Annotated in this window: 53 protein-coding genes and 1 pseudogene (1 of these 54 only partly in view); 41 read left to right on the forward strand and 13 right to left on the reverse strand. The window is 39.5% G+C overall.

Going from position 1 to position 57,671, the window contains the following annotated elements:
- Positions 1 to 568: 568 nt before the first annotated feature.
- On the reverse strand, positions 569 to 1,459 hold the full coding sequence (locus ACYSNQ_RS12375; RefSeq protein WP_426083795.1) for a MurR/RpiR family transcriptional regulator: 891 nt from the start codon (positions 1,457 to 1,459) through the stop codon (positions 569 to 571).
- 1,186 nt (positions 1,460 to 2,645) lie between these two features.
- Between ACYSNQ_RS12375 and ACYSNQ_RS12380 the strand changes: the two genes are divergently transcribed.
- The 11 genes from ACYSNQ_RS12380 (at position 2,646) to ACYSNQ_RS12430 (ending at position 11,792) form a co-directional block, all read left to right on the forward strand.
- Positions 2,646 to 3,644, forward strand: a complete 999-nt coding sequence (locus ACYSNQ_RS12380; RefSeq protein ID WP_426083797.1) for a D-isomer specific 2-hydroxyacid dehydrogenase family protein — start codon at positions 2,646 to 2,648, stop codon at positions 3,642 to 3,644.
- 21 nt (positions 3,645 to 3,665) lie between these two features.
- Positions 3,666 to 4,772: an iron-containing alcohol dehydrogenase family protein gene (locus tag ACYSNQ_RS12385; protein WP_426083799.1), complete on the forward strand. Its 1,107-nt coding sequence runs from the start codon at positions 3,666 to 3,668 to the stop codon at positions 4,770 to 4,772.
- 11 nt (positions 4,773 to 4,783) lie between these two features.
- Complete coding sequence (locus tag ACYSNQ_RS12390; protein ID WP_426083801.1) at positions 4,784 to 5,626, forward strand: PTS mannose/fructose/sorbose/N-acetylgalactosamine transporter subunit IIC; 843 nt, start codon at positions 4,784 to 4,786, stop codon at positions 5,624 to 5,626.
- 21 nt (positions 5,627 to 5,647) lie between these two features.
- Entirely contained in the window at positions 5,648 to 6,505 is an 858-nt protein-coding gene (locus ACYSNQ_RS12395; RefSeq protein ID WP_426083803.1) for a PTS system mannose/fructose/sorbose family transporter subunit IID, read from the forward strand.
- Positions 6,506 to 6,528: 23 nt separating this feature from the next.
- Complete coding sequence (locus tag ACYSNQ_RS12400; protein ID WP_426083805.1) at positions 6,529 to 7,035, forward strand: PTS system mannose/fructose/N-acetylgalactosamine-transporter subunit IIB; 507 nt, start codon at positions 6,529 to 6,531, stop codon at positions 7,033 to 7,035.
- A 55-nt stretch (positions 7,036 to 7,090) separates the two neighbouring features.
- Entirely contained in the window at positions 7,091 to 7,966 is an 876-nt protein-coding gene (locus ACYSNQ_RS12405) for a hypothetical protein (protein ID WP_426083807.1), read from the forward strand.
- 18 nt (positions 7,967 to 7,984) lie between these two features.
- Positions 7,985 to 8,431 (forward strand): PTS sugar transporter subunit IIA, encoded by a 447-nt coding sequence (locus tag ACYSNQ_RS12410; RefSeq protein WP_426083809.1) that lies wholly within the window; start codon positions 7,985 to 7,987, stop codon positions 8,429 to 8,431.
- A 165-nt stretch (positions 8,432 to 8,596) separates the two neighbouring features.
- Positions 8,597 to 9,667, forward strand: a complete 1,071-nt coding sequence (gene uxuA, locus ACYSNQ_RS12415; protein WP_426083811.1) for a mannonate dehydratase — start codon at positions 8,597 to 8,599, stop codon at positions 9,665 to 9,667.
- A 150-nt stretch (positions 9,668 to 9,817) separates the two neighbouring features.
- Positions 9,818 to 10,471, forward strand: a complete 654-nt coding sequence (locus ACYSNQ_RS12420) for a bifunctional 4-hydroxy-2-oxoglutarate aldolase/2-dehydro-3-deoxy-phosphogluconate aldolase (protein WP_426083813.1) — start codon at positions 9,818 to 9,820, stop codon at positions 10,469 to 10,471.
- A gap of 363 nt (positions 10,472 to 10,834) precedes the next feature.
- The gene (locus tag ACYSNQ_RS12425) at positions 10,835 to 11,212 is read left to right on the forward strand and encodes a hypothetical protein (protein WP_426083815.1); all 378 of its coding nucleotides are present in this window, start codon (positions 10,835 to 10,837) and stop codon (positions 11,210 to 11,212) included.
- A gap of 151 nt (positions 11,213 to 11,363) precedes the next feature.
- Positions 11,364 to 11,792: a hypothetical protein gene (locus ACYSNQ_RS12430; RefSeq protein WP_426083817.1), complete on the forward strand. Its 429-nt coding sequence runs from the start codon at positions 11,364 to 11,366 to the stop codon at positions 11,790 to 11,792.
- 139 nt (positions 11,793 to 11,931) lie between these two features.
- Here the strand turns inward: ACYSNQ_RS12430 and ACYSNQ_RS12435 are convergent, their stop codons facing one another.
- From ACYSNQ_RS12435 to ACYSNQ_RS12445, 3 genes are all read right to left on the reverse strand, one after another.
- A complete protein-coding gene (locus tag ACYSNQ_RS12435; RefSeq protein WP_426083819.1) occupies positions 11,932 to 13,515 on the reverse strand; it encodes an ABC transporter in 1,584 nt (527 codons plus the stop codon).
- Positions 13,508 to 14,272 (reverse strand): ABC transporter ATP-binding protein, encoded by a 765-nt coding sequence (locus ACYSNQ_RS12440; RefSeq protein WP_426083821.1) that lies wholly within the window; start codon positions 14,270 to 14,272, stop codon positions 13,508 to 13,510. The genes ACYSNQ_RS12435 and ACYSNQ_RS12440 overlap by 8 nt, the downstream gene beginning before the upstream one ends.
- 233 nt (positions 14,273 to 14,505) lie before the next feature.
- Positions 14,506 to 14,982, reverse strand: coding sequence for a hypothetical protein (locus ACYSNQ_RS12445; protein ID WP_426083823.1), 477 nt, complete (start codon positions 14,980 to 14,982; stop codon positions 14,506 to 14,508).
- Between the two features lie 272 nt (positions 14,983 to 15,254).
- Here ACYSNQ_RS12445 and ACYSNQ_RS12450 point away from each other — a divergent pair, with 272 nt between their 5' ends.
- The 9 genes from ACYSNQ_RS12450 to ACYSNQ_RS12490 all read left to right on the forward strand — a co-directional run bounded on the left by ACYSNQ_RS12450 (position 15,255) and on the right by ACYSNQ_RS12490 (position 24,558).
- Complete coding sequence (locus ACYSNQ_RS12450) at positions 15,255 to 16,739, forward strand: MFS transporter (RefSeq protein WP_426083825.1); 1,485 nt, start codon at positions 15,255 to 15,257, stop codon at positions 16,737 to 16,739.
- Positions 16,732 to 17,679, forward strand: coding sequence for an alpha/beta hydrolase (locus ACYSNQ_RS12455; protein WP_426083827.1), 948 nt, complete (start codon positions 16,732 to 16,734; stop codon positions 17,677 to 17,679). The genes ACYSNQ_RS12450 and ACYSNQ_RS12455 overlap by 8 nt, the downstream gene beginning before the upstream one ends.
- A 180-nt stretch (positions 17,680 to 17,859) precedes the next feature.
- A complete protein-coding gene (locus ACYSNQ_RS12460) occupies positions 17,860 to 18,243 on the forward strand; it encodes a winged helix-turn-helix transcriptional regulator (RefSeq protein ID WP_426083829.1) in 384 nt (127 codons plus the stop codon).
- Positions 18,244 to 19,214: 971 nt separating this feature from the next.
- The gene (locus tag ACYSNQ_RS12465; protein ID WP_426083831.1) at positions 19,215 to 19,916 is read left to right on the forward strand and encodes a hypothetical protein; all 702 of its coding nucleotides are present in this window, start codon (positions 19,215 to 19,217) and stop codon (positions 19,914 to 19,916) included.
- Between the two features lie 200 nt (positions 19,917 to 20,116).
- Complete coding sequence (locus tag ACYSNQ_RS12470; protein ID WP_426083833.1) at positions 20,117 to 20,761, forward strand: endonuclease III domain-containing protein; 645 nt, start codon at positions 20,117 to 20,119, stop codon at positions 20,759 to 20,761.
- 156 nt (positions 20,762 to 20,917) lie between these two features.
- The gene (locus ACYSNQ_RS12475; RefSeq protein ID WP_426083835.1) at positions 20,918 to 21,589 is read left to right on the forward strand and encodes an NAD(P)H-dependent oxidoreductase; all 672 of its coding nucleotides are present in this window, start codon (positions 20,918 to 20,920) and stop codon (positions 21,587 to 21,589) included.
- A gap of 179 nt (positions 21,590 to 21,768) precedes the next feature.
- Positions 21,769 to 22,344, forward strand: a complete 576-nt coding sequence (locus ACYSNQ_RS12480) for a PadR family transcriptional regulator (protein ID WP_426083837.1) — start codon at positions 21,769 to 21,771, stop codon at positions 22,342 to 22,344.
- A complete protein-coding gene (locus ACYSNQ_RS12485; protein WP_426083839.1) occupies positions 22,325 to 23,059 on the forward strand; it encodes a PIG-L deacetylase family protein in 735 nt (244 codons plus the stop codon). Before ACYSNQ_RS12480 ends, ACYSNQ_RS12485 begins: the two co-directional genes overlap by 20 nt.
- 41 nt (positions 23,060 to 23,100) lie before the next feature.
- The gene (locus ACYSNQ_RS12490; RefSeq protein ID WP_426083841.1) at positions 23,101 to 24,558 is read left to right on the forward strand and encodes an amidase; all 1,458 of its coding nucleotides are present in this window, start codon (positions 23,101 to 23,103) and stop codon (positions 24,556 to 24,558) included.
- 200 nt (positions 24,559 to 24,758) lie between these two features.
- On the opposite strand, the gene ACYSNQ_RS12495 is transcribed toward ACYSNQ_RS12490, so the two are convergent.
- Entirely contained in the window at positions 24,759 to 25,739 is a 981-nt protein-coding gene (locus tag ACYSNQ_RS12495; RefSeq protein ID WP_426083843.1) for a choloylglycine hydrolase family protein, read from the reverse strand.
- A 303-nt stretch (positions 25,740 to 26,042) separates the two neighbouring features.
- Between ACYSNQ_RS12495 and ACYSNQ_RS12500 the strand changes: the two genes are divergently transcribed.
- Positions 26,043 to 27,230 (forward strand): DUF998 domain-containing protein, encoded by a 1,188-nt coding sequence (locus ACYSNQ_RS12500; RefSeq protein WP_426083845.1) that lies wholly within the window; start codon positions 26,043 to 26,045, stop codon positions 27,228 to 27,230.
- Positions 27,231 to 27,461: 231 nt separating this feature from the next.
- Here ACYSNQ_RS12500 and ACYSNQ_RS12505 read toward each other — a convergent pair whose 3' ends face one another.
- From ACYSNQ_RS12505 to ACYSNQ_RS12515, 3 genes are all read right to left on the reverse strand, one after another.
- Positions 27,462 to 28,637 carry an immunoglobulin-like domain-containing protein gene (locus tag ACYSNQ_RS12505; protein WP_426083847.1) on the reverse strand — a complete coding sequence of 392 codons (1,176 nt, stop codon included), beginning with the start codon at positions 28,635 to 28,637 and terminating at the stop codon, positions 27,462 to 27,464.
- 549 nt (positions 28,638 to 29,186) lie between these two features.
- Positions 29,187 to 30,992: an ABC transporter ATP-binding protein gene (locus tag ACYSNQ_RS12510; protein ID WP_426083849.1), complete on the reverse strand. Its 1,806-nt coding sequence runs from the start codon at positions 30,990 to 30,992 to the stop codon at positions 29,187 to 29,189.
- On the reverse strand, positions 30,967 to 32,709 hold the full coding sequence (locus ACYSNQ_RS12515; protein WP_426083851.1) for an ABC transporter ATP-binding protein: 1,743 nt from the start codon (positions 32,707 to 32,709) through the stop codon (positions 30,967 to 30,969). Before ACYSNQ_RS12515 ends, ACYSNQ_RS12510 begins: the two co-directional genes overlap by 26 nt.
- 81 nt (positions 32,710 to 32,790) lie before the next feature.
- Between ACYSNQ_RS12515 and ACYSNQ_RS12520 the strand changes: the two genes are divergently transcribed.
- The 5 genes from ACYSNQ_RS12520 to ACYSNQ_RS12540 all read left to right on the forward strand — a co-directional run bounded on the left by ACYSNQ_RS12520 (position 32,791) and on the right by ACYSNQ_RS12540 (position 36,541).
- Complete coding sequence (locus ACYSNQ_RS12520; RefSeq protein ID WP_426083853.1) at positions 32,791 to 33,624, forward strand: MerR family transcriptional regulator; 834 nt, start codon at positions 32,791 to 32,793, stop codon at positions 33,622 to 33,624.
- 477 nt (positions 33,625 to 34,101) lie between these two features.
- Complete coding sequence (locus tag ACYSNQ_RS12525; protein ID WP_426083855.1) at positions 34,102 to 34,488, forward strand: hypothetical protein; 387 nt, start codon at positions 34,102 to 34,104, stop codon at positions 34,486 to 34,488.
- A gap of 200 nt (positions 34,489 to 34,688) precedes the next feature.
- Positions 34,689 to 35,663 (forward strand): DUF4767 domain-containing protein, encoded by a 975-nt coding sequence (locus tag ACYSNQ_RS12530; RefSeq protein WP_426083857.1) that lies wholly within the window; start codon positions 34,689 to 34,691, stop codon positions 35,661 to 35,663.
- A gap of 367 nt (positions 35,664 to 36,030) precedes the next feature.
- Positions 36,031 to 36,288, forward strand: coding sequence for a hypothetical protein (locus tag ACYSNQ_RS12535; protein ID WP_426083859.1), 258 nt, complete (start codon positions 36,031 to 36,033; stop codon positions 36,286 to 36,288).
- Positions 36,289 to 36,331: 43 nt separating this feature from the next.
- On the forward strand, positions 36,332 to 36,541 hold the full coding sequence (locus tag ACYSNQ_RS12540) for a hypothetical protein (RefSeq protein ID WP_426083861.1): 210 nt from the start codon (positions 36,332 to 36,334) through the stop codon (positions 36,539 to 36,541).
- A 76-nt stretch (positions 36,542 to 36,617) separates the two neighbouring features.
- Here ACYSNQ_RS12540 and ACYSNQ_RS12545 read toward each other — a convergent pair whose 3' ends face one another.
- Together ACYSNQ_RS12545 and ACYSNQ_RS12550 are read right to left on the reverse strand one after the other, a co-directional pair.
- Positions 36,618 to 37,472: a sce7725 family protein gene (locus ACYSNQ_RS12545; RefSeq protein WP_426083863.1), complete on the reverse strand. Its 855-nt coding sequence runs from the start codon at positions 37,470 to 37,472 to the stop codon at positions 36,618 to 36,620.
- A complete protein-coding gene (locus ACYSNQ_RS12550) occupies positions 37,472 to 38,143 on the reverse strand; it encodes a hypothetical protein (protein WP_426083865.1) in 672 nt (223 codons plus the stop codon). The genes ACYSNQ_RS12545 and ACYSNQ_RS12550 overlap by 1 nt, the downstream gene beginning before the upstream one ends.
- Before the next feature lie 394 nt (positions 38,144 to 38,537).
- Here ACYSNQ_RS12550 and ACYSNQ_RS12555 point away from each other — a divergent pair, with 394 nt between their 5' ends.
- Positions 38,538 to 39,788: a coiled-coil domain-containing protein gene (locus ACYSNQ_RS12555; protein WP_426083867.1), complete on the forward strand. Its 1,251-nt coding sequence runs from the start codon at positions 38,538 to 38,540 to the stop codon at positions 39,786 to 39,788.
- 521 nt (positions 39,789 to 40,309) lie between these two features.
- Here the strand turns inward: ACYSNQ_RS12555 and ACYSNQ_RS12560 are convergent.
- Complete coding sequence (locus tag ACYSNQ_RS12560) at positions 40,310 to 41,482, reverse strand: AI-2E family transporter (RefSeq protein ID WP_426083869.1); 1,173 nt, start codon at positions 41,480 to 41,482, stop codon at positions 40,310 to 40,312.
- 294 nt (positions 41,483 to 41,776) lie between these two features.
- Here ACYSNQ_RS12560 and ACYSNQ_RS12565 point away from each other — a divergent pair, with 294 nt between their 5' ends.
- The 3 genes from ACYSNQ_RS12565 to ACYSNQ_RS12575 all read left to right on the forward strand — a co-directional run bounded on the left by ACYSNQ_RS12565 (position 41,777) and on the right by ACYSNQ_RS12575 (position 44,819).
- Positions 41,777 to 43,150 carry a hypothetical protein gene (locus tag ACYSNQ_RS12565; RefSeq protein ID WP_426083871.1) on the forward strand — a complete coding sequence of 458 codons (1,374 nt, stop codon included), beginning with the start codon at positions 41,777 to 41,779 and terminating at the stop codon, positions 43,148 to 43,150.
- A gap of 55 nt (positions 43,151 to 43,205) precedes the next feature.
- Positions 43,206 to 43,973 carry a hypothetical protein gene (locus ACYSNQ_RS12570; RefSeq protein ID WP_426083873.1) on the forward strand — a complete coding sequence of 256 codons (768 nt, stop codon included), beginning with the start codon at positions 43,206 to 43,208 and terminating at the stop codon, positions 43,971 to 43,973.
- A 237-nt stretch (positions 43,974 to 44,210) separates the two neighbouring features.
- Positions 44,211 to 44,819 (forward strand): HAD family hydrolase, encoded by a 609-nt coding sequence (locus ACYSNQ_RS12575; protein WP_426083875.1) that lies wholly within the window; start codon positions 44,211 to 44,213, stop codon positions 44,817 to 44,819.
- Positions 44,820 to 44,912: 93 nt separating this feature from the next.
- Here ACYSNQ_RS12575 and ACYSNQ_RS12580 read toward each other — a convergent pair.
- Positions 44,913 to 45,859 (reverse strand): annotated as a pseudogene (locus ACYSNQ_RS12580) (LacI family DNA-binding transcriptional regulator).
- A gap of 122 nt (positions 45,860 to 45,981) precedes the next feature.
- On the opposite strand from ACYSNQ_RS12580, the gene ACYSNQ_RS12585 reads away from it, so the two are divergent.
- A complete protein-coding gene (locus ACYSNQ_RS12585; RefSeq protein WP_426083876.1) occupies positions 45,982 to 46,782 on the forward strand; it encodes a Cof-type HAD-IIB family hydrolase in 801 nt (266 codons plus the stop codon).
- Between the two features lie 173 nt (positions 46,783 to 46,955).
- Positions 46,956 to 47,405: a hypothetical protein gene (locus tag ACYSNQ_RS12590; RefSeq protein WP_426083877.1), complete on the forward strand. Its 450-nt coding sequence runs from the start codon at positions 46,956 to 46,958 to the stop codon at positions 47,403 to 47,405.
- 227 nt (positions 47,406 to 47,632) lie between these two features.
- Here the strand turns inward: ACYSNQ_RS12590 and ACYSNQ_RS12595 are convergent, their stop codons facing one another.
- Complete coding sequence (locus ACYSNQ_RS12595; RefSeq protein ID WP_426083879.1) at positions 47,633 to 48,097, reverse strand: MerR family transcriptional regulator; 465 nt, start codon at positions 48,095 to 48,097, stop codon at positions 47,633 to 47,635.
- Between the two features lie 125 nt (positions 48,098 to 48,222).
- Here ACYSNQ_RS12595 and ACYSNQ_RS12600 point away from each other — a divergent pair, with 125 nt between their 5' ends.
- From ACYSNQ_RS12600 to ACYSNQ_RS12640, 9 genes are all read left to right on the forward strand, one after another.
- Positions 48,223 to 48,954: an SDR family oxidoreductase gene (locus ACYSNQ_RS12600; RefSeq protein ID WP_426083881.1), complete on the forward strand. Its 732-nt coding sequence runs from the start codon at positions 48,223 to 48,225 to the stop codon at positions 48,952 to 48,954.
- 397 nt (positions 48,955 to 49,351) lie between these two features.
- Entirely contained in the window at positions 49,352 to 50,317 is a 966-nt protein-coding gene (gene ilvA / locus ACYSNQ_RS12605) for a threonine ammonia-lyase (RefSeq protein WP_426083883.1), read from the forward strand.
- A gap of 292 nt (positions 50,318 to 50,609) precedes the next feature.
- Positions 50,610 to 52,529 (forward strand): BglG family transcription antiterminator, encoded by a 1,920-nt coding sequence (locus ACYSNQ_RS12610; protein WP_426083885.1) that lies wholly within the window; start codon positions 50,610 to 50,612, stop codon positions 52,527 to 52,529.
- A gap of 6 nt (positions 52,530 to 52,535) precedes the next feature.
- Positions 52,536 to 52,856, forward strand: a complete 321-nt coding sequence (locus ACYSNQ_RS12615) for a PTS lactose/cellobiose transporter subunit IIA (RefSeq protein WP_426083887.1) — start codon at positions 52,536 to 52,538, stop codon at positions 52,854 to 52,856.
- Positions 52,857 to 52,901: 45 nt separating this feature from the next.
- A complete protein-coding gene (locus ACYSNQ_RS12620) occupies positions 52,902 to 53,225 on the forward strand; it encodes a PTS sugar transporter subunit IIB (RefSeq protein ID WP_426083888.1) in 324 nt (107 codons plus the stop codon).
- Between the two features lie 124 nt (positions 53,226 to 53,349).
- The gene (locus tag ACYSNQ_RS12625; RefSeq protein WP_426083890.1) at positions 53,350 to 54,690 is read left to right on the forward strand and encodes a PTS sugar transporter subunit IIC; all 1,341 of its coding nucleotides are present in this window, start codon (positions 53,350 to 53,352) and stop codon (positions 54,688 to 54,690) included.
- Between the two features lie 60 nt (positions 54,691 to 54,750).
- Positions 54,751 to 55,827, forward strand: coding sequence for a M24 family metallopeptidase (locus ACYSNQ_RS12630; RefSeq protein ID WP_426083892.1), 1,077 nt, complete (start codon positions 54,751 to 54,753; stop codon positions 55,825 to 55,827).
- On the forward strand, positions 55,824 to 56,873 hold the full coding sequence (locus tag ACYSNQ_RS12635) for a M42 family metallopeptidase (RefSeq protein ID WP_426083894.1): 1,050 nt from the start codon (positions 55,824 to 55,826) through the stop codon (positions 56,871 to 56,873). The genes ACYSNQ_RS12630 and ACYSNQ_RS12635 overlap by 4 nt, the downstream gene beginning before the upstream one ends.
- Positions 56,866 to 57,671: the 5' portion of a MalY/PatB family protein gene (locus ACYSNQ_RS12640; RefSeq protein ID WP_426083896.1), read on the forward strand. It continues 379 nt past the right edge of the window; 806 of the gene's 1,185 nt are visible here — the first part of the coding sequence; it begins with the start codon at positions 56,866 to 56,868; the stop codon falls past the right edge of the window. The genes ACYSNQ_RS12635 and ACYSNQ_RS12640 overlap by 8 nt, the downstream gene beginning before the upstream one ends.

Here is a 57,671-nt window from a genome sequence, read left to right on the forward strand (position 1 = left end):
ATTGCAGCGTGAGTAGGATAAACGGTGGGCGCAGTAGCACATAACCAGCATTGAACTGCGCCGAGTAACCGCAGGAGCACGCGCCAAGCATTGAACTGCGCCGAGTAACCGCAGGAGCACGCGCCAAGCACTGAACTGCGCCGAGTAATCACAGGAGCACGCGCCAAGCACTGAACTGCGCCGAGTAACCGCAGGAGCACGCACAAAGCACTGAACTGCGCCGAGTAACCGCAGGAGCACGCGCCAAGCACTGAACTGCGCCGAGTAATCGCAGGAGCACTCACACAGCACTGAACTGCGCCGAGTAATCGCAGGAGCACGCACAAAGCACTGAACTGCGACGAGTAACCGCAGGAGCAAAACCTTCGGAAACAAGCCGAAATTCACAAAAATTTGAAGAACACCTGGTAGGAATCAGTCAACATCGACTGACTCACATTCGTGTTTCCTGACATTTCCGTGAATTTCTTCTTATTGCTGAGAAACACAGTGAGGAACGAGCTGATGTTAAACAGTACCTATTTGGTTCTCGGAACTAAACGCTTCTGTCCCATCCTCATAGCCAATGCTACAAAGTAAAATTGTATGGATTTGTTTTTGTTGTACTGATATTGTCCCGAATCTTCTTTATAGATTCCACATTCTGATCATAGTTATGGTGCATAACATTCGTATATAAAATATCCATGACGGTTAAATAGCTAATTCTGGATGCCAATGATTCTGTCCGGAAGACGGTCTCCTCAGTCAGTACAATAATTGCTTTGTCTGCTAAGTTGACTAGTTCGGAGCCGCTGTTGCCAGTCAAGGCAATAATCTTTGCAGGCGTCTTTTTAACCTGTCTTGCCAAATTGATAGACTCTTTTGTCTGACCAGAGTGAGAAAAGATGAAGACGCAGTCATCGCTGGTCAGCTTAGTAGCGAACCCCAGCTGCATGTGATAATCGAAGATATAGTTGCAGCGGTACTTGGTTCGGATGAACTTATGGAAGCTGTCAAAAGCAACTATCGTGGAGCCGCCCAAACCGAAAAAATGCAAGGTTTTAGCAGAGTAAATCAAGGCAAGAGCCTCATTAAGCAGCTCCTCCGTAAGAAAATGAATGGAATTGCTTAAGGAATAGATATTTGCTTGTAAAACCTTTTTGGCAATATCGATGCTTGAGTCGTCGGGATGGATATCATCTGCACCAGTCATGTGATTAACATTTTGGAATCCTGGTTGATAATTTGAGTTGCGGGCAACGTCAATTTTGAAATCCTGAAATCCTCCATAGCCGATTTTTTTTACGAACTGATAAATAGATGATTGAGATACACCAATCTCATTTGCCAGTTCTTCTAATGTTTTTCTAGACAAGACCTCGTCTTCATGAGTAAAGTGGTCGGCGATTTTTTGTTCTGTTTCACTCAGCGCTCCCCCTTTAAGTCGTATTCGCTGATCTAAATAGTGATTCTTCATGGTTTCCTCCATTCTAGACTCGCGCCGCTCTTCGAGTCGGTACATAATGAAACAAACGGATGCGACGATCCATGGGAGTGAGAAATCAATAAACGTAAATGAAAGATTGTTCCAGTCATTGGAATAATAGGAACAGAAGCTATCTGTGTATGTGAGTGTGTTTATTATTATTTGTCGGAGATTTAAATTACTACAAGTTTACTAAATTCAGGAAGGCTCTGTAAAGCCTTTACAGTTTTTTATGAAATATTTCAGTTAAAAGTAGGGAAGAATTTAGTTATGAGCATTATTTGGAATAGGCCAATTACAGTATGAAACGTAGAAAATGGCTGAAATTAAAAAAATAATTTTTATTTTTTGAGGATTTTAGAAAAAGAATTTTCATTGTTTTTTAGTGGAAAATGAGCTGAATAGCTGATAAAGAAAATGCACTTAAATAATTCATAATGGAGAACTTGAAAAAGAGAAAAAAGGATTGAATTTTGTTGTTTTTCTACGAAATGTTAAGTGCTACGAGAATAATATAACGTTAAAAAAAGAAAAATCAATTGCATAGTTAGTATTTTCTTTTAGATTAAAGGATAAATTGATGGTTGTCTAAAATAAAAAAACATTAACTTTGTTTTTATAAATTGAATAGAATTGTTTGGTTATTTGCTTTTTCGTAATGAGATGATTTGATAAATAAAAGAATGCAGGAATTTACTTCTGCCAATTTACTTTGTTCTGAAAAAAATGAATGATTGCGCTTACATATGTTGTTATTATTGGATTTTGGTCTTATAATAAAAAATATTTTTTATTAATTGGAAACCTTTACATATTATTTTTTATCAAGTAAGATGTGGGTGTCGGAGGGAGAAAAAGTAAAACGTGTTGAGAGATTTAAATTTTAATAAAATAGACTATTTAGAGTGAATTGGTTCATCAGATTTCTACATGTGAGGTGTTGTCCAGCTGGTGGAATGGACGGGAACTGGTAACAGCTTTTTCACTACAGAAAGGAGGCAGATTAGCTCCTCTATAGGAGTTGTTTCAAAGCAACAGATTTAGATTCCGACAATCATTTCCATCAAGTATAAATACAACGAGTCCAGATACTTTCTCGAATAAAGGCTGCAGCTTCATTCAGATATGAACTTCATTGGACACATTCTAAAAAGAGCAGTTAAAGGAGAGCGAAGGTATGTCGAAATTCAAAATTGCAATTGTTAACTCCAGTAGTTTTGGTAAGGTGTTTCCAGAGCATATGGAACGTTTGGAAAAAATTGGTCTTGTTGCCCATTTCACTGTGGATGGTGAAATCAATGGGCGGGAATTAGCTGAAAAGCTTCAAGGCTATAATATTATTATTGCAAGTGTCACGCCGTTTTTTACTCAGGAGTTTTTTGACCATAAGGATGAACTTATTTTAATTTCACGGCACGGCATTGGCTACAATAACATTGATGTGGAAGCAGCCGAAAAGCATAATACGATTGTAACTATTATTCCAGCTCTTGTTGAACGTGATGCTGTTTCAGAGAACAATGTAACCAATTTGATGACAATTCTACGTCGAACAGTTGAAGCACACCAGAGCGTGAAGGAGGACGACTGGGAGGCCAGAGCCGATTTTGTTGGACGGACACTGTTTAACAAAACTGTGGGCGTTATCGGCGTGGGTAATACCGGCAGTGGAGTAGTGGAAATTGTCCGCAATGGTTTTCGCTGCGAGGTATTGGCTTATGATCCATATAAATCGGAGATGCATATTCAAAGCTTTGGTGCCCGAAAAGTCGAGCTGGATGAACTGTTGGAATCCTCAGATGTCATTTGTCTGTGTGCAAACCTGACTGATGAAAACTATCATATGATTTCTGAAAAAGAAATTGCTAAGATGAAGGACAATGTGTATATCTCCAATAGTGCTCGGGGAGCTTTAGTGAGCGAAGAAGCAATTGTAAGCGGATTAAAATCAGGGAAGATTGCTGGTTTTGCGACAGATGTACTCGAGGAAGAGCCAGGACGTAAGGATCATCCGTATCTTTCAATGAGCAATGTTGTGATGACCCCTCATACCTCTGCTTATACAATGGAATGCTTAGAGGAAATGGGCAAGAAATGCGTTCGTGATGTGGAAGATGTTGCTGCCGGTAAGCTGCCGGAAAGAGCCGTTCAGGCTTACAGCAGCTATATAGCATAGAGAAAACAGGGGGAAAGCTGTATGCTGGATGATTTGAAAGTGAAAATCGGACCGCAGTTCTACCAGTATCATGTGGGCGCAATTAATCGTGTATCGCTGCTGCTGGAGGAATACCATGCTAAAAAAATACTGGTTGTACATGGATCTGTTTCGTGGGAAAAAGCTAAGCCGAAGCTGACATTCTTGAATGAGGAACGCTATTCATTTATTTTCCATCAATATACTGGAGAATGCAGCTACTATGGAGCAGATTTGATTGTAGCACTCAGTAAACAAGAGGAAGTTGATTTTATTATTGGTGTTGGCGGTGGAAAACTGACTGATTTAGTTGGCTATGCAGCACATGTTCTGAACGTGAATTTTGGGGTTATTCCTACATTGGCTAGTAACTGCGCACCATGGACACCGCTTTCGGTGATGTATAAGGAAACTGGGGAAGCAGAAGGAAAGACGGAGCATTTTTTAAGACAGGCTGCTTTTTTGATAACTGATCCAAGTTTAATCATTGATGCACCAGTCGATTATTTTGTTGCCGGTTTAGCTGATACGTTGGCCAAATGGTATGAATCTGATGCAATATTGCAGCAGAAAGACCTGATAAATGAACCATTTTTACAGCTGGCTGGCTTTACATCCAAGCTTTGTAAAGAGGCAATTACTAAGGATTCTGCTCAGGCGATCGAAGATATGAAAAACGGCAAATTGTCTGACTGTTTTGTTCGGTTATCGGAAATTGTCTTCGCTGTTGCGGGAATGGTCGGCGGATTAGGGGATAAATATGCCCGAAATGCTGCAGCACATGCGATGCATGACGGGATGAGTAAGTATATTCCCGAAAGTCATCAGTATCTTCATGGTGAAAAAGTTGCTTATGGGATTTTTTATCAGCTGGCGCTTGAAGAGAAATGGGCAATGATTGATCAGCTGCTGCCGTTTTATCAGGAGCTGAAGCTGCCGATGTCGTTACATCAGATGGGCATTTATCCTGAGGATGAGGCAGTGATTGAGGATATTATTAAATTTATTGATTCGAAAGAAAAGGTTCATCTCATTCCAATAACGATTACTGAAGATACCTTGCGCACAGCAGTGTATCAGCTGGAAGAGTACATTAAAGGGAAGGGATAGAGGGAGGACATATGGAAACATTAAGTGTATTGCAGAGTTTGTTGATTGCATTATGGACAGCAGCTGTTATGTCAAGATGGCTGGGAGGAGGAGCAACCTTAACATTAAGGTTCTCTCCATTGATGACGGGTCTTATTGTCGGTCTGGTAATGGGGAATGTCGCTCAGGCGATGATTGTGACTGCTTCGCTTCAAATGATTTATATGGGCGTTTTTTCACCCGGTGGTTCGATGCCTGCAGAGCCTTCAATCGCTGCGGCGATTGCTGTTCCGGTTGCGTTAATGGGGAATCTTTCTCCCGAAGCGGCCATTGCAGTAGCGGTACCAGTAGGATTGCTAGGCAGCTATTTATATCAATTTAGATTTTTCATCAACACATTTTTAGGAAAATATACGGATAAAGCTGTCGATGACTTGAATCCTAAAGCGATTGCACGTTCAATCATTGTTTATCCGACAATTGCTTCATTCCTGTTGTTTGTACCGCTGGTATTCGTTTCGCTTTACTTCGGTGCTCCAGTTATTGCCGATGTTATTACCGCATTGGAAGGAACCGTAGTGATTCACGTTCTGGAGGTTGTGGGCGGCGGTTTAGCAGCTATCGGAATTGCAACGACTGTTTATGTTATTGGCCGGAAGGACTACATGGTATTCTTCTTCCTTGCCTACTTCATGAGTATCGTGTTGAAGTCATTAGAAGTGACAATGGTTACTTATGCCATCTTCGGTGTACTGATTGCCCTGATTTTTGTACAGTCTCAAAAAGGGAAAAACGTACAAGCGGCAGATGGCGGCGGAGGTACAGCAAGTGCTTCGTTTGATGATGACGACGATGATTATGATGATGGATTTTAATGGGGAGAAGGAGGGAATAAAATGACAGAGATGACAAAAAATACCAACCAGGCACCAGAGGAAATTACGAAAAAAGATGTAACGAAAGCGTATCTTAGATGGCATTTTGCCAATGAGATTCCCCATTCTTTTGAACGTTATCTGGCACCGTCTTTGCTTTATGCAATGATGCCGATTTTAAGAAAGCTATATAAAAATGATGATGCACTAAAGGCAGCATACAAACGTCAGCTGCTATTCTTCAATACTCAGCTTAGCTGGGGCGGTGGAGTAATTACTGGCCTGATGTCTTCGATGGAGCAGCAGAGAGCTCAGGAAGAGCACGATGGCGCAGAAGTGTTGATGCAGGATGATTTAATGTACAATACTAAGGCCGGTTTGATGGGGGCTTTAGCAGGAATCGGTGATGCGATTGACTCAGGAACCGTACAGTATATTTTCATTGCAATCGCTGTGCCGTGGGCAGAACAGGGGAGCGCGTTAGGCGCGTTGTTCCCATTCATCGCTTTTGCTTTGTATCAAGCGATCTTAGGTGTTTTCTTTGCCCGTCAGGCCTTCACGATGGGGCGCAATGCAACAGGGTTGATGCAGAGCTCAGGTGTTCAAAATGCGATTGAAACATTGTCAGTGCTTGGGCTGTTTATGATGGGGATTCTGGCTGGAAACTATGTCAAGGTTGCTTCGACCCTGCAGTTTAAAATATCAGGGCGGGAATTCGTTATACAGGATATACTGGATCAGATTGTTCCCGGGATACTGCCGTTAGCAGTTGTTATGGGCGTTTACTGGTTCTACACTAAGAAGGGTCTGAAGGTAACACAGGCACTGTTATGGCTGACCGGTATTTTGATTGTGCTGGCAGCAGTAGGAATCTTATAAACCAGAGAAGGAAGTGACTAGTAATGGGAGTAGTTAATTTAGCACGTGTGGATGAACGGCTGATACATGGACAGGTAATGATGACTTTATCGCAAAAGAGCGGCGTCAATTCAATCTTCGTAGTAGATGAAGTAGTGGCTAAGGATAAGTTTATGCGTGATTTATATAAGAGCGCCGGCAGCCGAACTGGTCAGAAAACGATTGTGATTACACCGGAAAAGGCAAAATTCTACTGGGATGAATTTAATTTCAAGGAATACAACTGTATTTTGATTACTAAAACAGTTAGTGTTATTTACGATTTAGTTACACATGGCGTACCAATGAAGGAATTGAACATTGGAGGAATTGCGCAAAAAGACCCTGAGAAAGATATTCTGGTAACGAAATCTGTTTATTTAAATAAATCAGATGCGGAAAAGCTGAAGGAAATGAATGAGAAATATGGGGTAGAGAACATCTATTTTCAAGCAACACCATCTGCACCTAAATCAACATTGAAAGATGTTTTGGGTCAGTTCGGTTTATAAAAGGGACAAGTAAAATAGCTGAATGACGGCTGAAAGATCGGGAGGGATGGATACGATGGAACAAAATGAGACATTCAAAGACTGGCTTTTTCGCTACCAGCATATCTATCGTCTGCGCCGCACCAACAAGCAAAAGCAGCGGTTTCTTTCAGCCCTGTTCAAAGATATCGCAGAGGTTAGACAAGATATTCAGGTTATTGAATATCAGAAAAATAAACGGTACATTTCCAGCAATTTATATGTTGGAAATATTGAAAAGGCCGATCGGATTATCTGTACGTATTACGACACGCCGCCGCAAAGTCTAGGCGCCTACTATCTGTTTGACCGCAGACAGCAGCGCAAGGCGACAACCAATTTTATTTTAATCAGTCTGTTCGCTGCGCTAATTGCGGGACTTTTGTTGACTATTGTCTATATGAAAAGCGCAAATGATACCTTTGATTTTCGGTCATTCAGTACACTCTTGGTAGTTGCCGGTTACGGTTTATACTTTTATCTATTGAGTAAGATTGCTAAAGGTCTATCCAACAGAAAAACACTGATTCGCAACAGTTCTTCTATTCTATCAATTTTGACTTTAATTACGGAAATCAGAGATCAGAAAACAGCATTTGCTTTTGTAGATGAAGGCTGCTTTGGCGACGTCGGCTTAGAGGTACTGCAGAGCTCCTGCAGAAAATCAGCGAAGATTTATTATTTGGATTGTGTCGGTGCTGAGGATGAGCTGCATTTTATAGGAAGCAGCATTCCCGAAGCCAGACTAAAGGATTTTATCGTTCAGCCGTCTTCGAATCAAGTTACACATATTTTTAGCGGGAAAACGGAGCATTCAGAACAAGGAGAACGTTATTATCTTGAGAAATCAGTGTTAAACAGCAAGACAATACAGCTAAATAACTTAAAAATAATTAGTAAGTTGTTTAAATAAGAGCAAGGAGGCTACTCAATGCTAGGAATTGTAATTGCAACCCATGGCCAGTTGAGCACTGGGTTAAAGGATGCAGCTGAAGTCATCATGGGGGCAGTTGATAATATTGCAACGGTTAGTTTGAATCCAGGGGATGATATTCAAGAGTTGGGTTTAAATATAAGACAGGCTGTTGACGGTGTGAATCAAGGAGCAGGTGTAATCATTTTAGTAGATTTAGTTAGTGCCAGTCCTTATAATCAGGCAGTATTAACTGCCAATTCTTTGAAGGAGCTGCAGGATTCGCTCTATATTATTGGTGGAGTGAATCTGCCAATGCTGCTTGAAGCAATCAACCACCAGTTGCTGGGCACTTCTGTAGAAGCAGCAGCTCAGGCAATCGCTGCGCAGGGAACTGAAAGCATCAATACATGGCATGTATCAATGGTTGCGACAGAAGAAGATGATGACGAGGATGATTTTTAGGGGCTGTGACATTCGTATGCCTCAATCCCTTAAACCGGGATAAACGGTGTTTCAGAAGTAACTTCTTCGCCTTAGTGCTTGAAGCTGAACACTTCTGTCACAACCTCTTAATAAAAATAGGGTAGATATAAATCTGCTCAAAAAAATAGTGAAGGATGATTCAGAATGAAGTGGGGATTCAGATGGTATGGTGAAAAAGGAGATTCCATCCCATTAAAGCATGTAAAGCAGATTCCAGGGATAAATGGAGTTGTGGGCACACTGTTGAACAAACTGCCCGGAGATGTGTGGGAAATTGAGGAAATTCAGGAACTAAAAGAATCAATTGAAAAAGAAAACCTAGAGTTATTGGGTATTGAAAGTGTCGCTATTCATGACTCGATTAAGGCTGGCGCGCCCGATAGAGATCAATACATCGACAATTATATTCAGACAATTAAAAACCTGTCTCATTGCGGCGTCCATCTGATTTGCTACAGCTTTAAACCGATTTTCGGCTGGGCTAAGACAACGTTGGCACATGAAAATCCAGATGGCAGCTTTTCACTGCTGTATGATCAGGCAGTTGTTGACAATATGGAAGCAAGTGATATGTATAAACTGATTCACAGCCAATCTAAAGGCTTCCGCCTGCCGGGCTGGGAAGAAGAGCGGCTGAACAAGTTTAACAGTCTGGTTAAAATCTATGAAGGTGTCACAGAAGACGATTTATTTGAAAATCTGAAATATTTTCTGATGAAAGTAATTCCGATTTGTGAAGAAAATGATGTGAAGATGGCCATTCATCCGGATGATCCGCCTTGGGAAATCTTTGGTTTTCCGAGAATCACAAAAAATCTGGCAGATTTGCAGCGAATCATGGATATCATCGATTCACCTTACAATGGCATCACCTTCTGTACAGGTTCTTTAGGTGCGGATCCAGCCAATGATTTAGTAGAGATGATCGAGAAGGTCGGCAGCCGCATCAACTTTGTCCATTTCCGGAATGTCGGATTTTTAGGAGAAAAGAAATTTGTTGAAAGTGCTCATTTAAGTACGGAAGGTTCGCTGGATATGTATGCGATTATGAAGGCTCTGATAGATGCCGGCTTCGATGGCGTGATTCGTCCGGACCATGGACGGACTATCTGGGGCGAGCATGCAATGCCGGGTTACGGATTATACGATCGGGCGATTGGTATTTCTTATATGCAGGGACTACATGAGGCAATTACCAAAGCGAAGCTGAATTAGTCTTTTGGTGAATTTTAGCAGCAATTAGGTATATAAACAACAGTCCCTTAGGCGTTCCAAAAGCCTTGGGGACTGAATCAATTAGAGCAGCAGAATATAAAGCATTGGACAAGCGCTGATTAAACTGCTGAACGTAAAGGAAGAGTGCGTATGCTGGCAAATATGAATCATGAAATCTACAAACAGATGGAAGCAGTCCGTTTGCTGCCGCTATATACAGCAACAGACTTAGCCTATCTGGACAAGCTGGAAGAGATTCTGGTTACCAATGAGGTTCGCTTTATTGAAGTAACTTTTCGCAGTAGTCTAGCTGCAGAAGCAATCAAAAAACTGGCAGACTCAGGTGAACTAATTGTGGGTGCCGGAACGGTTAGAACGTTGCAGGAAGCTGAGCTGGCAGCGGCAAACGGAGCGAAGTTTATCGTATCTCCAGCAGTCGTTCCCGAAGTCATTGAGTTTTGTATCAAAGAAGACATTCCGGTATTTCCAGGTACAGCGACACCGGGAGATATTCAAAGAGCGTTAGATTACGGTATTAAGGTAGTCAAGTTTTTCCCAGCTGATATTTATGGCGGCGTGAAGGCAATTAAAGCTTTGAGCGGCCCGTTTTATGATGTGAAATTCCTGCCGACTGGCGGGATTGATCAAACGAATGTATTAGACTACATTGGGAATGACCATGTGATTGCTGTAGGCGGTTCCTTTATTATCTCAGAAGGGGCAATCAAAGAAGATAATGGGGAGACGGCAAATAAAGCACTAAAAGAGCTGGTAGCACAGCTTCGGGAGTATAAAGAAGGGTAAGGAAATGAAGGGCTGAAGAAATCAGTTGTCTTTTTGAAGATAACTGATTTTTGAGGTAAATAGAAAATTAAGTAGGAAATTGTGACAGCTTTTGTATTGGCGGAAACTCATTGAGAGGATTCTGCCAATATTTTTTTGCTAGTAGCGGAATTATATAATTTTTGTGATTGTAAGCGCCCGAACATCAAGGAAAGCAAAGAGTTAAGTTCTAACTTCACGAGCAAGCATTTCTTGCAAACAAGACGAGTCCGCTTTTCTGACTGTGGAGAAGGTGAATAGAGATAAAATAGCAGATACAGTAGATAATTGTACAATATTAGTAGATAATTATTTATAGCGAGTGTTAATTAAAAGGAGGTTCATATGAAAAATAATGTAAAAGTGCTAACGATTGTTTATCTGCTATCTATCTGTTTGCTATTATCTGCTATTTATTTACCTGGCATTCTTTCTCCCCAAGCACAAACGCTTGATTTTAGAGGCTATGTGGAGGAAATACAGCTGGATGAGAAAAAACAACTGATTACAATCAATGCGTCCTATATCAATTCTGAGGCGAAAGCAGAGATTAAGGCATCTACAAAAATTTCATGTAAATACCTAGATGGTCGAGATTTCCCCATCACTAATTTAAAACAAGGAGACATGATTGATTTAGATTATAAAGGAGAATGGGGACTTAATGGAGCAGGTGTGATGCAGGCTGAGGCTAAATGGCTCACTGTGTGTCCAGTGAACTGATTGTCAATGAAAGCAGCTGTTTTTTGAGTGAGAATCCGGTATTAGTAAGGGAAGTCATCTTTGTTTTGCCATTTTATTATGCTGTACTAAATGAGTAAAAAGGTTGAAAAAAACTATTTTATGTTGAAAAAAATTAAAAGGAGTATTAAATATGTTATTCGGAAAAAAGAATCCAGTGACTATTCTGTCTGGAGGGTCGTGGATTTTTCCTAATGCAAAGGACAATGTAGAGCTTTCTGTCGTACGCGGGAAAAATAATATGATTGGTTTCGCTTTTAAATCTTCAGAGAAATTCTTCTATCTTCGTGAAATTATTATGGAGAATATTGGAGCCGATAAAGGGAAAGCACAGATGGCTGGTTCAGCATTTGGAGCAGCAAAATCACTTTTAGGCGGCGGTGGTCTGGGTGACGCTATGATGTCTGCAAAAAGCGGTAAAAAACTAGGAAAGCAATTAGCTGGAGAGTCAACAGCTAAACTAAGATTATTTGACCTGGAAGATAATAATGAATTTCAGGTCTTAATCGAATGCCCGTCAGAAAAACATACAATGCTGTCAAATTATATCGTTGCTGAATAAATAGTTTAGATAGGGATGCTTTATCATGGGGAAAGAGCAGCCGCTAGATATAATGATATGAATCGAGTAATTGAATGTATAAAAGAAGCAGACGGAGCGATAGACAGCCCGTTTGCTTCTTCTTTTTGTTGGTGTTTTTCTATTTAAAAAGACACCAAAAATTTTTTTGATAATGGCGAATCCATAAGGTGCTTATGAGTACTAACAGAGCCAATACTGCTAGATTGACTGGCCAGAATGGCAAATACACAGCCGCAAATCCATAGATAAGTAAAATGATTACACTACCAAAAATAGAACCTAGCATAGTGGCTACTAGCCCAATATTTCCGGAACCTCTATTAAACAGTTGGGTAACACTTGTCCAGTCCAAAAGTAGAAATCGGTAATCTCTGGCGAAAAAACGCAGACAAAGCAGATAGCTTCCCAAAAGTGCCCCTGCCAAAATGGAAATAATAAAAATAGGCGGCAGATGAAAGACAAAGCTGGCAATTAAAGAAATCCCACCTGTTAATAGACTTTGTAGAATTAAACCAACTTGAAATTTTTGCTTCATATACTGACTCATTGAGATAGGTAATGATTGCAAAAAAGTAAAATTTTCTTGATCAAGAGAAATTAGATTGCTGATAAAAGAGGTTTGGTTCACCGTCATGCTGGCTAAAGCAATCCCAGCGACAAATACGACACCAATAAAATTGATGCTGATTGAACTTAAATCCAGCGAGCCGCTGACTGCAAATGTGACAATGAATATCACAGGCATCAGTAAGGAATTTGATAAGACCTGCATGATTAGGTTCGGTTCTTTTAACAACTGCATGTTATAGCTGATGAACAACTGCTTCAGATTTTGATTTTCTTTATGCTTCCGCTGTCTATTACTGGTTGCTGAAGAAGCATCTGTCAGTTGTTCATATAGTTTAGGTAGAATGAACAAATAGATAGCCCCTAGCAAGGCCAGGAAAATAGCTAATAATCCGACAAAGCTGATAAGTCCAGCCGATGAAAATGGTGCAGAAATAATGTGAAAGACCGGCATCAGCACTGCAATTGGTGATCGGTCCATTTGTTCGCCGCCGGAGTAAGAGCTTTGACCGTTCATCAGTAAAATACCAACAACTGCAATTGTCATTGAAATTCCCAGCAACAGACTGGTCACTACTTTTTTATTTTTTTTGAAAAATTTGGTTCTGGTTAAGCCGAAAACAATGAGGCTGCATAGAGCAAAAACGGTTGCTAGAATCAGGCAGAAAACGAGTAAAGCCAGCAGCAATGTTAACGGTAGAAAAATTCCTGCACGAAAGCCAGTCAATAGAAACACAACAAACATTGGTAAAACAAAAGGAACTACGGTTAAGGTGACGACTAGAATTTTCGAAAGAAAAATAGTACTTTGCTGAAAAGGAAGCGGCAGATAGGCCGGCAAATCCTGACTTTCAAAAAAGACATTATAAATAACAGAAATTCCCTGTGAAAAAGCCAGAATACTGAATAAGGCTACGTAATATGTGAAAAAACCGGGCAGTTTACTTAAATCCAGCATAAACATCGTTGCGCCGTAGATAAAGAGGAATAAGACACCTGATAATAAATATTGATTGATGATGGATCGTGTCAGTTCTTTACCACTTTTCCCTTTGTTGCGCAAACGATTCGTTACTTGCGGGTTTGCATAGCGTAAGTTTACCCGAGTCAACTCAAAGAGCTGCAATTTATTCATAGGAATCACCTTCGATATCTGCTAAAATTTGCGCATCAGCCTGGCGCCCAGCCATTTTCAAATAGATGGATTCTAGTGATTCATTAGGCGATTGTGCTAATAGATTTTCGACAGAGCCGTTATAGATTAGCTCTCCCTTTTTCAAAATCGCCAGCTCATCACATAATTGTTGTGCGGTATCCAAGGCATGTGTAGAAAAAATTACAGTTTTGCCTTTTTTCGCATGAGCTTTCATCATTTCTTTTAAGTCAAAGGCTGCCTGAGGGTCTAAGCCCTGTAGCGGCTCATCTAAAATCCAAATATCAGGATCAGCTAGCAAAGCACCAATAATAATGGTTTTTTGACGCATACCATGAGAAAAGCCGGCAATTGTTTCATTTTGATGATTTGTCATATCAAATAAGGCTGCTAGCTCACTTAAGCGCTCTTGCTTTTTCGCTTTTTCGATTTCATAGGCAGCGCTGATTAAATCCCAGTATTCTCCAGCAGTTAACTGAAGAAAAATATCCGGGGTATCTGGGACATAAGCAATTTTTTTCTTGATTGTCTGACGATTTGCTGCAAGCTCTAGCCCATCGACTGTAATTGTTCCGCTGGAGGGCTGAATGATACTGACCAGACTTTTTATAGTCGTTGATTTTCCAGCACCGTTGTGACCAAGAAAACCAAAAATTTCACCTGGCTTAATCGTTAAGCTTAAATCTTTTAATGCTTGTTTTGCTTCATAATTTTTACTGACATTTACCAATTCAATCATAAATTTCCCACCTTTTCTTTTTCCTGTTGTTTACTATTGTACTCCAGCTGATTTTACAAAAAAATACTTTTTGAAAATTTTCTTGATACTATCGGTAAAAATAGGGAATTGGATTTCTTGATATTGCCGTGACAATATTTTTTTACATAGAAGCCTATCAATCAAAGCTGGATTTTTGCTTTTCTTGATAGGCTTCTATTTGTTTTAACAATTAATTGTTATTGCTGACTTATTCATTTTGAAGAGCTGGTGGTTATAGGATAGGCAACCTCAATCTCAAATCCATTCTTAGCACCTTGTCTAAGCCCCGCATTACCGTTAGCATCAATCGTCACATCTGTTGACAAGCTGATTTTTGCCCGATTATTTTGAGACATATGCTGAATCTCATAAAAGAATACGCCTTGTTCATCCGCTTTTATCCAAGTTTCTCCGCCGTCATTGTTTTCTAGGTTTTCTACATAAACGTAGATGATTGTATTAGGATCAGTTGTGCCATTTAGTTGAAAGTTTCCGTCTGAGTCAGTAAAAACCTTTGTTCCAGAGGTGTAATCTTTCACGTTCATTGGGACACTCTTTTGCTGGATATTGCTTAGAACAGCTCCTGTCTCTTGGGTATCAGACCCACTGGTAGTATGTTTAGATTCCATATCGTCACAGCCTGTTAAAAAGGCAATGACCGCAAAAGGAAGCAATAGTATTTTTTTCATCGATAAGCTCCATTCTAGTTGATAAAATTTAAGCTGCTTATTCTTTATAGCCTGCGTAAAACTGTTTATAATAAACAAAAGTTCTTGTATTAATCAATTATAGCATGTTCTTACTTTGCTTTATGCAACAAGGTAGCGGCGTATTCAGCTGATTAGTGATTTCCTGCCGAAACATGCAGCAATAGCTGTGGCTATATCTATAAAATTTGTTTGACTTTGATTTTAGTGAACAGTAAATTGTAAGCAATAGAAAAATTTGAGGAGCAGCAATGATGGAAAGACAACTAACAAAACGAAATCTGTGGTCTTTTTCTTTAGGAACTGTCGGTAGAGATATGGCTGCGGCAGGCTTATTTACTAATTATTTATTGACCTATGTATTATTTACGAAGTCTCTGACGCCAATTCAATTTTCAGCCATCACAATCATCATGTTTTCCGCTCGTTTTTTTGATGCTGTCATTGATCCGATTTTGGGTAATCTTATTGATACGAGTACAAAGAAAAGTAAGTTCAAGCCGTTTATCCTTTGGGGTGCTCTGGGAACAGGGGTGATTGTCTCGTTTTCTTTTGCCAACACTCTGCAGGGCTGGCCGTATGTTGTCTTTTTCGGAATAATGTACGTTCTCTTTAGTATTTGTTTTTCGGTCAATGACATTGCTTATTGGGGAATGCTGCCGTCCTTAACAACTAGTCAGGATGGGCGTAACCGCTTAACATCGATGACCACCTTAATGGCGGGTATTGGTGCGTTTCTCTGCAGCTTTCTTGTACCGGTATTTACAGTTGGAGAACACGTTGTCGGTGGCAGCGCGGTAACTGGCTACGCCGTTATTGGTATTTTATTTTCAGTTATTATGCTGATTACACAAGGGATTACTTTGTTTGGTGTAAAGGAGGAAGTGGTTCCGATTCGCCCATCTCAAAAAACAAAATTTAGTATTAAAGAGATTGCCCGCATCATTCTTAAGAATGATCAGGCACTTTGGAGCGGAGTCATTCTTTTTATTTATATGATGGTTTCTACGTTTAGTACGACACTAGTGTCTACGTATCTGTATTTCAGTTTTGGTTACAATGGTCTTTTTCTTACCCTATTTAATATAGTGGGTCAATTTTCAGGTGCAGTAGTATTTATTATTTTTCCAATGCTGTCTCGTAAACTTGGACGGAAGCAGCTGATTAGAATGGCTGCCGCTCTTTCTGTTTCAGGGTACATTTTGTTGTTTCTATCAGGGATTCTTCTGTCTCCAGATTTGGGGATGATTAAGCTTGGAATCATGGCTGGAGCGAATATATTGCCGTCGATTGGCAATGGTGTATTCTACTTAGTTATTATGATTAATATTGCTAACTCAGTTGAATACAATGAATGGAAATATGGAACGCGGAATGAAGGCATCATTTTCTCAGTTCGTCCTTTTGTTACACAGCTGGGGATGGGCTTAGGACAGCTTCTTACTATGGCTGTATACTTAACAATTGGCATCCTAACTTCAACCAATCAAATTTCTGTGCTGGAGAATAAGGCTGCCCGTTCACAAATCTCATCTGTAGAGAAGACTGCTGGAATCCAAAGAATTATTGAGGCGGCTCCCGATATGAAAAGCACTCTTTTACTAGTATTTTTAACTGTGATTCCAATGCTTGGAATCACTATTTGCTACTATCTGTTTAATAAAAAAGGACTGCTTTCAGAGGCAGAATTTGATCAGTTGAATCAAGAGCTGATTAAAAGGAGGGAGCCCCTTGGTTAAGTGGATAATTATTTTGGTATTATTGTTTACCGCTGGTGTCTGTCTGGCTGCATTCAAAATGTATCGAATGGCTTTTAATCGTTCTGGGAATAGAGAAGAAGCGTTTGAGACAGATCATAATCTAATTGCTGCGCCAGCAGCAGAGCTTCTAAATCCAGTAAAGGAAAAGAAAGTAGAATGGCAAGAGACTTCAATTGAAAAAAGTGTCCAGCTTCAAAGTGTTGATGGGTTGCGTTTACAGGGCTATGTCTATCCTCAGAAGGAATCGAAACGCTGGGTACTCCTAGTGCATGGCTTTGGTGGTAACCATAAGGAAATGTTTGATAAAGCGCCTTATTTTGCAGAGCTGGGTTACAATCTATTACTGCCGGATAACCGCGCGCATGGTGAAAGTGAAGGGCAGCTTATCGGCTTTGGCTGGCAGGATCGGCTGGATATTCTAGTATGGATAAACTATTTAATCGAGCAGGAAAGTGAATGTGAGATTATTCTTTATGGCATTTCAATGGGGGCAGCAGCTGTGATGATGACATTAGGAGAAGAGCTGCCTCGACAGGTAAAGGCAGCAATTGAGGATTGCGGCTATTCGTCGGTTGGGGAGGAGCTTAGCTATCAGTTGAAGCAGATTTTTCACCTTCCGAGTGAACCGCTGCTGAGTATAGTTTCGTTAATCAACAAGCTAAGGCAAGGCTGGTGGTTAAAAGAAGGCAGCTCGGTGAGACAGCTAAGTAAAAATACACGGCCCACCTTATTTATTCATGGCACAGCAGATACCTTCGTCCCCTTTGAAATGTTGGAAAAAAATGTTCAGGCACAAAAAGGTCTGAAAGATACGCTGGTGATTGACAAGGCGCAGCATGGAATGGCAGGGATTGTTGGAGGAGAGACGTATTGGCAGACAATCAGAGAATTTTTGATAGAGTATACTTCTCTTAGTTAATATTGAATGAGGAAATAAAGAAATTTTGTTTGCTGATGAAGAATAAAGCTGCTGTTGTCTCATCTATAAGCGGAATCATTTGAGTTGTTCTTCAATAGAGTCGTAAGCAGTAAAATTTACTTTTTTTTAAATACTACTTATGATAAATGGCATTACTAGTATGTATGGGAGGAAATGATTATGGTTAGAAAAATATACAACTGTGAAAACGGCTGTTCCGTTGAATCTACACTACAGCTCATTTCGGGTCGCTGGAAAAGCGTGCTGCTTTATCATTTGATTTTAGAAGGCGATTATCGCTATAGTGAGCTGCAACGGATGGTTCCGGGAATTACCCGAAGAATGCTGTCGCTTCAGCTAAAGGATTTGGAAAGTGATGGTCTGATTGAGCGGAATGTACTTCAGGAGAAACCGTTGATGGTTTCCTATCACATAACAACATTTGGCTTGACGCTTAAACCAGTAATCGAAATGCTTTATAACTGGGGAGAAAGCTTTAATCAGATGAACACCGGCAAGTTGGAGGAAGAATGCTTAATTCGTTATCAGGAAAGCACAGGCTGAGAAAAATGCCTGTGCTTTTGTTTATGCTGTGAGTGGTCTGTTTGGAAATAGAGGAGTAACTGTTCAAAATAATTTAGTAATAATCTCTGCTATTTATCGAAATGAAAATAATGCCGTTTAAAATTAAAAGAAAAATGACAGATGGTTATGGAATCAATTTTAAGTGTAGAATGTTGGATTCTCGAAATGAGGATTTTATCAAACGTTTGATGATTGTGTAACAAAAAAATACTTAGCGTACTTTCTCAGAGAATCTATAAAAATACCCTATTAGAAGACGGCAACAGGAATAAATTTTTTTGAAAAGTTAAATAAGAGCTACAAGAAAAATACGTGTTGAAGAAAAGCGGATATCTGTTCTGGAGCATAGGCCGGCTTTTAATAAATAATGTAAATGAGGATTAATGCGTGATATGATAGAGTTAAGGTCCTATCTATAGAGAGTTGGGTGTTTGAACAGCTTAGAGATAATTCAAGAAAAGGTTGATTGTATGGAAGTGATTTTGTTCTAAAAGAAAAAGACTAGCAGAATGTGTTGCTATTTTTAATTGAAATAGATATTATTTTTTGAGTTTAAATAGCACTGTTCAATTGTTTTCAAAAGTAATCATTTGATACAAGGCAAAAATTTTCTCTAAATAGATAGATTGACTGGAAATAAGAAAGGAGTATCTAATGGAAATAGAATTCTTCATCAAAGTGATGATGTGGGATTAAAGGATGAGTTGAGTATGATGAAAAGCGAATGAAGGAATAACTTTTATCCAATAGTGTAAAGCTTTAAATGAAGAGTTGTGTAAGGAAATATTATTCCTGCTAACGAATAAACTTTAAAAAATAAGTAGTGGATCAATCAAAGATAGTCGTTCCAGTTATTGCCAAGTTGCCTGGAGGATTTTTAAAGTAAACACTAAAAGGTTTCTTAAGGATAGAAGTGAATAGTTTTACTAGAAAAGAATGAGGAGTATAGGATGAAAAAGATACAAATTGGAATGCTAACATTATTAGGTTTGATGGTGCTGTCAGCTTGTGGCTCCTCGGATGCGGATAAGAAGTCAAGCAATACTGAACCAAGCCTCACAGAGGAAACAAAGCAGTCTTCTAGTGAAGAAGTGAAAACTGAAGCCCTTCAAGAAAATGCACCGAAAATAACTCAAGATGAACTCAAAAATTTATGGGTTAATGCTATAGCAGGAAACACCTATGATGACAATTATATTGGAAATATTACGTACAACATTACGCCTGAAATGAACGAAGATACTTTTAGTATGGTTAAGGAATTTACTAAAGCTGTTTACAATAGTGATTATGATAATGCGGTTTTAGAAGAACAGACAGCCATAGATGAGCTAAAGCAGCATCTGCAGGGTGATGGAGCTGATATTTATTTTGAAACACTAGAATCATTACGAAACACTCAAAAAGAGTGGGTGAAAGAACTCAGGTCGGTAGAAACAAAGGAACAAGCCCTTGCGTTAAAAGAAAAGATTGATAATGATACCCAACAGTATTCTTCTGACTCAATGCAGTTGGGGATGGCTATGAGGCTTATTGTTCAAGAGAATGATTTTGGGTTATCTACAGAGGAACAAACGGTCTTTCTGACAGATATTATAAGGACGGCTACGGAGAAATATGGCGATCCAACTGATGCAGAAAGTATGGAGTAAAGCATTGTAAAAAGAGGTGCTTCCTTTCGATAAGTTTGAGCGGACTTTCTACTATGGGCTAGTAACTGGGAGAGAGCCTGAGCGAGGATTACAATAATTCCATAGGTATAACACAATGCAGGGATTGTGCCATAAGTTTGCCTCAGTCCCTTAAAACCGAATAACGTGAAAATCGGCGTTTTTGATTGGAGGGAAGAAACATGATTGCGAATATTGATGAACTATATGAAGCTTTAAAGGAAGTTATGGATGATAAAAAATGGTGGAATACGGACAATTTATGGGAAATTATGATTGGCGCAATTCTTGTCCAAAATACTAACTGGCGCAATGTTGATTATTCACTCCAGAACATCCAGTCAGAAGTGGGCTTTTTACCTGAAAAGATTTTGCTGCTGGAGGATCAGGAGTTGGAGAAACTTATTCGCCCAAGTGGTTTTTATAAAAATAAATCGCAGACCATTAAACGGCTGCTAAAATGGTTGAAAGCATATAATTTTGATTTAGAAGCTGTTGCGGCTATTGATTCTTCGAAGCTGCGGAAGCTGCTGTTGGAAATAAAAGGAATTGGGTACGAAACAGCAGATGTTTTATTGGTTTATGTCTTTAAAAAATCAGCATTTATTGCGGATAAATATGCGCAGCGTCTTTTTCAGTGTCTTGGGATTGAAGAGCACTTAAATTATCAGAAGCTGCAGAATATGATTCCGTGGTCGGAAACATATACAAGTGAGGCAGCTCAGAACTTTCATGGCTGGATAGTAGATTACGGACAGCAATATTTAAAAAATAAAGAGCTTTGGGAAACCGGTCCGCTCAGCACGTTTACACTGAAAATTATTTGAGTAATTTTTTTAATTGGAGGTATAAAAAAATTCCCTAATTTACATTGAAAATAATGTTGCGTATGATATAGAGGTTCAAGTGATGAACAGAAAAATCGGCGAAGCTGCTATTTCTGGCAGCCGTAATATCTATACCAACAGAAGAGGAGAATTTATATGAATGCCAACAAGGAAGAATTGCGTAATCAAATTTTGTCTGTACATAAGCGCCGCTTTGCAACAAAAGCTTTTGATTCCGAAAAAAAGATTTCAGCGGAGGATTGGGCGGTTATTTTAGAAGCGGGACGTCTATCGCCAAGTTCATTTGGTTATGAGCCATGGAAATTCCTATTGATTGAAAATGAAGCAGTCAAAGATGGGTTAAATGAGATTGCCTGGGGAGCTCAAAACAGCTTAAAGGGAGCCAGCCATTTTCTAATTGTGTTAGCCAGAAAGAATCTAACCGGCAATAGTACACATGTGAAGCATATGGTAGAAGATGTGTTTGGCGTACCGTATTCTGAAACTGCCCCTCAAACAGTCTTTTTCAATCAGTTTCAAAAAAATGACTTTCAACTGACAGATGAGCGGTCGTTGTTTGACTGGGCATCAAAGCAGACCTATATTACTATGGCAAATATGATGACAACCGCTGCATTTCTTGATATTGACAGCTGCCCAATCGAAGGATTCAATAAAGAAGCTGTGGAACAGTATCTATCCAGTCAGAATATAGTTAATCTTGATACATTTGGCGTATCATATATGGCTGGATTTGGCTATCGTGCACAAGATATTCCAGTAAAGAAAAGACAAGCCTTGTCTGATATTTATGAGGTTGTCGAATAAGTGATGTTCTCTTAAAATAACTTAAACTCCTGCATTCCAATAAATTGGGGCAGGAGTTATTTTAATTTTTTAACTTATTTTTACATTGAAGGTTTGCAACATAGCAATTTCTGTTTGTAATCTTATTTGATTTGTTGTATATTCCATTTGTGGAATATAAAGCGTGAGGGTGATATACTATGTCGTTAAAACATGGACTATTGGGTTTATTAAATGCTGGAGCGATGACAGGCTATGAGTTGGATCGTTCATTTAAACGGTCGCTTTCTTTTGTGTGGAAGGCTCAGACGAGTCAGATTTACCGAGAGCTTACAGCAATGGAAGCAAAGGGCTGGCTGGAGAGTCAACGGGTGGTTCAAGAAGAAAAGCCAAATAAACGGCTATATTCAATAACTGATGCTGGAAGAGAAGAATTGAATCGCTGGCTCTCAGTTCCCAAACCAGATATTGAAAAGGCTTTCGATGTGCGAAATGGATTTTTGATGCGTGTACTTTTAGCGGGAGAAACAACAAATGAAGAAGCTCTGGCTATGTTAGTGGCATTTCGTGAAAAATGTCTGCAGGATCTTTCGTCATATGGAGCGATTTATCAATCCATCCAATCCAGCAATAAGACGGAAGAAACGGCCAAGAGGGAAAAATACTGGATGCTGTCGGCGAAGTTTGGCGAAGGTCAATACCGTGCTGCGTTGGAATGGGTAGAGGAAGCGATTGACTTATTGAGGAGTGAAGAAAATGAAATATCCAGAAATTGATGATATTAAAAGTGCCTTGTTTATCCAGCCTCATCCTGATGATAATGAGATTGGTGCAGGGGGACTGATTGCCTATTTAAGAAAAAAAGAGATACCAGTTTATTCACTAACCGTTACAAAAGGAGATGGCGGAGGTGGTGATACTGCCCCAGAGATTATCAGCGGCATTAGAGCCAAAGAAGCACAGGAAGCGGCAAAAATACTGAATCAAACCTATTTAGGTAGTTTAGGCTATTCTAATGAACAGCTGGGAACGATAGATGAGATTGTACAGGATTTAGTCGAAGTTATCAGGAAATACCGTCCAGATGCTGTTTTTTCAGTTGACGGCAAGCTGGAGGATGAAATACATCCAGCTCATTTACGAGTAGGCGCTGCTGTAGATACAGCCTTTTTCAGAGCAGGGCAAAAGACCTATCCTTTTGGTCAGAAAAAAATGTATGACACTGCTTTTTCACCGCGAATATTAGGAAAATATTTTACAGAGAACGATAACACAATTTTGGATATTACAGACTATTATGCACTGAAGCTTAAGGCTATCAGCGCCCATCGTTCTCAAGTTAATGAGGAATTTCTGGCGATGCTGGAAGGCTATTATGAATTATTGGCAATGGAGACAGGTTATGAGAAAGCTGAACGCTTCAAGCTGCTTTTCAAAGAGCAGACACATGCCTTTGCTATTCCTAAAGCACTAAAAAAATATCTAGTTTAAAAAGCTGTGAAAATAAACCTTTCGAAAGGAGAAATAGAAAAATGAAAGATGCGGTATATTGGGTTGAGAAGTTTAAACAAAAAGAAATCAGTTTATCGGAGTACTATAAAGAGCTGGATCAACAGGTTCAAAAACTGAACCCAGCAGTTAACGGATTGGTTGAATGGGATTTTGAAGCAATTAGTAAAGAGGTCAAAGACTTCTCTATAGATGAACAATTGCCTTTTTCCGGCATGCCCTTCCCCTTAAAAATGCTAGGACAAGAGAAAGCCGGCTGGAAAGCGACTTTCGGCTCACATTTATTTTCGGATGCTCGTTCAAAGCGTACATCAAATTATGTGAAAAAGCTAGAACAGCTTGGCTTTATTGCTGCCGGGCAAACCAATTCTCCAGAATTCGGCTTTAAAAACATTACAGATCCAGTACTCTATGGTCCAGCCAGAAATCCGTGGAATCTGGACTATTCTCCTGGAGGGTCCAGCGGTGGAGCAGCGGCAGTCGTTGCCAGCGGGCTTTTTCCAATTGCCGGAGCAAGCGATGGAGGCGGCTCGATTCGAATTCCAGCAGCCTTTACTGGTTTGATTGGTCTTAAGCCCACCAGAGGTGCGATGCCGACAGGGCCAAACGGTTGGCGGGGCTGGCAAGGAGCAGCCATTGACTTTGCACTGACTGTTTCTATGCGGGATACAGAAAAGCTTTTCTACGGTATGAGAGGAATTCAAAAAGCAGCGCCCTATCAGCCGCCGCTTGCAGAATGGCAGTCTCATACAATCGATAGACCGCTGAAAATTGCTTATATAGCTGAATCTCCTGTGGGAACGGAAGTATCTAAGGATGCGCAGCAGGCGTTAAAACAAATGTTTAATGAGTTAAATCAGTTGGGGCACGATTTGACTGAAGTAGTCTATCCTGTTGATGGCGTCAGTCTAATCGAAAGCTACTACCTGATGAACGGGGCGGAAACCTCTGCAATGTTTGACGGCATGCAGCAGAAGCTTAAAAGAAAGCTCACAGCAGATGATGTGGAGCTGATAACCTGGGGACTTTATCAATATGGGGAACAGATACCTGTAAAAAAATACATTCATGCTCTTAATCTATGGGATCATGCAGCAGTTAAGATGGAGGAGTTATTTACTCAGTATGATTTGCTGCTGACGCCAACTACTGCCTATTCTGCGCCTGAAATTGATCAGGAGCTTCAAAGTGATGCCCAACGTGAAACATTGCGTCACGCAGAAGAACTAACTGAGGCTGAGTTGAAAGAATTGATCTATGAGATGTTTGAAAAGAGTCTTGCGCTGTCACCGTATACTCAAATAGCAAATATGACCGGTCAGCCAGCAATTAGCCTGCCTACTTACGTAACTGAAAATGGGCTGCCCCTCGGCATTCAATTTATTGCATCAAAGGGCCGGGAAGACCTGCTTCTTCATATGGGAAAACAACTGGAAAAAGAGCAGCTGTTTAAGCTGCCGAAGGTCTGGAAAAATACTTGAAATAAAAATGGAGGCCGAGACATAAATAAATTTCCAGATTTTTAGTATACCTAAATCCGAATAAACGGTGAGACAAAAACAACTTTTCCTATTTCCGAAGGTCTTGCTCCTACGGTTACTCGTCGCAGTTAAGTGCTGTGTGAGTGCTCCTGCGATTACTCGTCGCAGTTCAAAGCTGGTATGTCCTACTCACGCTTTTTCTATTTTAGCGGGGTAGTTTTGAAATCTTCCGGTATAGTGTATGCGATAGGGCTTTCACTGTTTAAGAGGGGCTCAGTCAACTGAATGGAAAAAGTCTCAGGAGTATGATACGGGTTAAAATAATACAGCTTATTTTTAGTATCGAATGCAGCACGATATTGCGTATAATCCATAGCTCCGTCATCTTTAATATTCACGCCTTTAGGAATGGTGACATTATCTAAAACGTGGAAAATAGCAGAGAGTGCACCATCTGTTGTTTCGGTATGGGAAATATTGTTTTTCAAATAAGCTGCGCGAACAAAGCGTTCAGGAGAAGTATAGCCGCCAGGCAGGCCATAAGTTCCAGAGCCTTGACCAAAAGGAGCTGCTGAAAAATTGCCAAATGTTTTTGGCAGATAATTTTCAGGCTGTAAAAACAGATAATTGTTTAAATTCTGCAGCTGCCACTCAAAACGGGGACTATTAGTCATGACCCCCACTGGATTGTTTTTAATCGTCAATGCTTGATCATGAGTTTCGATAATAATTGATTCACCGGAAGCATCTGTTACGATAAAGTGTAGGGGTAAAATAACGTTTAGCAGTTGGTTTTTGGCATTGATAATCGCAACCTCAGCGATTCTTGTTCTAAGTTCAGTGATACTGCTGATATTGCCGAGGGCCCACATGATGAACTCATGGGGAGCCAAAGAGAGCTTGCCAGGTCCAGCCGTTTCCACATAGGAAGCCTCGCCGGGAAAATATAATTCGGCAATTGCCAGCCCCTGCTCATTAACACCATCAGCAAATAGATAGGAATCCAGCTTTCTCCCTGTACCGACAAAGCCTAATGGAAATGTCAGATGTTCACCTAGATCTGTTGTAAAGAGATAGTTTCTCGGGATAACAACTGGATGGCCGTCTAGTTCAAAACCAAAATCCATTGTTCTGGCCAGGTATGTTGTCAGCTGGTTAGATAAAGTAATACTCGTACACATAAAAAAACCTCCTCTATGCTGAAAATTATACGTACTCTTATAAAAAATCTCAAAGAAAACAGTTAGCAAATAAGCGGAAACTGTACTGGAAAGGAAGTCGTGAGCCTGAAGCCGGTTCAGCTAAATAAAATAACGAAGAATAGTGGAGAGATTATTTGCTGATTTTTCACAGAAGCTGTATCCTATAGATGTTCAACATCTGTTGTCAAAAAGGCAGGGATTGTTTGGAGCTGCTCGCTGAGCAGGTGGTATAATGTGTCTAGCGGCAGATGTTGAAAGCTAAAGTAAAGGGGACAGGGGTATATGGATAAAGAAGCGGAATTTCAGGTTCCTCAGGAAATTATTGAGCAGCTGGAGTTTAATAAAAAAACAGAAATTGATTTAGATGTGGCTAACGGCAAAGTGATAATTCGAAAAAAGGAGAAGACTGCTGCCGGACAAACGATATCCTTACGAGGATTTATACTGCCAACATTATTGGCTACTCTTGTTTTTTTCCTGTTTTTCTATTTTAAAGAATACAAATATGTTCCCTTGGTAGGCCGTCTTTCTATCGGGGAGCTGGTAAGTACAGTAGGAGTGCTTACTGGAATCGCCACTCTGGTTTTTTCATTTATAGGAATAAAAAAAGGCCGAATTGTTTCACAGGCTAAAAACTTATATTGGCGAAATTTTCCTGCAATTGTGATTTCTTTTTCGATTATTCTATTTTTAGGCTCACTCTTTCTGTTTAAACTTCTAGGCTATATGTTTCCTGGGATTGCTTTTGATTTATTTACCTCTACACTGTTCTTCTTTTTAATTATGGCTATGGTGAATTACCTGATGATATATATAGTGATGGAGTTGTCGCCGATGCTTTTGACTAATATTTTAACCGTAGTGATTGTCGGCGGCGTTTTAGGCGCTATGCTGACAAATCGGGAAAAGCAGTGGTGGCAGCATAATTTTAGTTTTCTTGGAACGATGGAGGCGACTAGCAGATGGCAGTTTAATCTGACGCTGATTCTGTCTGCTGTTCTGATGATTGCATTAATCGACTATCTTTTTGTTAATCTAAAGCAAAGATACGGTGGTTTGCGGTTGTCGATTTTACGCTGGCTATTGATTCTTACAGCCCTTAATTTAGGTGGAGTAGGGGCTTTTCCATACAAAGAGCATTCGATTTCAGCAGTCATTCATAATCAGGTGGCTGCTAATCTGGTGTACCTGATTATTATCTTAATTATAGGGATGTACTGGCTGCTGCCCAAGGTTACCAAAGAATTTCAAATAACTTCTTATGTTATTATGGGATTTCTGGTTGCTACAGTTGTTCTTTTTCAGGTTGTTCATTATTTTTCATTAACAGCTTTTGAATTTGTGGCTTTTCTGATTGCATTTGTCTGGCTGTTGATGCTCTTCCAGTATCTGCAAAAGCTGGTGCTTGACAGTACACAAAGAGCTTATATTCCTGTGTATTTGAAAAATGACGAGAGGGAGCAGCGATGAGCAGCTTTGCTTATGTAAAAGAAAAGATAAATGGATAAATTATTTTATAAAGTGAGAAACACATGAAGAATTCGTGATGAATAACGGCTGAAAATTTTTGCTTGTGTTGATTATTAAAAGGCTGCAGCATATCGGTATATCGATGCTACAGCCTTTTATTTAATTTGCGAAGTGTCATTTTTAAGTGTTTGCTGGACGTTCATTACTGAATACCTTTTCCTTCTCTATAGTTTATGCATATGCTAATACCATTAAATTTATGTCCGGTGTGATACAGGTTTGAAGAGTGATTCGCTCACCGCCGCCGGTTCCAACTGTTAAGTCCCAATGGTTTGCGCCAGAAGCTAAGTCGTTTCCATAATCATCTACGGTCAGAATTGACTGGACAACATAGTCTGTCGAAGTCCCGGCACTATCTGTTACTGTGATAACACTGCCTGTGCTTAAGCTTAAAACAGAAGCAAATATTCCTGGATTGTGTCCAATAAAGTGAGTATTTTGACCATCTACCCCTGATTGAACGGCTGCTCCGCCCCAAGTTGAAGCAGTGCCATAAGGGTTGCCGTCGATAATTGCCTGACCGCTGCCTGTTCCGCCATTTTGATAAGGAATTGGAACGCCAAGAAAATTCAGTGTATTGGCACTGTAAACTGGCGCTGGCGGTTGAGTAGGTTCTGCCGGCGGGGTAGATATGGTTGGGATTTCTTCTTCTGCAATGGGAGCTTGACTGATTTCTGCTGGCGGTGTTTCAGGGATAGGTTCGTCGAGTGGGATGGCGGGCTCTTCTGGGGGAGGGGATTCGGCTATGATAATCTCATCAGCCACAATGATGGTTCGGTCCTTAGCGATGTGATTGCTGCTGCTGTCAGTTACGCTATAGGTTAGTGTATACGAGCCTGCACTTGAAGTGTTTACTTTACCTTTTACGACCACCTTTTCCTTAAGGTCGCCATCAACATTGTCTGTTACTGAAAGCTCTGACAAAGGATCAAATGGAGTGCCATGTGGAATCGTAAGATTTTTAAAAGTTAAGTCGGGGGGTGTTCTATCAATGAAGGTGATGACAGCCATATGCTTCTCGTAATTGCCGTTTTTTGCCATTTGTTTATAAAAGACATAGCGTTTTTGTGGTTTATCCGCCTTCAACAGCTGGTCACGTTCATCTTCAAGCTTAATCGTTTCTGGAGCTAATCTGAGCAGTTCATAGAAGCTGACTTCTTTTCCTACCTCAGCCCGTTCGTATCGAAGTGTTAGGGGAGCATCTGTTGTTTTTCCAGTTTGTGTTTCGGAAGCTGCGGTTGATTTGATAGAGGGAGACAAAATTAATGATGCCAGCCAGAAAAGATAACCTGCTGAAAATAGCAGACTGGCTATCAATCCCAGCTTTGCAAAACCCAGCTTTTTCATAGTGGTTCTTCCTTTCTTTTGATGAACGTAGTTATCTGACTATTCTAATAAATACATAGATTTCCCTCCTTTATAAAAAATAGTTAAAACCCAATCTTTAGAGAGGATGATAAACTTTCCCTAGTAGAAGTTTATCATTTTCATAGTTCATAATATATTTCTGAAACATTCAAAAAAGTTTATTATTTTTAAAAAAACTAAAAAATATAACAAAAATATATTTTTGTTATATTTTTATTTATTTATTTTTCCGTAAGTATAACAAACTATTTGCCATTTTTTTGATATAAATGTTAAACAAAAAAAAGAGATATCTTTAAAAAGTTTTTGAAAAAGTCTTTTTTCAAAAAAAACATCCAAAACTGCAAGAGTTTCGGATGTTTTCAAAAGATAAAGTTTTTTTCCTTATAAAGATATATAAACCGTTTTATAAAGCTCTTATTTTTACTCAGATAGTAGCTCGACTGCTTAAATCGTGTGAGAAAAATGATTTCTAACGAATTTAGCTATGCTTGTACTCTTGGGCTTTTCTTAACAGCCTGATGATTATTAGGTTGGAGCAAATTGACTGTTGTATAAATCTGCATAAAAGCTTTTCTGCGCCAGCAGCAGCTGATGATTGCCTTGTTCAATAATAGCACCATCCTTCATTACGAGGATTAAATCTGCATTTTTGATGGTAGATAAACGATGAGCAATGACAAAGCTGGTACGGTTTTCGGTTAGATGATCCATTGCTTGCTGTATCAATTTTTCTGTTCGTGTGTCAACACTGGACGTTGCCTCATCCAGAATAAGGATATCAGGATTAGCCAGAATGGCTCGTGCAATAGTCAAAAGCTGCTGCTGCCCTTGGGAAATCTCGCTTCCTTCCGAAGAGATAATTGTTTTGTAGCCATCAGGCAGCGTTCGGATGAAATGATCACATTGAGCAGCCTTAGCTGCTGTAATAATTTCCGGCATAGTCGCCTCTTGCTTGCCGTAAGCAATGTTTTCAGCGATTGATCCTTGGAATAGCCAAGTGTCCTGAAGAACCATCCCAAATTTTCTACGAATATCAGCGGCTGCGAATTGAGAGGTATCCATTTCGTCCACAGTGATTTGTCCGCCGCTTAATGGATAAAAACGCATTAATAGATTAATCATCGTTGTTTTTCCAGCTCCAGTCGGGCCCACAATAGCTACAGTCTGTTTTGGTTTTACAGTAAAATTGACATCCGTCATTAGCTGATTTTCCGATGTATAGCCGAAGGCAACCTTATGGAAAGCTACTTCTCCTTTTAGTGTTGCAGGAACAGGCAGCGGCTGAGTCGTTTCTACTTCTTCTGCAGCGTCGAGTATTTCAAAAATCCTTTCCATAGCAGCTAGGGCACTTTGTAAAGTATTGATGATATACGAAGCTTGAGTAATCGGTTCAGAGACTTGATTAATATATTGCAGGTAGGCTTGAATCAAGCCAATGGAAAGCTGACCGCTGATGACTAAAAAGCCGCCAACAACTGCACTAATAACAAAGCCAATCTGATTAATGAAACGGATGAGCGGATTGATTGCAAAACTAACAAACTGGGCTCGCTTAAACGCTTCAAACTGCTGATCATTCAGCGCAGTCATTTCCTGCTCTACTTCTTCTTGACGGTTATACGCTTTGATAACTAAATTACCAGAGTAATATTCCTCCGCTTTAGCTCCGACATCTCCAAGAGCCTGTTGATTGGCTGCAAAATAGACTTGATTGTGCATGGCTAGTTTTTTTGTTATATAGCTGCTGAGCACGAGAATAATCAAAATGCCAATAGTCAGTAATGGACTGAGTATCAACATAGTGACAACACCAAATAAAATGCTGATGACAGCTGTGATTAACTGCATCAAACCGACCTGCAGCACCTCAGAGACTTTGTCCAGATCTAGAATGGTTCGGCTGAGAATATCACCGGTCTTATGCTGATCATAGAAACCGATCGGCAGCCTATTTAGTTTGGCAGTAACTTGTTTACGTAGTGTAAGAGTCAAGGTTTCGCTCACACTAGCCATTGTATACTCCTGAAGCAGAGAGAAGAGACTAATCATTCCCCAGCTGACAAATAACAGGATAATGGGCAACTTGATATTAGTTAACATATTTTCTAGTGTAAAGCGGTTGGACTTGATTAAAAGAATCAAATTATCTAAGCCCCAGCCGACAATCAGAGGGGTGACTGCCATTAAGGCTGAAAAGCAGAAGGCTGAAAAAATGATTAAGATAAATTTTTTCTTTTGGATAATTAACAGCTGGAGTAAACGCCGACTGGTTTGTTTTAGTTCTTTTGGTGAATCGATAGTTTCTTTAGCTTGTTTTTGCGTCATGTCCATTCCCTCCTATTCCTTGTGATACAGCGAATTCCTGATAAGTTTTACAGCTGCTGAGAAGCTCGTCATGACTTCCGCGTCCGACAATCCGGCCTTCATCCAGAACGATAATCTGATCAGCGTCTTTGATTGTAGCAATTCGCTGGGCCACAATAACTACAGCTGCATCTTTTAGAAAAGTTTTTAACGCAGACCGCAGTTTGGCATCTGTTTGATAGTCCAATGCGGAAAAGCTATCGTCAAAAAAATATAAATCTGCTGGTTTAATTAAGGCTCTGGCAATACTTAAACGTTGTTTCTGTCCCCCAGAGAAATTGCTCCCTTTTTGAGCAACAAATGACTGGTATTGATTAGGTAATCCTTCAATAAAGGCTTTCGCCTGTGCAACTTCAGCAGTCTGTTTGATTTGCTCTGGCGTAGCCTGTGGGTTTCCAAATAAAAAGTTATCCATGATTGTACCACTGAAAAGCAGTGCCTTTTGCGGAACATAACTGATTCTCTCTCTCAGCTCCTGTTGTGTTACGCTGCGGATATCTGTATCCAAAAATTCAACGGTGCCTTTCGTAACATCCTTAAATCGTAACAGCGCTTTGGCAATAGTGCTTTTTCCTGATCCAGTTCCGCCAACAATAGCTGTAACCTGCTCCCGATGAATATCAAAGCTAATATCCTTTAAGACAGGTTCTTCTGCCCCCGTATAGGCAAAATCTGCTTGCCTAAAACTTGCTACCAGTGTGGTTTTTGCTGGTTTAAATGTTTCTGAACCATCTTCGATTTCATTTTCTTTATACAGAATCTCTTCAATCCTATGCAGGGAAGTCAGGGCTTTTGGAATCATCACAATAACCATTGCGGCCATCGTCAGAAACCATAAACTTAAGGTTGTGTATTCTATAATCGCGGTAATGCTTCCGACCGGAATCTGTCCCTCACCACTTAAAAAACCGCCGAAAAATAGAATAGCTGTCATTGATAAGCCCATGGTCAGGTTAACCATTGGATTAAGAACGGCAAAAAGGCGATTGACCTTAATCATGACCTGAGAATAGGTAGTGAAAGCTTGATCTGTCCGCTTTTTCTCGTGCTCTGGTGTATCAAATGCTCTAATTACTTTCACACCAGTATACATTTCACGAAGAATACGCATCATTTTATCCACATTCCTCTGCATAATTGCGGCCAGCGGAATTGCTTTTTTTATGACAACGCCGGCAACAATCGAAAACAATAAAATAGCAAGGAGAGGAATCCAAATCATTCGAGGTGAAACAGCTCCAGTTAAGATAATAGAAGCTAGAACAATTAAAGGTGCCGGCAAAATCATTTGAAGTGTCATCATCAGTATCTGCTGAATATTATTGATGTCACTGGTGCTTCTTGCTAATAATGTCGGCGTACCAAATTCCTCAACATCTGTAATCGATAGCTCTTGAGTTTTTCTGAAAAGCTTTTCTCGTAAAAAATGACCAAATTTACCGGCCAGATGAGCAGAATAATAACTGGTTAGGATGGAAAGAATCCCTGTCAGCAATGCCGCTAAAAGCATCCATCCGCCATATTGAAGGATGGCTTGTTTATTTTGTACCAGTATTCCGTCATCGATAATACTTGCTACAAAATGGGGAACCAGAAGTGTTCCAAAAGACTGCAGCGTCATTAAAATAACCACTCCGAAAATCATGCTGGAATAGTTCTTAGAAAACAGCTTGAATTGTTTCATTATTTTTCCTCCTAAAATCGACATACCATGTTAGAATAAACTGTAACGTAACGTTACAGTCAACCCTTTGGAGATGATTTTTTGAAAAAATATTTATCAGTTAGCGAAATGGCTGAATATGCTGGAGTAAGCCGACGAACATTGATTTACTATGATCAGATAGATTTATTTAAACCGAAAAAAACAGGTGATAATGGCTACCGTTATTATAGCTTTGATCAGTACGCAGAACTGGATGTTATTCTCATTTTGAAGGCACTCAATATGTCATTAGAAGACATAGCTGCTTTTCTGAAGCAGAGAAATCCTGAATATACGTTAAAAGAACTAGGCGTTCAACGGGAAAAGGTGAGAGAACGAATCACGAATCTTAAGCAGATTGAAGGAGTACTGGATGAGTATATTCACCGCTATGAAAAAATTCGATCAGTGGATTTTGAGGTGCTGACTTATGATTATCGGGAGAAGGAATATTATGTTGTCTCTGATATGATTGACCACACAGATGAACCATCGGCGTTTCAGGTCTATTCTCATTTTTATTCCCTGATTCAGTCCAGAGATATTTTTAGCGGATACCCCATAGGTTTTTTGACTGAAGGAAGTGCCTTTGAGCAACGGGATATTCACTCCTCTCCTTATCGGGCTTTAATCAGAATTCCCGAAGAAAGGCGGAAAGTATATCCAAATAATCTGGTTATTGAAAAGCCGGCTGGCTACTATGTTTCGGGTTTTGTCAGAGATGATATCCATCATCTGGTAAATTTTTCTGAACGCTTCAAAAAATACTTAAATGAACAGAATCTAGTTATCAATGGAGATATTTGGGAATTGATGTGGCAGGATGAGGTAGCAACAGCTAGCAAGGAGCAGCAGATTTTTGAGGTTATGCTGCCGGTTAAAAGCATGAATTGAGCAATAGGATAGTGCTAACTGGAGATAAAGGGCTGTTTTTATTATGACAAAAATATACTGACAAAAGAAGGATTCTTTCTTACAAATTTTATTAAAATATGTTTAAAAAAGTAAATAGTTTTTGAATAGATTGAGTAGGTAGTAAATCAGTTTCGGAAGCTTTCTAAGAGTTCTCCATGTAGTAGGAGGACAAAGAGTTTGAGATATAACTAAATGTCCAAACTCGGACTTCTCTAACATCCGAATAAACAGTGGGACAGAAGCAACATACTGCAATTCGTTCCGATAGCATCAACTTCTAAGCGCTAAAAGCACTAAGAGTTGAAGTTTTCGGAAATCAGCCGAATTTTTCAAAGTTTAGCACTTCTGTCCCATCCTCATTCCTCCTGTTGTATTTTTCATAAAACCTGCTATTATTTCGATTGATTTTAGCTTATTATAGTAGAAAAGGAGCAACTAAAAAGGGAGTAATGGCGTATGAAGAATATTCAACTAATAAGTAGAAAGAAATATAATTATCCATTGGTGTATGAGTGGATGGAACCAGGAGTTTATCGCTTTTTAGGAGAAGATGATTTAGTAGACAAGGGTAGTTTTGTATTGTCAATGTCGTTTGAGCTGGAAGAAGAATTAGGAGAAGCAGAAGACCATCAATACCCCTTAGAGGATATTCTGGATAAATATGGTGCATTTGTTTCCGAAGTAATTGAGGACAACAATAATACTTCAGTGATGAAGCTAGAGCTGTCAACAGGGGACGACCTGGCAAATATTCAAAAGCTAAAAGCTTTGGCCGGACGTCATGTTTATAATAAAGAGCGCACAGAGAATGGACAAGTCTTTATTGATTTAATGATTGACTGAAGTTGTGAAAATTATCTTATGGTAATAAATTATTGAGGTATAAAAAACGATTTTGCGGATAGAACATAAGGGATAGCGTATAATACCGCTCAAGAGGTATTTGTATGGTTTTAAAGTGACTGTCAAAGTTTTCATTGTTTTAGCAGCAGTTTTAATCAATAATAGAAGAATAGAACGAGGAGTTTTTAGGAGGAAATAAAATGAAAAAAGTGATAATGGGGTTAAGCTTGTGTTTGCTAATGGGGCTGACAGCCTGCTCAAATGGAGGTAAAAAAAATACTACAGATGAAACAACCACATCCAGTAGTATAAGTAAGGAACAGAGTGAGAAATACGAAGCAGCAATAGATGATGGAAAACAAGCAATTGTTGATAAAGAAATCAGCAAAGCAGTAGCTTCTTTTCAATTGGCATTAGAATATAAGACTGATGATAGAGAGGCCAATCAGCTCATATCACAGGCCGAGCTGTATCAAGAGGCGCTTGCCTTAACAGAAGACAAAGAGTACGCTCAGGCACTCAAAAAGCTGACAAAACTAAAAGAAACACGAGGTGGTTCAACCGCTTTGAAGCAATATGGAACTAATCTAACGGATAAAATCAGTAAAGAAGTAAAAGCTGAACGGGAAGAAACGAAGAAACGGAAAGCTACCGAGGAAAGTAAGCAGGCAGAAAAAGAAAAGAACTCTACTGAAGAAAGCAAAGAAGCAGAGAAAAAAGAAGAAACAGATCCTTCGAAAGAAGCAGCTCCTGCAGCTAATTCATTATGGAATGCACAAAAGAGCAGTGCTCTAGGCGCATTCATGATAAGCTGGGGTCAAACAATGGGACAGGCGTATATAGAATATTCCCCATCTTCTGAACTGGACTACTATGGAGTTAAATTCCCTAGTACGTTTGCGGCTGGGAATATTGCTGTAAACGGCGCTCCAGCCAGTGTACAGTGGTCTACTGACGGTTCTGCAAGCAATGTTTACAATGTTGTGGCTATTTACTCAGATGTTCATACTACAAGTGCTATGGAAAGACATTTATACCTGTTTGCCATCTATAATGGTCAGCCGGTTGCTCTGGTGACTATGCAAAATCAAGGGAATAACGAAAACCTAATTTATTTCACACCAACACAAAATGCCGACCTAAGTAATGGATTTGCGCAAATTATCGGCGGCTAGTTAAATAAGCTGTTATGAAAAAACTCATTTTTTATGAGTTTTTTCTTTGCGTTTAGGTGATTAAATGTCTGGGATTGAAAATAAATTCCAATCATTCTGATAGTGAACCTGTCTGTTTTTTTTAGGTAAGGGATGAGATTAAATTAGTAACGGCTGCTTCTAAAATATAAATAAAAGCAGGCAGTAAAAAAAATAAATTTTTTGTTGACAAAAATAAAAGAGAGGTGTATTATGAAAATATAAATAAACCGACAGACGGTCTATGGAGAACAGCAAATTATTCTTTTGCATCACCTCAGCATATGTTGAGGTGAAAAATATCTCAAAAAACGACAGGCAGTCGGTCTTGTGAATAGGAGGAAAAATGATGAATCATACACAAACAATTAACACAGTCGCTGAAAGAAGCCAAGTTGATCCGCAAACCAGTGAAGCTGTAATTAAAAGCTACGAACGGTATTGCGGAAGCAATATTACACGAACATCAAGTAAAAACATGAAAGCGATTATCAGCTTTATTGCAGAGGATTCTTCGGTTGATATGTGGCAGGCAGAATCTGTAATGACGGAACTATTTGCGCTACTGAAAGAACAAGCAAAGAAAAAAATTCCATTTTTTAAATAGGAGTAATCAAAAAAACAAAACAAAAGATAAGGGGAAAAAGAAAATGATGAGAACAAAAGTAATGGTAGGAATACTTGGAGCAATCACATGTTTAGGGTTAGTGTCTCAAGCAGCAGAAAAAGAACTAAACAAAGAAGAGATTAAAAGTTATATAGTAAATAACTTCAAAGAACACGATGAGCGTGATGCATTGATTGACTTTGATAATGATGAAAAGGAAGAACATACATTTTTAGAATGGTTAGGCTTTTAAAGAGCAGCCAAGCAGACACCCTTGAACGACTCTTCAAGGGTGTCTGTTGGTTCCTAACTAGGATAGACACGTTTTTTTAATCCAAGTAGCGTGACATTAGCTCCATATGGTGCATGACAGCAGCCTTACGCATGACTCCCATCCCGGGAAATTTATTTTTTGCAGCGGTCTTCAGTAATAGCTGCAAGCCCGCAGTTACCTGAGAACCGCATAAGATCGTCAGCCAGCGGGTCACTTCCTCCATTAGCTCGAAGAATTTTTCTTTTTGAGAAGGAGCCTCTTCGCTGGAAAGAAAATGGTGGATACGCAGGATATTCTGCTCAAAATAGACAAGATGGAGGCTTAAAATTTTTGAGGGATAGCTATGCTCGTAGTAAATTCGGCTGTCGATAGAGAAATCGCTGAATCCCAAAAATCCTTTTTTATGAAATGTAAGATGAGTTGTTGAAAATAGCTCATCTGGGCATTCCTGATAAAAAAACGTTTTTGGAAGTCGAGTAAAGCCATCCTGAGATAGGATCTTTTCTCCTTGAACTTTATTCAGAAGACGGAATTCTTCAGGAACAACAACTTTATATCGCCCCTCTTGCCAGTCGCTAATCATAACAGGCTGGGCTTCATGAACAATTAGCAGAGGAGGGACTACTTCAATGGTTTCTATCGGCTGTTCAATAATTAATGCTTTTTCGCTCGAAGCAGCTTGAAGCTGCCGCAGCCCTTCCTCTGTGAGGAAATCACCGCTCAGCGGATTTTGAATAAGGTAGAATAGATAATTCTTTTGTTGAGCTAGAGCAATAAATTTTTTCAGTGCGTTGGAATTCTTCACTGGTTCGATAATCGGCAGAATTTTTCGGGATAATAAATCATTTTCCAAAAGAGCGGTCAAAGCCAGTAAATCAAACTGCTTTCCTCTAAAATAGGGATAGTACATCAGCTCTCCTCCAATAAACGCTTTTCCAACTCAAAGTAAGCCGCTCTAGTTGCTTCCAGCTCTTCCTTCAATGCCTCGACCGCCTGTTCATTGACATCTTCGATGAATCGGTCGTAAAAATTGATACCGCCGCCAAATAAATCATATTCAGGCTGCCTTTTTTTTAGCTCTTTATAAAGCTGGTCTGTGGAAAAAACACGTAATCCCCGAGCGGTTTGTTTTGCTTTTCCTACTTCTCTGGCTTGGGCACCAATCAGGCGAAAAATCAATGCTTGTTCATTAACCATCAGTTCTTGACGCTGAGGCTTTTTTTCAATTGTAAAGTAGCCGGGCAATGTCTGAGAATCTGGTGAAAGATATTGATGGTAGACCATTAGGCCGATATGAGCGGGAATCTCTTCTTTTACTTTTTCAGCCAGTGCCTCAGGAAGAACAAAATAATTATAGTTTCCTGCAAAGGAAAGCTTAGCATTGGAACGAAAGTCGGCTTTACTAACCTTTAGCTCATAACAACGCCATTCAAACTTGTTGTCAGCCAGCAAACGGCAGCTCAATGTATCGACAATACCCTGATCCTCCGGCATAGTAACCTCTTCGACAACAATATCGCCATTTTCCCGGCAATAATAATAAAGCACCTCTTCCATCTGCAGCGTTAGGGATGTTTTCATGAGCAGCTCCTTTAAAACTTTTTTATCTACTATAAAACATATGTTCGTAAAAAGAAAGAGCTTTTAATCTTTTTTAAACAAGAAGAAATAAAAAAAAGTTGCTGAAAAAGCCTTAAAAAAACAAAAGCAGAAAATTCTTTTTTTGTTTTTTTCTATAAGTTCATTTAAGGTAGTAGGGTAGCGCTAATTGATTTACTATTATTTTGTAAAAAATAAAAAACATATTATAAGAAACGGAACTATTGGTTGCCTAATGTAGCTAATCTGAAATATTCTTGTAATATTTCTATGTTTGAAATGAAATATGAATGTGTTAGAATCAATTCGTCATAAGGAAAAATTAAGATTTTAATATAGAGGAAATTGTGGAATAAATCAGTCGGAGGAATTAAGAGTGAAGAAACGTATATTTGCATCATTATTAGTATGTTCATTAACACTTACTGTAGCAGTTGCTCCAAGTACAGCGTCAGCAGAGAATATTGATCAGAAGATTGAACAAAAAGATAAAGAGATTTCAGATTTAAAGGCTCAGCAATCAGATTTAGCATCTCAAGTTTCTTCTTTGGAAGCTGATATTGCAGATATTATTAACAAAAGCTCAGAGTTATTAGAAGAGCAGACAACACTGCAAAGCAAATCAGATCAGTTGAAAAAGGATATTGAAACATTAAATCAGCGTATTGAAAAACGTGAAGCAGCAATCAAAAATCAAGCACGTGATGTACAAGTGAATGGTCAAAGTACAACATTTATTGATGCCGTATTGAATGCAGAATCAATCTCTGATGCGATTGGCCGTGTTCACGCTTTTACAACAATCGTTAGTGCAAATAATGACTTAATCAACCAGCAAAAAGCAGATAAGCAAGCTGTAGTAGATAAAGAAGCTGAAAATGAACAGAAACTGCAAGAGCTTGAAGTAAGCAAAGCAGAGCTGGATACAAAAAGAGCGGACTTTGCTACAAAACAATCAAGTCTGAACGTTTTAAGAACCTCTTTAGAGTTGGAACAAGCAACAGCTGAAGGAACAAAAGCTGATTTACAACAACAAAAATCAGCGGCAGAAGCTGAACAAGCTCGTATTGCAGCAGCTCAAAAAGAAGCAGCTGAAAAAGCAAAAGCTGAAAAAACAGCCGCAGCAACTGCTGAAAGCTCTGCAGCAAGTAGCACCGCAAGCTCAGAAACAGCACAAAGTAGTACAGATTCTTCAGAAACAGCGCCAAGTATTGAAGTACCAAATACAGGTGGTTCTACTAATACAGGTAATGAATCAAACAATAGTGGTAACACTGGCGGAGGGATTGTTGAGTCAGGTGATGCAACGTTCATGGCTCTTAACGCTAAACGTGTAGCAAATGGCTTGAATCCCGTTAGCTGGGATGCTGGTTTGGCAGGAACTGCTTCAGCTCGTGCATCATTAATTAGTGCAACTGGTGGAATTCCTTCTGATCATTGGTCTCGTGGAGATGAAGTGATTGCAATGGGATTTGCTCCTGGAGCTATAGTTATTAATGCTTGGTATAATGAAGAAAATATGGTAAGTGCTTCTGGTTCAGGTCACCGTGATTGGGAAATGAACCCAGGCATGACAAGAGTTGGCTTCGGCTATTACGGTGGAGTAATCGTTGGTCATTCCGGCTGAGAATAATTTTACAAGTTTAAACAGACCTTTCATGAAAATGGAAGGTCTGTTTTTTTTTTCAATTATTTAATAAAGTAGGATAGTATTGTTTTTCAATAGTATTAGCTGAGAATCAAGGAAATAAACGGGCTATAATTAGTTACGGAACTGGTAATATTACTAGAATCAAAATACTAATCAATCATTCAAGGAAATGCTAATAAAAGGATTTCCGATATTGATTAGGGCTGATTCCCAGTTTTGTTTTAAATTGGCGATTGAAATTTGACTGAATAGGTATTTCTAAAATAAAAAACCGCCAACAATTTTTTTGAGTCTTTAGAAAAAGGGATAGCCAATGGATGAAATGAAATCGACTAAAACTCTAAATCATTCGCTTTGTTGTCCTTTTCAAAAAAGAACTTGGAACAAAAACCAGAGATTCTCTGTTTTTTTATTCCAAGTTCTGCACTCTTATTCATTTTTTGTCTCATCAACACAACTTGATGTCGAACGATTAATCCTGTATTCGCTGGTCTTTTTTACTTCAAATAGTCATCTTTAGTAAATTCTGTATGTTCATACTTCCCTTTTTCCCCATAAAACCGGTTATAGCGTTGTTTGAACTTACGGAAAAGATAGGTAACAGTGACTTTTATCAAACAATACAGAGGGATTCCGAAAATAACCCCTACCAGTCCAAGCAGCTCACCCATAACTAACAAAACAAGTAAAATTGTAATAGGATGGATTTTTAATTTGTCCCCCATCACTCTAGGAATAACTAAATCACCGTGAATCAGCTGAATGACAAACCAGACGATAACAAACTTGACAACCATAAAGGTAGAGTCCTGAAAGGCAATGATTAGTCCAGGAACAAAGGCAATAAAAGGACCAATATATGGAATAATACAGAGGATACCAGCGGCTAAAGCCAAAACACTGGAAAACTGCAGGCCAATTAAAAGAAAGGACGGCCAGTACATAACTCCTAAAACGATCGACGCAATAATCTGTCCTTTTAAATAGTCGCCAATTTGAATATTAACAATCTGACTGTATTCATCAAAGTCAGCACGAAAGGCAGGAGGAATCATCCGTTTAATCGAAGCATAAAATTTCTCTTTATCCTTCAATAGGAAGAACGCGATAATTGGTCCGGTAAACATAGTTAGAAAAGTTGCAGAGACGGCAGAAAAGACGCTTCCCAGCCCTTGTGCTCCTTTTTCGATATAATCCCCGGCAACGTTACTTATCTTGCTCCAGAGATTCTCCAAGGACTCTGTAGCCTGACTAAATTCATCAGCAAACGGTGTCTTAGCAATTAATGATTCGGTTGTTTTTTGGAAATCATTCAAAATGGAAGGGAATTGTTCGATTAAGTCCTCTGTCTGCTTCTGAATAATCGGAAAAACCTGTAGTCCGCCTAAAAACAGCAGCAGCAGAATCAAAATATATAAACCGGCAATTGCCCATACTCGGGGAATTTTTTTCTCGAGCAGCCGCACAAGGGGATTTAATAAGTAATAAATGATAACAGCAAAAATACCCGGTGCCAATACTGAAATAAAAATAACCCAAAGCGGTTTAAAAATAAAGGAAACTGTGTGAAATAAAAAGATTGTTATTGCCAGCAAACAAAGTGCTGCCAAAGTAAAAATTAGACTTTTCCCACCTAAAAATCGTATCCAGCGATTTTTTTCTTTGTCCATTTTATCACTCCTACTTTAACTCAATGTTATTTTTATTATAGACTATTGTCGGAAGGCTGTAAAAATTTTACTATGTATTGTAGTTTGTGAAGTGAAAAAACCGCTGATTTCTGATGGAAAACCGTTAGCATTTAAAGACAGGAGAAGCCTTCGAGCAAGTTGCAAAGTATGAATGGCTGAAACAGTGCATCTCATAGATTTAAGCCGTTAAAATCAGCTATTCTTTTTACAGTCAGTTTACGGTATAGTTAAATCTGGAATAAAAGGAGAAATAATTAAGGAGGAAAAGGTTGTATGAAGTTTAAAAAGGTGATAAAAAGCATCGTGCTGCTGCCGCTGCTTATTTTTCTGGCAACATTTATTTATGGACTGCTGAGTTTTGATGTTTCAGGGATGGATGAAGGACTTCCTTATGGTCTAATTTATTCTTTTGTAATTATGGGATATGTTTATCTAGCCTATCTTTTAGCATTTGTTCTGAATGGGATTGTTGCTGTTGTATTTCTGATAAAATTCAGCAGAAAATCTGTCAGACTGCAGTTTCTGATTAGTGGGTATTTAGCAGCTTTACTCCTGCTGGTAGCTGTCTGGCTGACAATGGGCTATTCATCATTATTCCCATTTACCGCATTTTTTGCGCCGGGCACCTTGGGAGTATGTGTGGCTAGTATTTTTGTAGCTGCACTTGGCTGGAGCATTTCAAATTATCCTGCTAGTGAAAATAATGAAGCTGAAGCAAAAAAAATTGAAATAAAGTCAGTTGTCTATGGGCTGTTGCTTCCAGTTTTAGCTGTAAGTCTGACTGCGGGCGTCCGGCTGCTGATGGTCATTCAGACAAGCAATAACAAGCATGAAGTCTATCAAGAGGTCATTGAAGCAAAGCTGGCGGAAGCAGGTACAGCAGGTACGGTTAAAGTCATTAAATCCTATGGTTCTGAGGATTATATACAGCTGGATTATGTGTTGACACAAGAAGCCGTGGATGTCTATGGCAAAGGCGTATTAAACCGCGAAAACGCCCAATCAGAATGGGAATTGACCGACAGTACGCTGACTACTTATAAAAATTCAGTTCCAACAATTTTACAAGTTCCGGCGCACTCGGAGGCTGGACAAAGATTTTTAAGCACATTTAGTGAAGCAGTAGAAAAAGCTATTGTATTGTGTGATTTGGCAGATACGCTAGGTATTGATACGCCGCTGGAAGAAAATGAAATTCGTACGGCATATGATTCCCCATATTTTTCCATGAAGACGGAGTCAATTTCATCAGAGGTTGAGGCATGGGCAAAAGAAAATGGAGCGTCTTCTGATAAGGAAAAAGCTGTATTTGATGGTTATGCAGCGTTAACTATTGAACAGTTAATGACCTCACAGACTGTCTCAGCGGTAATTCCAATTCAGCATCCTTATAAAGAGGGCAGCGACTTAGATGAAAGAGAGCAAAATGTTGAAGAATATTACAAGGTCTTGATTAAGGCGATTGATTTTTCTGCTATGGTAGATGGGTATTACGAAATAATTATCGGTAATAGTCACAGAGGACAGCAGATGTTGGTCAAAAATCATAAAGTAGTCGAGGTTATTGAGTCACAGGGCGGTAGCATGCTGAAAAGACCAGAGGACAATCTTGGTAGTTATACCTCCTCAGAATATATGCAGTGGTAAAAAAGAACCATGAGTAAATAAGGAGCAGGGGAAAGTGATAGAAGAAGGAATTTCAATGGAAAAACTAGAATATCTAAAGGTTGTTGACTACTACTTGGAAAAGCTACAAAATATGATTCGAGAGAATGAGAGTCAAAAAATTGCAGCAATCATCTATGAGGATGCCTTTGCAGATATTGCCTGGACTCCATATTTTTTGGAGCAAGTCTATTGTTTGATTCAGATTGAGCATCGACAAATGTCGAAAAATCTGATTGATGCGTTTAAAAGTATCTATGGAAAGAAGCTGGAGTTTGCTAATATAGAACCCTTGAGCATCAAGCAAATGATGATGGTATTGAACTTGTTGGAGCGGTATCTGGCTTCAAATGAAGAAGACTATCACCTGTTTTTCTTAAAAAGCAGCGAGCGGGCGGAAAAAAGCCGTAGATGGCTGGAAGCCACGCTATTTAATCACAGTAGAGTAGAACTATTTGAGACGGAGCTATTTCAAACGCTAGATGAATATATGGATTATTTAGATAGCGGTTATAAACAGTTGCTAGAGCTGCTGAAGAGAGATCCAAACGTCTCTAAATATAGAGATGATGGTACGATACTGGCTTGGATTTTTAACGTTTTATCCATAGTGAACCATGCTGGCTTTGTTTTAGATCGTTTAGATGCTCAGCGGATTTATGCAGTATTGAAGCTAAATGAAATAAATAAGGATACGCCCGCTACTAAACAAGATTTGCCGCAAATGTTAAAAAAAGCTCAAAAGCGGAGTATTTTGAAGTGGTGGAGGCGGCGAAAAAGAAAACCGCAGCTGCAAAGTGAATAGTTGATGTATAGCTGCTTGAAGACCGAGACAGATGGGTTAGGTATTGTGGGAACCACCCCTGTCCCGCTGCTGCTTATTAGGATGATATTAGTGAAAGAAAAGGTTAGGGAGGAGTTATGTCCGCACTCCTTTTAGCTTTCCTTAATTTTTTGGTAGAAAGTTGGCTTTTTTGAATCTGCTGACTTATGATAGAAAATGAGTAGTAATCATAAAATGTAGTGAAAGTGAGGAAGAGTTATGATTAAAAATATTGTTTTTGATGTAGGAAATGTTCTGGTTCGCTACAAGCCAAAGGAATTCATCCGTAAATTTACAGATAATACAAGCCATCAGAATCTGCTGCTGAATGCCATTTTTCATTCTCCTGAATGGATAAAATATGATCGGGGTACTATTACGAAAGCAGCATTAAAAGAGGCGGCCTGTCTAAAACTGCCTGCGATATTGCAGACTACTGCTGTGGAAATGATTGAAGACTGGTACAAGGAAATTAAGCCGATTGCTGAAATGGAGCAGGTACTTTTGAAGTTGAAGGAAAAAGGCTATCAGCTATACATTCTTTCTAACACTTCTCTGGCATTTTATCAGTTCAAGGATAAGATACCTGGTCTGGATTATTTTGACGGTATATTCTTATCAGCGGAATGGCATATGATTAAACCGGAGGCTGAAATCTATAAAACCTTCTGCAGCCATTTTCAATTGGTACCGGCTCATTGCTTCTTTATCGACGACATGCCTTTAAATATAGAAGCTGCTATGAATATGGGGATGAATGGGACGGTTTTTAGAGGAGATATTGAAGAACTGCTGCAACATTTTAACGAAGCTGAAATTACTATATGAGAAATAGTAATGGATACACCTTTGTAAGCTTTAGAAAGTCCAGAGGCATCTCTCTATTGAAAATAAGAAACCTTTAGCTGTCATCGACTAGTCTCAAATGACAACTAAAGGTTTCTTTGCACAATGGACAGGCTTCTTTCCGAAAAGGAGCTGTTGAACGGCCGCTCTGCCAATTTCGGATTGACGAAAATCAATACTCGAAAATCCAGAGAGCCGGCTATAAGGTAAATTACTTTCACCCACTACGACAAAATCGCTCCCATGCTCATAACCGATTTGCTTCGCACCTGCGATGATACCAGCAGCAACCTCGTCTCCATTGGAAAAAATGGCGTCTGGTTTTTCGACAGCTGAAAAGAGTGTTTTGCTTAATTCAAAGCCATCTTCGTATGTTCGAATATGAGGAAAGTAGTTCACCCCTTCAGAGAAAGAACCAAAGTATTTTTTGAAAGTTTCGGCTTTTTTTAACGAACTGACGCTTTCCTGAATGGAACGGTTGACAATAAATCTGACACTTTTTCGTCCTTCAGAAGCAAGATGCCTGAACACTTCTTCATAGGCATACTGACGATCTGGAAATATTGCAGAGACAACAGCTGAGTTGCTTTTTTCAGTTAAAACAACCGGACCAGCAGAGGCGAGCTGGTCGATGGCTTTATCATTACGGGATTGATAAGTAACAATCAGCCCGTCAATAATTTTTTTTGTAGAAGAGAATAGTAATGGCTTTCTGCATCCTTTTCAAAAAAGGTCGGCAGCAGCAACACCTGATAGCCATATTTCTTTGTTTCTAAAAGGATGCTGCTAATCAGCTCATCATAACAGGAATTGTTGTTGTAAGGAATCAGAACGCCAATTGTATTACTGGTTCCTTTGCTAAGATTAACAGCATTTTTATTCGCAATATAATTTGTCTCTGCAATGATTTGATTGATTCGTTGTCTCGTTTCTGAAGAGACATGGGGGTGTTGATTGAGCACGCGGGATACCGTGGAAACGGATACCTTTGCCATTCGGGCAATATCTCTAATATTGGTCACAGCTAATCATCTCCTCTAGCTCAGTATACTGAAAAATTAAAAAAGCGGCTGTCTTTTTTTGCTTGACGTGGAACGCGTTCCAGCGTGTACACTTGAATTATCATAAAATAGGAGGAACAACAATGGCAGTGAAATTGATTGCAGTAGATATGGATGGTACATTTTTAAATGATCAGAAGGAATATGACCGAAAACGGTTTGCTAAAGCTTTCCAAAAGATGGAGGAAAAAGGCATTCGCTTTGTAGTTGCCAGCGGCAATCAGTATTTTCAATTAAGATCCTTTTTTCCGGAGTACGATGAAAGAATTAGTTTTGTTTCTGAGAATGGAGCAAATATTATTTTAGGGAGAAGCTCTTTTTATCACGGACAGATGGAACCCGGGCTTGTTCAGCAGGTTCTTCAAGTGATTGAAAAGCTGGAGCCTAAAAATTTAATTCTTTGCGGTAAAAACAGTGCATATGTATCAGAAGATATCTCACCGGAAACGTTGGCGCTTTCTAAAATTTATTATCCAGAAATTCAAAAAGTAGCTGATTTTAACGAGATTGAAGATACTCTTTTCAAAATTGCACTGAGCTTTGAGACGGAAGCAGTCACAGAAACATTGGCAGCACTGGAAAAGGTATTAGCAGGGCGGCTGGTTCCGGTTTCCAGCGGACATGGAGATATTGATTTAATTATTCCGGGGATTCACAAAGCGAATGGTATTAAACTGCTGCAAAAGGAGTGGGGGATTGCAGATGAGGAGGTAGCAGCGTTCGGCGACAGCGGTAATGACTATGAAATGATAGTCCATGCTCACCATAGCTTTGCTATGGAAAATGGCAGCCCTGTCATCAGAGAAGCTGCGAAAACGATAATAGGCAATAATAATACAGATACGGTTCTGGCAACGATTGAGAAGCTGATAGACCTAGAATAGTTAAGGAAGAAAAGTAAAAGAGCAAAAGCTTGGGTATTTAAAGAGATTAAAGAGTCGAAAATTATGTTAGAAAAAGTTTCTTTGTTCCCCTTTTATTCGTATATGATTTTTGATATGATAGCGGTCAAGTAGTACTGACAGTAGTTGCTAAAAAATGAAATAGGGGGATAATTATGGAAGCTATCAGAATTATTGAAATCAGTGACCGAAAGATGGTCTCGTCGGGAATCGGCATGTTTGGTGAGGAAAAATTTGAGCATTTTGAGCAATGGTTTTCGACAATACCTCGGGATATTTTTCCGAAAGATTTTCTATTTTGGGACAATACAACTAAGGAAAAAGAAGGATTCCATTGGCTATACATTTATGAAGATGGGCTGAGCGTTCCGGCTGAGTTTGAAATCATCGACTTTACAGGGGGCCTGTATGCTGTCTCAACGGGGATTGACCAGCAAACAGATATGGAAGCAATGACCATGGAAGTAGATAAGTTCTTGGCTGAACATGGATTTCAACGGGATCTGTCAAGATTTCAATTAGGGAACAGCTTTACCGCCCCAGCTGCGAAAGAAATTCTGGGTTATGATCAGATGGATTACTACACACCGATAAAAAAAGCTTAGGAGTCGGAAGTATAGCTGCTAACGATAAATAAAGAAGCGGTGACATTAGCACATCACCCGCCTCTAAAGCTGAATAAACAATATGTTAAAAGCTGACTCTTCGGAATTAAAGCGGATTTTCTCAAAAATATAGAATGAGATGAGAATGAATAGTTAGACCAACGGCCAACTGGAGAAATCTGGTTGGTCGCTTTATGTTGTCGGTCATATTAGATTCAGATGATTTCTTACACAGTTTCTTTTTCAACCTGTGCGCCCAGACTTTTCAAATACTCTTTGTGCCACTTGTTGGAAACCTGCCGCGTTCCCGGCTCAAAAAAGATTTCTTCAGTTCCGGCATCCTTGGCTTTTTTATAGTACCATTTCTTCCAACGGAGAAATGCCAGATTTGCTTCCAATAGTTTGATTTTTGTTTCCAACAGCTCTTCCTGCTCAACAATAAATTCGTAGCGTTCCGGCAGGGTTTCTGCACCTTGTACACACCAATTCATAAATTTTGCAATTTCTTTAACGGGAATAGCCGATTTTTTCAAACACTCAATCACTTCAATATAGCCTAAATCATCTTGGGTAAATATCCGCCGGCCTGATGGGGATTTTTTTACAAAAGGCAGCAGCCCCTCCTTATCGTAATAGCGTAAAGTATCCGTTGAGATACCATATATTTTTGAAATTTCTCCGATAGAATACATTCTATTTCCTCCTTCAGATTTGATTATTTAGCAGTAATAAAAAAAGCTGAATCAGTTCTCTTGACTTGGAGTAAGCTCCAACTTGTATACTAAGTATACTTTAACAAAGAAAGCAGGAATTGACTATGAATAAACCATTAGTTGTCATCACTGGAGCAAGCTCTGGATTTGGAGCAGAAATTGCAAAGCTGTTTAATCAGGAAGATTATCCTATGCTGCTGTTAGGCAGACGGAAAGAAAAAATAATGAAGCTGCCGCTAAACTTTGAGAAGGTTGTAGTAGATAGTGTAGATGTAACTGATGGAGAAGCCTTCAAAAACAGCATAAAAGAAGCAGAAGCTGTTTATGGACCCACGGATCTTTTAATCAATAATGCAGGTGTTATGCTGTTGGGAAATGTTCAAAATCAAGAGCCAAATGAATGGAAAACCATGATAGATACCAACGTGCTAGGTGTACTAAATGGCATGCAGGCGGTATTAACAAATATGAAAGACCGAAAACACGGAACGATTATTAACATGTCTTCTTTAGCCGGCCGTAAAACCTTTGTGAATCATGCGGCGTATGTAGCATCAAAGTTTGGGGTGCATGGCTTAAGTGAAACAGTTCGGGAAGAGGTTTCCAGCTATAATGTCCGCGTCTCTTTAGTTGCACCAGGAGCTGCCGAGACAGAACTACTGACACATGTGACTGACCAGCAGGCTCTTTCTGATTATGAAGCCTGGAAAGATACAATGGGCGGTTTTACTATGAACCCTGTGCATGTGGCTGAGGCGGTTAAGTTTATCTATGATATGCCTCAGGAAGTCAATATTCGCGAAATCGATATTGCTGCAACACGGCAGGACGGATAGTACAAACCAATCTAAAATCAGTTGATTTATAAATGAAAAGCAGGATAGAACACTCTCTTTGTGTTATTCTGCTTTTTTAATCTGAATACACGTTGAGATAAAATTTGCTTTTTCGAAAAATTAGCTATTGTGTTTCAAATACAGGGTAATATTCCAACTAGCAACCGATAAAAGAACCAAGATGAAACAACTGCTAGTGATGGAAATCCAAAGTAGAAACAGTTCTCATACTTAAGCATAATGCGGTGTTAAAAATAAACAAAATGAGAATAGACTAACAACAGACAAAAAAGTTTTTCACTTGAAAGTGCAAGGGTTGGTATAACAAGGATGTAAGCGTTACAATATAGCTGAGTCCGTATTTACGGAGTAACTGCTGCTGAAAGAAGGGAAACCGATGAAGTCCACTGTAGAAGCTGCGCCTTATATGGCTGCTGTTTATGAACGACTAAAACCGCACATTATCCATACACCGCTAATGCCCAGCAATACGATGAATCAAATGATTGACGGAGAAATATTTTTAAAGCTGGAGAATCTTCAACGGACAGGCGCATTTAAATTTCGAGGCGCTTACAATAAGCTGCAGCAGCTTTCAGAGCTTGAAAAGAGCAAAGGTGTTATTGCCTGCTCAGCTGGAAATCATGCGCAGGGAGTAGCACTGGCTGCTTCTCTGTTGGGAATAAATGCCCGTATCTATATGCCGATGACAGCACCGCGGACAAAGATTGAAGCAACAAAAGCATATGGCGCGGAAGTAGTATTGGCTGGAGAAACCTTTGATGAAACGAAGCAGATGACAATCATGGAGGCTGAGCAGTCGGGAGAATTGTTTATTTCACCTTTCGATGACCAAGAGATTATTTATGGTCAGGGTACAATCGGACTTGAAATCTTAGCAGATTTGCCTGACGTAGATACTATTATTGTTCCAATCGGCGGGGGTGGACTCATTGCAGGAATAGTTCTGGCAGTCAAAGAGCTACATCCGGAAATTCAAATCATTGGTGTACAGAGCTATCAGGTGCATGGTATGATTCGATCCATTTGGGCCCACAAGCGAATTCCTAACCGCACGTCTCGAACGCTGGCTGACGGCTGCGATGTTGCCTTAGCAGGTGAGCTTACGTATGAAATAGTCAAGAACCGCATTGATGAAACTGTTTTGGTTGAGGAGCAGGAAATAGCAGAAGCGGTTTTCTTTTTAGCATTAAAAGAAAAGGTAATCGCCGAAGGAGCAGGTGCATTAAGTACAGCCGCTGTTTTAAGCGGGAAGATTGATCATCTATTGAAAGGGAAGAAAACAGCAGTGGTTGTTTCCGGAGGAAACATCGATTTCTCTGTTTTAAAGGAAGTTTTATAAGCATATAAGAAACTATGTCGGAATCAGGTAAGCGATTATTTTTAGCCGTTTACTGATTGCGGCATAGTTTTTGTTTTAAGAAGAAAAGCAGATTTTTTGTGATTGGACGGTAGAACTGCGGCCTGAGTTGGGTATAATTAAATTCTCTGATTGATTTCAGCGAGTCTTTTGAAACCAAGATATATCAGCCTTACAGCTAAGGATAAGACAAAAATTTCCATTTCAATCAGAAAAAGATACTATTTTATTTAAAGCGCTTTCGCGTTATCTTAAGAGCAGAGGAGGAGAGCGTATGAGGGAAGAAAAAATCATCCGGTATTTATTAGCTGATACAAGACGTCAGTCTGTCGAAAAGCTTGCCAAAATGATTGATGTATCGCCTCGAACGATTTCCACGGATATCAAAAAGATTAATTCAACTGCGGCCAGCTATGGGTTCAAGGTTTCTATGGTAAGAGGTCAAGGGTATGCTTTAGAAATTTCAGATAAACAGCGTTTTGATCAGTACCTCACTGAACTGTCTGACAGCCCGCAGCTAAACTTAGCAGATCCGGAAGTCCGTAAAGTTACCATCACGCTTTTATTATTGTTTGCTGAGGAGTACTTAACTATTGGTCAAATATCGGAAACACTGGCGGTTAGCGGCTCTACTGTAAAAAATGACTTAATTTTTGTCAGGGAGCAGCTTGAAGAACAAGAATTGACGCTTTATGCCAAACCTTATTACGGTTATAAGATTGTCGGCTCGGAAGAGAAGCGGCGGGAGCTAATTATCCGGCTGCTGCGAAACGATATTTCCAAACCACAAACGACTCCTGAATATGCAGCATTTCTGGAACTATTTGATGAGCAAAAGCTTAGAAAGTGTGTGACCGACAGTGTTAAGCAGTTGGGGATAAAAATGAATGATCTGGTATTGGATAATTTGATTCTTCATATCATACTTCTTAGTTTTCGTATTCAGCAGAATAATTTGTTAAAAGAATCGCAGGGAATCTTTAAGAATAAGAGCAGTTACGCAAAGCTGACAGAAAGAATTGCTGAATATTTAGAAACCCATGAAGATATCCGGTTGCCTGAAAATGAAAAAATCTATTTAAGCCGTCAGCTATATGGAAAGATGCTGGCAGTTAATGAGTTTTCTCAATATGATGAACTTCATGGCTATATTGATCAGGCGCTAGCGGAAATAGACCAAAAATATCGGACACATTTCTATCAGGATAAAGAGCTAAAAGAAGCGCTGGCTCTTCATGTGGCGCCGCTGCTTCAGCGGTTATATGTTGGGCATCAGCTGGAAAATCCAATCATTGAAGATGTTTATACCCGCTATGCGAATGTATTTACGATTGCTTACGACTTTATCCAGCTCATCAGCAACAATGTAGAGGTAACCATTACAAAAGATGAGATGGGCTATCTGGCTATTTATTTCGCTGCTAGTTTGGAAAAAAAATCTCAGGAAGAAATAAAGCGTTATAAAAGATTAGCTGTAATTTGCGCAACTGGCGGCGGCGCTTCTTATTTATTAAAAACCAAACTGGAGCAAATTTTTGTAAACGCTGAAGTACAAACTTTTTCGATTATTGAAGCTGAAGCAATCGATGAAACCTATGACTTAATTATCTCCACAGTACCGATTGAACTTAAGGTTGATCGAATACCGGTTATTTATACGCAGGCATTGCTAACTGAGAAGGAAATAAAAAAAATTCAAAATGACTTGCTTTTGATTCAGGAGGATCAAACCATCGATACAGATTTTGATCAACATTTGCTGGGGTTATTCACAGAAAAGAATTTTACCATTTCCAATGAAAGGGATTATTTGAGATTACTGGAGGAAAGAGCGGATAGATTGGAAGAAAATGGAGAAGCAGACAGTGGATATAGAACGCTGGTATTACGCCGTGAACATTTGGTGGATACGATTTATCATAATGGGATTGCAGGACCTCATCCGATGGAAGCGAAAGCGATTCATGAATGCATTGACGTAATTATTGTACGACCGGCAGCAGCGTTTAAGAATAAGCAGATTCGACTAATATTTCTCATTAATATCGGCAATGGTCATTTGTTTATACACAAAGAAATCAGCAGATTGATGATTCGAATGATTGATGACCAGGCATTTGAAAAAAGACTGGACAGTATTAGAAATTACGAGGACTTTTCTCACTATTTAAGAGAAATGCTTAAGAGAGGATAATGGATTATGACGGAACAGGAAAAAAGTATTTTTCAAATTATTTCAGCTTCTGGAGATAGCCGAGGGGCAGCATTTGAGGCATTGCGCTTGGCAAGAAAGGGCAAGTTTAAGGAAGCCGATGAAAAAATGAAAGAGGCAAAAGAAAAAAGCATTACTGCTCATGAAGAACAAACGGCTCTAATTACAAAAGAAATTAATGGAGAAAAGACAGAAACCACACTGTTAATGGTTCATGCACAGGATCATTTAATGAACAGTCTACTGGCAAGAGATTTGATTGAAGAAATGATTGAAATGTTAAGAGATCAAACGAACGGAGCAGAGTAAAAATTAAAGCAGTAAACTGCTTGGAAATAAGAAAGGAAGAAAAGAATGAAGACACTATTGGTTTGTGCAGGTGGTTTTTCAACCACAATGATGATGGAAGCAATGAAGAAAGTAGTCAAGGAATCAGCAAAGCTGGAGGTAGAGGACTACCCGATGGAAGCGATTGGAGTAGATAAGCTGGACCGCTATATCAATGAGTATGATGTTATTTTGGTAGGCCCTCAGCTAAGTCACAAATATGACTACATCAAGGGTGAGGCAGAAAAAATCAATAAGCCGTCTGTTTTACTGACTTCTGATATCTATGGCTCAATGGATGGTGCAACCGTAATGAAGCAGGCAATTTTAGCCTATCGTAAAAATCAGTAAAAATAATAAAAACAATATAAATCCTGTAAAAACTTTTGTGTATGAAAAAAAGATTATTATAAGAAGAAAATCAAGTTGAAAACTAGTTTCTTTATAAGATTTGTATTAGTTGGAGGGGAAAAAAATGGAACAAACGAAAGTCTCGACCTTTGATAAGATTGAGGGATTTATCCGCAAAACATTGGTTCCTGTCGCAAATAAAGTGGATAATAATGCGTATTTAACAGCTATAAAAAAAGGAATGGTCGTTTTGACGCCAGCTCTGCTGCTTGGTTCGATTGCAGCAATATTTCCATCAATTCCGGAGTTTATCAAAGTAACAGCTGTACAAAATTGGTTTGATCAGTATGGGTATATCTTTGGTCTATTATCTAAAGTTTCTTTAGGATTAGTGGGACTATATGCGGTTTTAGCGATTGCTTATTTTCTAAGTGAGCAGTGGAAGCTCTATACGATTGGCTCAATGATTCTCGCAGGAATTGGATTTCTGCTTGTTGCCATGGATGTGGATGAGAATGGAAACATCGTCGCTACCCATCTCGATTCCAAAGGGCTTTTTGCCGGGATTTTTATTGCTATTATTTGTGTGAAGATTTACCAGTTTTTTACAAAGCATAAGCTTGTTATCAAGATGCCGGAGGGTGTACCAGATTTTGTTTCCAGTTCTTTTGAGCTGATTACACCAACTGCCGCAATCGGCGTTTTGTTTATTACAATCCGTGCGATTACAGACTCACTGACTGGCGGTACATTACTGCCTCAAGTGATTATGGAAATGCTGGCACCGGCAATTGGCGGACTTGATTCGCTGTGGGTGATTTATCTGATTTTAGTTTTGCGGCTGGTATTCTGGTTTTTCGGAATTCATTCGGCTGTTCTATCGCCGATTTTATCGCCAATTGCTGTTCAGTATCTATCCGAAAATATTGCTGCCCACGAAGCAGGCCAGCCTTTGACGCATGTGATCACCGGCGGCACCTTATCTGCATTTGCTAATTTTACTGGCTCAGGTGTAACAATCGGTCTGGTTATTGCCATGTTAGTCAGCCGTTCCCAACGCTACAAAAAGGTTGGGGCTGTGGCATTATTACCTTCGCTTTTTGGGATTAATGAGCCTGTGCTGTTTGGTGTTCCAATTATTTTGAATCCTGTACTGATGATTCCATTTATTTTTGGCGGTGCTTTTGTAGGAATGATTCCAATGATTTGTATGAAATTAGGTTTGTTGAATTATCCGATTTTTGATCCGCCTTATGTACCAGTTTTTATGGAGGGCTTTTTGACTGGATTTGACTGGCGTGCCATTATCATTCAGTTAGTTCAGATTGGACTATCTTTTGCGCTCTACCTGCCATTCTTCAAAGTTCTTGAGCGTCAGGAGCTGGAGCAGGAAAAACAAAAAACAGAGGAACATCGTGTAATCAGTGAAGAAGATGAAGCACTTCTGGCCGATTTAGACTTTTAATAAACGAAAGAAGACCGGGAGAACATACTCGGTCTTTGATTATTTTCAAGGAGGTTGAAAATGAAACATCGATTAACAGCTGTCAAGGCTACTATGGAAGCTCAAAATATAGATGTACTGCTTATCAGCGACAAAATTAACCGGCGGTATTTGAGTGGTTTCACCGGTTCTAATGGTTTGCTGGCAGTTGGGTTGACTCAAGATTATCTACTGATTGACGGACGCTACACAGAGCAGGCCCAGCAACAGACAAAAGATATCCGTATTATTACGACAACTGAACAAAATAACCAGTGGCAGCATTTAGCAAAAATTGTTGGAGCAGGTACCTTAGGCTTTGAGGGAGGCTCAATCTCTTATCAGATGTTTAGTGCCCTTAGGAAATTAGCAGATGATCAAGGTGGACATTTAATAGAGACGCAGAATCTAATTGAAGAACTGCGGATGTTTAAAAGCGATACAGAAATTACGGCATTAAGAAAAGCTGCGGGGCTGGCTGATCAAACCTTTAGTTATATCATCTCTATCATAAAACCAGGCATGTCAGAACTAGATGCCGCTAATGAAATTGACTACTACAGCAAGCGTATCGGCAGTGAAGGTCCGGCCTTCGAAACGATTGTTGCGTCCGGAATAAGAACGGCTCTGCCCCATGCCCACGCATCTAAAAAGATTATTCAGGAAAACGAACTAATTATGATTGACTTTGGTTGTATATCTGGGGGCTACTATTCGGATATGACACGAACCTTTGCACTTGGTAAAGTGGATGACGGCATAAAAAGGACGTATGATCAGGTGCTTCAGGCGCAAAGACAGGCGATTGAAGCAGTTAAAACAGGCAGAACTCTGGCAGAAATTGATGCTGCTGCCCGCAGTGCATTATCCACTGGCGGATTGGCTGAGTATTTTTCTCATGGACTAGGGCATGGAATCGGCTTATCTTGCCATGAATATCCTGCCGTAAATCAATTAAATCAGCTTACTATTCAGCCGCGAATGAGCTTTACGGTAGAACCAGGTGTATATATTCCTAGTAGTTTTGGCATTCGGATTGAAGACGATATTTTTGTCACTGCAGATGGAGAAGTAGAGCTGTTGACTAAAACAAATAAAGAATGGATGACGATTGAATGAAACTAAAAGAACGTTTACTTCGTTTATCAAATTTAGACGGGATTGCAGGACGTGAAGATAAGGTTGGCGATTACTTAGCACAGACGATTTCCCAACCAGTGCTAAAAGATGATTTTAAAAATCACTATTTTGGCAACCTGAGCACAAGGAAAAAAAGAATTGCTGTGTACAGCCATCTTGATGAGGTTGGCTTCTTCATCCGGGACATTGATTTAGACGGCTTTGTTTATTTTCAGCCAGTTGGCGGCTGGTGGGGGCATGTAATCTTAGGTCAGACTGTCCGAATCACTGCTCGAAAGAACGGACAGACTTATTTAGGGATTGTAGGCACCTTGCCGGAAGGCTCAGTCATGAATGACAAGGTTGTACCAATCGACAAAATGTACATCGATTTGGGTGTTTCTAGTAAAGAAGAAGTGCAGGAGCTTGGTATCCAGATTGGTGATATGATTACTCCTGATACGGCAGCAAGAGAAAGTGTGAACGGTGAGTACGTAATTGGAAAGGCTTTGGACAATCGTGTGGGCTGTAGTGTAATGGCTGGTGTACTGGATTATTTCGCTGATCAAGTGCTGGACTATGTGGAAATTATTGGTGTTGCCACAGCTCAGGAAGAGGCTGGAACAAGAGGGTCGAAAGTTGCGGCTGCTAAGGTTCAAGGAGATATTAATATTATTATCGATGTTGCCAATGGTAAAGACACCCCCAATGCTGCAGCTAGAAAGACACGTATTTTGGGGCAGGGACCAGGTATTTGTCTCTATGATAAAACAGCGCTGGCCAATATGGAACTGGCAGATGCTTTACAGGAAACCGCTGAAAAAGCAGGAATCCCGTATCAATTTGATCAGTTTACCGGCGGCGGAACGGACGCCGGCTCGATTCAGCTGTACGAAGGCAAGCCGACAATTGTGTTAAGCGTACCAGTTCGCTATTGCCACTCATGGTATTCAATAGTCAATCTCGGCGATTGTCGACAGGCAATAGAGCTGATTTGCCGATATATTGAAAACACAGATAAAGCAGGAGGAAAAGCAATTGACTGATTTTGATCAAATTGTTTCAAGAATCGGTACGTATTCAACGCAATGGGATTATGTTCAAGATCGTTTTGGTGAAAAAGGTCTACTGCCGTTTTCTATTTCAGATATGGACTTTAAGATTCCTAAAGGGACACAGGAGGTTCTGACAGATGCTGTGAAACGTGGTGTATTTGGTTATACCCGCTGGAATCATTCTGATTTTAAGGGAGCGATTGCTAGTTGGTTTAGCCGGCATTTTCAAACAATAGTTGCAGAAGACTGGATTGTCTACAGCCCAAGTGTGATTTACAGCTTATCGGTATTTTTACAGCTGCTTTCAGAACCAGGTGGAAAGGTTGTCACGCTTACACCTTGCTATGATGCATTTTTTAAAACAGTAGCAGAAAATAAACAAGCCTTAATTTCTGTAAGTTTAAAAAAAGAAACAGGCTTCCAAATTAATTTTGAGGAGCTGGCTGAGGTATTTGAGAAAGAAAGACCAGAAATATTTTTACTGTGCAACCCTCATAATCCTACTGGACGAGCATTTAATCAAGAGGAGTTAACTACGTTGATTGAGCTGTGTAATCAGTATCAGGTGGGAATTATCAGCGATGAGATTCATATGGATATTCGCCGAAAAGGCGTTTTCCATCATCCAATCGTGACGTTTGCGGATAAGCTAAAAGTCCCTGTGGTTTTACTATCTTCTGCTTCTAAAACCTTTAATAGTCCGGGAATGGGCTGCTCTTATGCCATTGTACCAGACAGGACTCTCCGTGAAAGCTTTTTAACTGTGCTTAAAAATAAGGATGGTCTTTC

Source organism: Enterococcus sp. LJL51 (assembly GCF_054871795.1).

What these genes read in the sequence shown, in the direction of transcription:
- ACYSNQ_RS12450 (WP_426083825.1), top strand. Translation starts at nt 15,255, where the DNA reads ATGGAAAGACAACTAACAAAACGAAATCTGTGGTCTTTTTCTTTAGGA.
- ACYSNQ_RS12430 (WP_426083817.1), top strand. Translation starts at nt 11,364, where the DNA reads ATGTTATTCGGAAAAAAGAATCCAGTGACTATTCTGTCTGGAGGGTCG.
- ACYSNQ_RS12575 (WP_426083875.1), top strand. Translation starts at nt 44,211, where the DNA reads ATGATTAAAAATATTGTTTTTGATGTAGGAAATGTTCTGGTTCGCTAC.
- ACYSNQ_RS12590 (WP_426083877.1), top strand. Translation starts at nt 46,956, where the DNA reads ATGGAAGCTATCAGAATTATTGAAATCAGTGACCGAAAGATGGTCTCG.
- ACYSNQ_RS12460 (WP_426083829.1), top strand. Translation starts at nt 17,860, where the DNA reads ATGGTTAGAAAAATATACAACTGTGAAAACGGCTGTTCCGTTGAATCT.
- ACYSNQ_RS12480 (WP_426083837.1), top strand. Translation starts at nt 21,769, where the DNA reads ATGTCGTTAAAACATGGACTATTGGGTTTATTAAATGCTGGAGCGATG.
- ACYSNQ_RS12635 (WP_426083894.1), top strand. Translation starts at nt 55,824, where the DNA reads ATGAAACTAAAAGAACGTTTACTTCGTTTATCAAATTTAGACGGGATT.
- ACYSNQ_RS12535 (WP_426083859.1), top strand. Translation starts at nt 36,031, where the DNA reads ATGAATCATACACAAACAATTAACACAGTCGCTGAAAGAAGCCAAGTT.
- ACYSNQ_RS12505 (WP_426083847.1), bottom strand. Translation starts at nt 28,637, where the DNA reads ATGAAAAAGCTGGGTTTTGCAAAGCTGGGATTGATAGCCAGTCTGCTA.
- ACYSNQ_RS12550 (WP_426083865.1), bottom strand. Translation starts at nt 38,143, where the DNA reads ATGAAAACATCCCTAACGCTGCAGATGGAAGAGGTGCTTTATTATTAT.
- ACYSNQ_RS12565 (WP_426083871.1), top strand. Translation starts at nt 41,777, where the DNA reads ATGAAGTTTAAAAAGGTGATAAAAAGCATCGTGCTGCTGCCGCTGCTT.
- ACYSNQ_RS12525 (WP_426083855.1), top strand. Translation starts at nt 34,102, where the DNA reads ATGAAGAATATTCAACTAATAAGTAGAAAGAAATATAATTATCCATTG.
- ACYSNQ_RS12620 (WP_426083888.1), top strand. Translation starts at nt 52,902, where the DNA reads ATGAAGACACTATTGGTTTGTGCAGGTGGTTTTTCAACCACAATGATG.
- ACYSNQ_RS12585 (WP_426083876.1), top strand. Translation starts at nt 45,982, where the DNA reads ATGGCAGTGAAATTGATTGCAGTAGATATGGATGGTACATTTTTAAAT.
- ACYSNQ_RS12420 (WP_426083813.1), top strand. Translation starts at nt 9,818, where the DNA reads ATGCTGGCAAATATGAATCATGAAATCTACAAACAGATGGAAGCAGTC.
- ACYSNQ_RS12610 (WP_426083885.1), top strand. Translation starts at nt 50,610, where the DNA reads ATGAGGGAAGAAAAAATCATCCGGTATTTATTAGCTGATACAAGACGT.
- ACYSNQ_RS12490 (WP_426083841.1), top strand. Translation starts at nt 23,101, where the DNA reads ATGAAAGATGCGGTATATTGGGTTGAGAAGTTTAAACAAAAAGAAATC.
- ACYSNQ_RS12625 (WP_426083890.1), top strand. Translation starts at nt 53,350, where the DNA reads ATGGAACAAACGAAAGTCTCGACCTTTGATAAGATTGAGGGATTTATC.
- ACYSNQ_RS12395 (WP_426083803.1), top strand. Translation starts at nt 5,648, where the DNA reads ATGACAGAGATGACAAAAAATACCAACCAGGCACCAGAGGAAATTACG.
- ACYSNQ_RS12440 (WP_426083821.1), bottom strand. Translation starts at nt 14,272, where the DNA reads ATGATTGAATTGGTAAATGTCAGTAAAAATTATGAAGCAAAACAAGCA.
- ACYSNQ_RS12530 (WP_426083857.1), top strand. Translation starts at nt 34,689, where the DNA reads ATGAAAAAAGTGATAATGGGGTTAAGCTTGTGTTTGCTAATGGGGCTG.
- ACYSNQ_RS12465 (WP_426083831.1), top strand. Translation starts at nt 19,215, where the DNA reads ATGAAAAAGATACAAATTGGAATGCTAACATTATTAGGTTTGATGGTG.
- ACYSNQ_RS12485 (WP_426083839.1), top strand. Translation starts at nt 22,325, where the DNA reads ATGAAATATCCAGAAATTGATGATATTAAAAGTGCCTTGTTTATCCAG.
- ACYSNQ_RS12400 (WP_426083805.1), top strand. Translation starts at nt 6,529, where the DNA reads ATGGGAGTAGTTAATTTAGCACGTGTGGATGAACGGCTGATACATGGA.
- ACYSNQ_RS12540 (WP_426083861.1), top strand. Translation starts at nt 36,332, where the DNA reads ATGATGAGAACAAAAGTAATGGTAGGAATACTTGGAGCAATCACATGT.
- ACYSNQ_RS12445 (WP_426083823.1), bottom strand. Translation starts at nt 14,982, where the DNA reads ATGAAAAAAATACTATTGCTTCCTTTTGCGGTCATTGCCTTTTTAACA.
- ACYSNQ_RS12385 (WP_426083799.1), top strand. Translation starts at nt 3,666, where the DNA reads ATGCTGGATGATTTGAAAGTGAAAATCGGACCGCAGTTCTACCAGTAT.
- ACYSNQ_RS12500 (WP_426083845.1), top strand. Translation starts at nt 26,043, where the DNA reads ATGGATAAAGAAGCGGAATTTCAGGTTCCTCAGGAAATTATTGAGCAG.
- ACYSNQ_RS12390 (WP_426083801.1), top strand. Translation starts at nt 4,784, where the DNA reads ATGGAAACATTAAGTGTATTGCAGAGTTTGTTGATTGCATTATGGACA.
- ACYSNQ_RS12510 (WP_426083849.1), bottom strand. Translation starts at nt 30,992, where the DNA reads ATGGACATGACGCAAAAACAAGCTAAAGAAACTATCGATTCACCAAAA.
- ACYSNQ_RS12435 (WP_426083819.1), bottom strand. Translation starts at nt 13,515, where the DNA reads ATGAATAAATTGCAGCTCTTTGAGTTGACTCGGGTAAACTTACGCTAT.
- ACYSNQ_RS12570 (WP_426083873.1), top strand. Translation starts at nt 43,206, where the DNA reads ATGGAAAAACTAGAATATCTAAAGGTTGTTGACTACTACTTGGAAAAG.
- ACYSNQ_RS12380 (WP_426083797.1), top strand. Translation starts at nt 2,646, where the DNA reads ATGTCGAAATTCAAAATTGCAATTGTTAACTCCAGTAGTTTTGGTAAG.
- ACYSNQ_RS12475 (WP_426083835.1), top strand. Translation starts at nt 20,918, where the DNA reads ATGAATGCCAACAAGGAAGAATTGCGTAATCAAATTTTGTCTGTACAT.
- ACYSNQ_RS12600 (WP_426083881.1), top strand. Translation starts at nt 48,223, where the DNA reads ATGAATAAACCATTAGTTGTCATCACTGGAGCAAGCTCTGGATTTGGA.
- ACYSNQ_RS12515 (WP_426083851.1), bottom strand. Translation starts at nt 32,709, where the DNA reads ATGAAACAATTCAAGCTGTTTTCTAAGAACTATTCCAGCATGATTTTC.
- ACYSNQ_RS12425 (WP_426083815.1), top strand. Translation starts at nt 10,835, where the DNA reads ATGAAAAATAATGTAAAAGTGCTAACGATTGTTTATCTGCTATCTATC.
- ACYSNQ_RS12405 (WP_426083807.1), top strand. Translation starts at nt 7,091, where the DNA reads ATGGAACAAAATGAGACATTCAAAGACTGGCTTTTTCGCTACCAGCAT.
- ilvA (WP_426083883.1), top strand. Translation starts at nt 49,352, where the DNA reads ATGAAGTCCACTGTAGAAGCTGCGCCTTATATGGCTGCTGTTTATGAA.
- ACYSNQ_RS12410 (WP_426083809.1), top strand. Translation starts at nt 7,985, where the DNA reads ATGCTAGGAATTGTAATTGCAACCCATGGCCAGTTGAGCACTGGGTTA.
- ACYSNQ_RS12615 (WP_426083887.1), top strand. Translation starts at nt 52,536, where the DNA reads ATGACGGAACAGGAAAAAAGTATTTTTCAAATTATTTCAGCTTCTGGA.
- ACYSNQ_RS12470 (WP_426083833.1), top strand. Translation starts at nt 20,117, where the DNA reads ATGATTGCGAATATTGATGAACTATATGAAGCTTTAAAGGAAGTTATG.
- ACYSNQ_RS12595 (WP_426083879.1), bottom strand. Translation starts at nt 48,097, where the DNA reads ATGTATTCTATCGGAGAAATTTCAAAAATATATGGTATCTCAACGGAT.
- uxuA (WP_426083811.1), top strand. Translation starts at nt 8,597, where the DNA reads ATGAAGTGGGGATTCAGATGGTATGGTGAAAAAGGAGATTCCATCCCA.
- ACYSNQ_RS12545 (WP_426083863.1), bottom strand. Translation starts at nt 37,472, where the DNA reads ATGTACTATCCCTATTTTAGAGGAAAGCAGTTTGATTTACTGGCTTTG.
- ACYSNQ_RS12375 (WP_426083795.1), bottom strand. Translation starts at nt 1,459, where the DNA reads ATGAAGAATCACTATTTAGATCAGCGAATACGACTTAAAGGGGGAGCG.
- ACYSNQ_RS12560 (WP_426083869.1), bottom strand. Translation starts at nt 41,482, where the DNA reads ATGGACAAAGAAAAAAATCGCTGGATACGATTTTTAGGTGGGAAAAGT.
- ACYSNQ_RS12495 (WP_426083843.1), bottom strand. Translation starts at nt 25,739, where the DNA reads ATGTGTACGAGTATTACTTTATCTAACCAGCTGACAACATACCTGGCC.
- ACYSNQ_RS12630 (WP_426083892.1), top strand. Translation starts at nt 54,751, where the DNA reads ATGAAACATCGATTAACAGCTGTCAAGGCTACTATGGAAGCTCAAAAT.